This is a genomic window from Pseudomonas sp. 2822-17 (genome assembly GCF_002742485.1).
Classification (GTDB): domain Bacteria; phylum Pseudomonadota; class Gammaproteobacteria; order Pseudomonadales; family Pseudomonadaceae; genus Aquipseudomonas; species Aquipseudomonas cyclaminis.
The window spans coordinates 56146-113816 of record NZ_LJRZ01000537.1; the positions used below are offsets into that span (position 1 = coordinate 56146).

Genomic DNA, 57671 nt, shown 5'->3' on the forward strand with positions numbered 1-57671 from the left:
GTGCCTTTGCCCTGGTGACCAGTGAATTCCTGCCGGTGGGCGTGCTCAACGACGTCGCCGCCGACCTCGGTATCAGCGCCGGCCACGCCGGTTTGATGGTGACGCTGCCCGGCATCATGGCGGCCCTCGCGGCGCCGTTTCTGTCAGTGAGCATTGGCACCATGGATCGGCGGTATCTGCTGATCGGCCTGACGTTGATCATGATCATCGCCAACACGGTCGTGGCCTTCGCCAGCGACTTCAACCTGCTGCTGTTCGGCCGTGTGTTACTGGGTATCAGCATCGGCGGTTTCTGGGCGACGGCGATCGCCCTCAGTGGCCGCCTGGCGCCCAAGGGTGTGGGCGTGGCGAAGGCCACTTCGATCATCATGATGGGTGTGACCCTGGCCACGGTACTCGGCGTGCCCGTCGGCACCTGGCTCAGTGGCTTGATGGGCTGGCGCATGACGTTCCTGGTGACGGCGCTGGTGGGCATTCCGGTGTTGTTGGCGCAGATGTTCCTGCTGCCGAAGCTCACGCCGGAGAAGGCCATTCGCGTCAGTGATCTGCCTGCGTTGTTTATCAACCCACAAGCGCGGGTCGGGTTGATCGCGGTGTTGCTGATCGGTTTGGCGCACTTTGCGGCCTACACCTATGTCGCACCGTTCTTCAAGCACAGCTCCGGTTTTGATGGGCCGACCATTGGTTCGCTGTTGCTGTTGTATGGCGTCGCAGGGGTGATGGGCAATATTTTCGCCGGGTTCGCCGCTAACCGCAGCGTGCGTAACACCTTGCTGCTGGTAGCGCTGATGATCGGTACCAGCACCGCGCTGTTCCCGTATTTCGCCACTGGCATGACCGGCGCCGCGATGCTGATCGCGCTGTGGGGCTTTGCCTTTGGCGCGTTCCCGGCCTGCGCGAGTATCTGGATGTTCGTGGTGGCGCCCAAGGATGTCGAGCGCGGCATGCCACTGTTCGTGGCGTTGTTCCAGGTGATTATTGCCCTGGGCTCGTTCTTTGGCGGGCAGATCGTCGACCAGATGGGCAGCGCGGTGCTGCTGAGCCTGGCCACGGCGCTGGTGGCTTGCGGGTTTGTGACGGTGCTGGTGTTGGGCCGCAGCGTCAGCAACAGCTTGGCGGCGCAGCCTTGCTAGCCATTGGCTGCGGTTTTTAAGCTGGTATCATCCGGGCACGTTTAACCCAGGTAGACACCCATGAATCGCCAGAAAAAACTGCAGCAGTTGTTCAAGGCCAAGGCCAAAAAGGCCAGCGCCAAATTGGCGCCCAAATCCAAGGACAAATACATCAGCAAGGCGGAGCGGGAAAAGCTGGCGGCTGAAGCCGATCAGGCGCCAGGCGTTTCCCCGCAGGACTGACTCAGCAGCCGCTCAGCGCCACCGGCCGGCGCTCGCCCGCAAAGAAAAACGGCCGCAGGCGCACGCCCACGCTGTTGCCGATAAACGCGGCCACCAACCACACCCAGCCATGCAGGCTGCCCGAGGCGATGCCGCTGAAGTACGCGCCGATGTTGCAGCCGTACGCCAGCCGCGAACCATAACCGAGCAGCAGGCCGCCGATCACCGCAGCGATCAGCGAGCGGGCCGGGATCTTCAGGCTGGGGGCGAAACGCCCGGCCAGGCCGGCAGCCAACAGCGCGCCGAGGACGATGCCGATGTCCATGACACTGGTGATGTCTTGCCACACCGGCGCCGCCAGGGCCTTGGCATTGCCCGGCATCTGCCAGAACGCCCAGGCGCTTACGTCCACACCCAGACCACTCGCCACCTTGGCGCCCCACAGGGCGAAGGCCGAGGTGATGCCCCACGGCCGACCGGCCAGTGCCAGGGTGGCGTAGTTGAGCAGCGCCAGACCAATCGCGCCCCACACCAAGGGCCACGGGCCGCGCAGGAAACGGCGCAGGCCTTGGTGTTCACTCTTCACGCCTTCTTCAAGCTGGCCATGACGGCGCTTTTCCAGGCGTACGGTGACGGTCGCGATGAGGGCGAACATCGCCAGGCTGGCGAGCAAGGCCGGCATTACGCCAAAGCTCTTGACGATGGACACCGCCGGGAACGCCGGCAGGGCGAACCACCAATCCACATGGTGCGTGGCGATCAACGAGCCGCAGATAAAGAACAACAGCGTCACCAGCATGCGCGCATTGCCGCCGCCCACGGTGAACAGCGTGCCCGAAGCACAGCCACCGCCCAACTGCATGCCGATGCCGAAAATAAACGCACCGAACACCACCGACACCCCGGCCGGCGCCACCAGCCCAACCACCGGTTGCCCAAACAAAGTGCCCGCTCCCAATGCCGGGAAGAACAGCAGCACCGCCAGCGCGAGCATCACCATCTGCGCGCGCAAGCCGGCGCCACGGCGTTCGTTGATGAACACGCGCCAGGCGGAAGTGAACCCGAAGGCCGCGTGATAAAGCGTCAGGCCCAATGCGGCGCCAACCACCAGCAACAATACCTGGCGCGAGCCGACGCTGTTTTGCAGGAACAAGGCGCCGAGCACCAGGATGATAAAGGCCACCAGCGGCGCGACGGGTTTGCGCGTGGGGGTTATGGAAAGAGAGGTGCTCATCGGGATCTCAGTTCATTTGAAGAGGATGGAATACGAGGCCGCAGAGTATAGACCCAGAATCCAGTGGTGAGCGGGCAAGCCCATTCACTACAAATCAGCCGCGCCCCACCGACCCCGACACCGGAAGATTGCCCAGCAATTTAAGCCCGGTCGCCTTCACAAAGGTGTCGTAATCCATCGGCCGCTGAATCCGCGTTTCAGCATTGGGCAACACATACGCCCAGGCCCGCTGGGACGAGGCGTCGTACACCAACTTGAACAGACGCGTCGGCACCCACACTTGGTTGTCGCCCATGGTGCTGTAGCCCGAATCAAACAACGGCCCGGTAAACACAAACACATCGCCACCGGCGCGCACGGCGAATTTGCGCACGTCGGCCTCAACCTTGCTCCAGATCTTGCGGTTGTTGGTGGGGTCCTGGGGCACCATGTTCGACAGCGCGAACGACTGGGCCATGGCCTTGGCGTCCGGTGCATCGGCGGCCGGAGATTGGTGGCCACGGTCCATGGCCGGTTGCTGGCCACGGTAGTCACTCAACTCGGCGCGCGCGCCCTTGGGGATGCGCGGGTCGGCGTAGAAGTGGTTGGTGCGCTCTTCGCCTTTGGCGTCCTTGAGCTGGCGGGCGTTGAGGCGTTCGACCACCACCAGCGGCGTCTTGCTGGTTTGCGAATAGAGCACCGCAAAATGGTCGGAGCACAGCGCCAGGGGTTTCATGCTGGCGGGAATGGTGGCGGTTTTGATGGGTGTCGCGGCGGGGAAAATATCGGCGCAACTGTCGAACGAAAGGCGCTGTTCCTGGCTGGAATAGAGGTCCATCGCACCACGGGCCTGCGCCCCGGTGGACAGCAGCAAAAGGGTCGAGAGCGCGGCTGCAATATTGCGTAAGTGCATGTTTTTAAATCTTTTCGTGAGGATCAGGCGGGACCTATGGACCCTCACATTGCACTTTAGTGCCGACCCTGAAGAATCGAATTCCACGCGGCTTCGGCCAGCAGCTCTCGATACGCCTGAGGGCTATTTTTAACCTTGCCCGAAAGCCAGGCCCGCGAGTAGTTTTCTGCCGCGCCGATGATCAACGAGGGGATCAACTCGGAAGGCAAGTGGCCGAAATACTCCTGGCGTCCCTCGGCGCTCATCCAGTCCTTCAATTGCTTGTTTCGCTGCTTGTTGCGCGACACCAGTTCGTCCTTGAACGGGCCGTTGGACACCGCAAAGCGGCTCTGAAAGACAAAGCGCGCCCAGTCCGGCTGTGCGTCTACCCACTCCACGTAGCTGTACACCAACGCAAAGATGCCCTCGCGTGCGGTGTTCGCCTCTTGCAGGTAGCGATCACGCAGGGCGGCCAGGTCTTCAAGCGCGGCAAAAAACAGAGCGGCCACCAGCCCTTCCTTATTGTGCCGGTGGACATCTGCGATGAAGGCGACGTCAACGTGTTTACCGCGCGTATCACCATGAACGTGAAGCTGGCTTAGGCCCGGCTCAATGTCCCACTGCTGCGGGCCCATCGGCGGACCGCTTACCCGGTTTGAACCCATGGACCCGCGCCGTCCACGCAATGCACAGCGCCACGGCCACCAACCCCAGCATCGCCCACGGAAACGACCCCACTCCCCACGTCTCCAGCAGCACCCCGCCCACTACGCCGCTGCCGGCAATCGCGCTGTTCCACGCCACCACATTCAACGACAACGCCACATCCGCGCCCTCGCCCGCCGCATCCGCCAGGGCGGTTTGCAGCAAGGTCGCGGCGCCGCCGAAGCTCAGGCCCCACACCGCCACGCCGCAGTAGATCACCTCAGCCATTGAGCTCAGGCAGCCAAACACCACACAGACCAGCGCAAAGGCCGCCAGGCTCACCAGCACGGTCTTGCGCAACAACGGCTCGACCAGCCTGGCCGTGATCCAGATCCCCGCCAACGCGGCACTACCGAACACCAGCAGGACCAGGTCGACGCGCTCCGCCAACCCCGCCGACGCCACGAAGGGGGCGATGTAGGTGTACAGAATGTTGTGCGCCAGCATCCAACTGATCACCACCGCCAGCACCGGGCGCACGCCTGGCGTGGTCAGCACTTGGCCCAGCGACAGTCGCTGGTGTGCGGGTTGCGGCGCATAGTCCGGCACTTTCACCAACACCCAGACGATCAACACTACGGTGAGCCCAGACATCAGGCCGAAGGCGGTACGCCATCCCACCAGCCCGCCAAGCCAGGTACCCAGCGGTACACCCAGCGACAGCGCAATCGGCGTGCCGACCATGGCCAGTGCCAGCGCCCTGCCCTGTTGATGAGGCGCGACCATGCGCCGGGCGTAACCGGCGAGCAGGCTCCAGGCCAACCCCGCCGCGACTCCGGCGAAGAAACGTGCCACCAGTGTCACGCCGTAGTGAGATGACAACGCGGTGATCGAGTTGAACAGCAGGAAACCGACGATGGTCAGCAGCAACACATTGCGCCGCCGCCAGCCACGGGTAGCGATGGTCATGGGAATCACCGCCAGCACCGAACCCAATGCATAGGCCGTGACCATCTGCCCGGCCATGGACGGCGAAATCGCCAGCCCTTCGCTGATCAACGGCAACAGGCCGGCGGGCAGGGTTTCGGTAACGATGCAGATGAAGCCGGTCATGGCCAGGGCGAGCAAGGCGCCAATGGGCAGGCGTTCGGACGAGGCCGGTAGAGTGAGTGAAGGCGTCACGGGAAGCTCCTTGGAAACAGACTTAAATACTGATCGATACAAATGTTGCAGGTGACCGGCGCACGTTGTCAACGACTTATGTATCGACTAGTATTTATCTCGCTTTCCACCGGAGTCTTCATATGGCACAAATGGGCCGCCCGCGTAATTTCGACCGTGCACAGGCTGTGGAACAGGCATTGCATCTGTTTTGGCAGCACGGCTACGACGCCACCTCTCTCGCTCAGCTCAAAGCGGGCCTGGGCGGCGGCATCTCCGCGCCGAGCTTTTACGCCGCGTTCGGCTCCAAGGAAGCCTTGTTCGACGAATGCGTGCAGCGCTACCTGACAACCTACGCCCAAGTCACCGAATGCTTGTGGGATGAAACCCTGCAACCGCGTCGGGCGATCGAGACCGCGTTGCGCCAGTCGGCGCGCATGCAGTGTGAAGACGGTCATCCCAAAGGCTGCATGGTGGCGCTGGGCGTGATGAGCGCGCCAAGCCCGGAGAATGCACGGGTGGCAGATGGCTTGACCCAATCGCGGTTGCGCACACGGGCCGGGATCGTGGCGTGTGTAGAGCGGGCGGTGCGCCTGGGGCAATTGCCGGCGCATACCCAACCGGTGGTGATGGCGACGGTGTTTGACAGTTTCCTGCAGGGGGTGTCGATCCTGGCACGCGATGGGATGGCGCATTCAGCCATCGATGCAGCGATCAGCCAGATCATGCTGACATGGGATGTCGCCGCGTCTGTCACGCCCCCGTTATCCAAACCGAAGGCTTAAATACACAATCACCGCTGGCCACGCTTGCTTTCGCTGATGGCACACCGCTAATCTTGCGAATAATTCTTATCCGCAGACGTAGCCTCCCATGTCGGCCAGCGACCTTCCCTTGAATCAGGCTGTCCATGTGCTCTACACCGAGCACCATGGCTGGTTGTTCGGCTGGCTGCGAAAAAAACTCGGTTGCCCACAGAACGCTGCGGACCTTTCCCACGACACCTTCGTACGCATCCTTACGTCCCGGGACGCCCTCGGCGCCCTGCGTGAACCGCGGGCGTTCCTCACGACCACCGCGCGCCACCTGATCATCGACCGGGCGCGCCGCCGTCAGCTGGAAGACGCCTACCTGCGCGAACTGGCGCTGACCATCGACATGATGGAGCACTGCCAGCAGTCGCCGGAGCAGATCCTGGTCACTCTCGAAGCGCTGGAACAGATCGCCTTTGTGCTCGACGGCCTGGCCCTGAATGCGCGACAGGCGTTCCTGCTCTACTTCCTCGAAGGCCTGCGCCAGAGCGACATCGCCAGCCGCTTGGGGATTTCCGAGCGCATGGTGCGCAAGCACCTGATGAATGCCCTGCTGCACTGCAACCACGTGCTGGACATATGAGCGCCGACCTCGACCAACAGGCCGCCAACTGGGTGATTCGCCTGAATGAAGGCAACCTCAGCGAGCGCGAGCAGCAGCAATTCGAACGCTGGAAGATCGCCGACCCACAGCACGCGGCGGCCTTTGAGCGCTTGCAGGGGTTTGTCGGGCGCTTGCAAGCCTTGCGCCCGCAACAGGCACCGGTGCAAGCCGCACTGGAAGCGGCCCGGGTACGCCGGCGCAACCCGGCCGGCCGCGTCCTGCTGGGCTTGCTGATGGCGTTGCCGGTGGCTCTGGCATTGCGGGCTTATCCGCCCACTTACCTGCTGGCCGACCAACGCACCGCCCCGGCGCACTGGCAGCGAATCAATCTGGAGGACGGTTCGCAACTGACCCTCAGCGGCAACAGCGCCGTGGACCTGACTTTCAACGGCCAGCAACGCCAGGTGCGCTTGCTGCGCGGCGAAATACTGGTGCAGGTGGCCCACGATGCCACGCGGCCGTTCAGCGTGGTGACCGACGATGGCCAGATGCGCGCCCTCGGCACGCGTTTCACGGTCAGGCGCGAAACGCCGGGCACGCTGCTGACCATGCTCGAATCGACCGTCGCCGCCACCGATGCCGGTCAACACACGGCTGTGAACGTCAGTGCCGGCGAACAGGCGCGCATTACGCCGGACGCGGTGACGCTGCTGGGCAAGGTCGATCCCCGCGCCACGAACGACGCCTGGCAACACCACCAGTTGGTGGTACAGGACCGGCCGTTGCCGGAAGTACTGGATGAGTTGGCACGCCAGTACGGCGGCCATGTGCAGTTCAATCGCGAGCAATTGGCCGACCTGCGTGTGTCTGCCGTGTTGCCGCTGGACAACCCGCGTCGCGCCCTGCAATTGATTGCCGATGGTCTGCCGGTGCGCCTGCGCTCGTTCAGTCCGCTGTGGTTGCAGATCGAGCGTCACGAAAAATAGTTTCGCGTGCCGGGTTCCGCTTTTCAGCACTGCCCCGTCAAGGAAGAAAGCACCTCAATAACAGGAATTCTTCCATGCCGCGCCACCTCAAGCGTTCTCCCTTGCCTCTCGCCTTGGCGATCAACCTGGCCAGCCTTAGCGCACTGAGCCTGGGCCTGTGCAGCCCGGTGGCCGCACAAGAGGCGGCGCGGTATGCCATCGCCGCTGGCCCGCTGGGCCCGGCACTGAACCTGTTCGCCCAGCAGGCGCATGTGGCGTTGCTGTTCGACAGCACGACCGTCGCCGGTTTGAGCACCGCGGGTTTGCAAGGCGATTTCCCGATCAACCAGGGCTTTGCCCAGTTGCTGCGTGGCAGTGGCTTGCAAGCGGTGCAAGGCGCCAACGGGTATGTGTTGGTACCGGTCAACACCGGCGGCGCCCTGGAATTGGGGCCGACCTCGATCACCGGTTTGAGCGAAGAAAGCAGCACCGAGCACGTCAAGGGCTACGTGGCCACGCGCAACCTCAGCGCGACCAAGACCGACACACCGATCATCGAAACCCCGCAATCGTTGTCGGTGGTCACCAGCGACGAGATCCGCGACCGGCAATCGGAAACCCTGTCGCAAACCCTCGACCTGACGCCGGGTTTCACCAGCCAACCCACCAGTTTCAACCGCACCTCGGACCGCTTTCGCATTCGCGGTTTCGATGTGGAATCCGCCACCGGTGGTTCCCTGCGCGATGGCCTGCGCCTGCAAAACAACTCCTACGATGGCGTGCAGGAACCCTATGGCCTGGAACGCGCCGAAGTGATTCGCGGCGCGGCGTCGGTGCTGTACGGGCAACTGTCGCCGGGCGGCCTGATCAACACCGTGAGCAAACGCCCGAGCCAGACGCCTTACCATGAGGTCAACCTGCAAGCCGGGCAGAACAACCGCAAGCAACTGTCCGCCGACTTCACCGGCCCCCTGGGCGACAGCGACACCTTGAGCTACCGCCTGACCCTGCTCGACCGCAAGAGCGACACCGCCGCCGACCATATCCAGAACGATAAGGTCTATGTCGCCCCGGCCCTGACCTGGCGACCGAATGACGACACCTCGCTGACCTTGCTGTCGTTCTACCAGAAGACCGAAACCGGCTTCTCCGCGCCCCTGCCCTATCAATTGACCAAAGGTGTGGGCAGCGGCAATTTCCAGATCGGCCGCCACGACTTTATCGGCGAACCGGACTACGACGAGATGAACGGCGAGATGTCGGCGCTGGGCTACGAGTTCGAGCATCGCTTCGATGAACACACGCGCATCAGCCATAAGCTGCGGTACTACCAATCGGATGTGACCTGGCGCTACCTGCAGGTCAACACCTCCGGCACCAACATCGCCACTGCGCAGACCTCCGGCCTGCTGCGTCGCCAGTACAGCGACCGCGAAGAACGCTCACGGGGCCTGGCTAGCGACACCCACATCGAAAGCAAATGGCAGTTCGGCGACTGGCAGCACACCTTCCTGCTGGGCTTTGATGGGTATGACACCAGCTACGACTCCCATAACTTCCGGGGCACTGCGCAGCCGCTGAACCTGGCGACCTACCAGTACGGCCAGCCGGTGGTGGTGAATAAAAACCCTGCGACCGACCGTGGCTCGCAAATCGACACGCTGCAAAAAGGCATCTACTTCCAGGACCAGATCAAGTTCGACGAGCGTTGGATCCTGCTACTCGGTGGCCGTCATGACTGGGCGGACCAGCACACCGAACTGTTCCGCAATGGCGACGACAGTGGCAAAAGCAATGAAGCCACCACCTGGCGCGCGGGCCTGGTGTACAAGGCCGACAATGGCCTGGCGCCCTACATCAGCTACAGCGAATCGTTCTTCCCGGTAGCCGGCACCAACAAGGCGGGTGAAAGCTTTGTGCCCACCCAGGGCAAGCAGTATGAAATCGGTATCCGCTATCAGCCCGAGGGCAGCGCCACGCTGCTGAGTGCGGCGGTGTACCAGTTGGAACAGCGCAACGTGTTGAGCCAGGACCGCACCGATATCAATTTCTCGGTGCAAGTCGGCGAGGTGCGCTCCCGAGGCTTCGAATTGGAAGCCAAGAGCGAAGTCACCCCCAACCTCAGTCTGATCGCGTCCTACGCCTACATCGACGCACGCATCACCAAAAGCGATATCGCCAGCGAAGTCGGCCAACGCAGCGAAGACACGCCCTATCACCAGGCCGCCCTCTGGGCCGATTACCGCCTGGCCGCGTTGGGCGTGCCGCAACTGCGCATCGGCGGCGGCGCGCGTTACAAGGGCACCACGCAGGCATCCGGCGTGCCGTCTTCGATGCCGGCTTACACGCTGTACGACGCCCGCGCCAGTTACGAGATCGACCCCAATTGGGAGGTCGCGCTTAACGCCAATAACGTCACCAATAAGCGCTACACCTACTGCGAGTTTGCGATTTGCCGCTATGGCGATGAGCGGCAGCTGGTCAGTTCGGTGACCTACCGCTGGTAACCGGGCGGGAACAAACACCGTTAATCATCGGTGGCACAAATAATAAAGGCGCTCCGAAGAGCGCCTTTATTCATTCCAGCCTTACTGCTCGCTGATGGATTTCACCTCAGCCTTGGCCACACCGCCAATCGCAATGCGCTTGGGTTTCGCTTCCTCCGGGACCACCCGCAGCAGGTCGATGCTCAGCAACCCGTTGGCGAGCTGCGCGCCCTGCACTTCAATGTGGTCGACCAGGCGGAACGACAACCGGAACGCACGCTGGGCGATGCCCTGGTGCAGGTAAGTAATGCCCTCATCGTGTTCACGCTTGCCACCGGCGACGGTCAACACGCCTTTTTCCACCTGGATCTCCAGGTCATCCTCAACCAGCCCTGCAGCCGCGATGACGATCCGGTAATGATCATCGCCGTGCTTTTCGACGTTGTGAGGTGGATAGGTGGTACCGGCCTCGCTGCGAAGCGCCGATTCAAAAAGGTCGTTGAACCGGTCAAAACCAACGGAATGACGGAACAGTGGGGCCAACGAGAGAGTAGTAGCCATTGCGAAATCTCCTGAGTTTTCTCCAAGTGATTTGATCCGCGACCCGCATTCGGCATCGCGTAAACCCTAAGTAGGATCAGGGGGGAAAATTTCAAGCGGCATCCACAAAAAAATTTTCGCGACGACGGGAGGGGTCGATTCTGAGCTAGGGCAATTCGTGAAAGGCACATAGCGAAACAGCAATTGCGGACTAGACAGATGAGCGCACGGGGCCTTGCCAAATCTCTGAATCGTAGGATTAGAGACGCGTTCATGCTGGGTCACGCTGTGCGCTTTGATCACCCTGGAAAAATCCGAGGCAAAAAAAAGCCTGCATCGCTGCAGGCTTTTCCTATCTGGCTCCACGACCTGGACTCGAATAAATAAATAAGTATTTGTTTTTAAATGGGTTTTTTATTAGTTATAAAGTTTATATCCCTACGATTATCCTAATAAATCCCAGATTTTATGCGAACTCTTTGGATTCCCATGAGCACGGCAGTAGCGTCCGTCCCGCCTACCGATCAGTGCAGTAGTTCGTTTCCTCGTGATCACTGTGTCCGTCCTAAACGGACTTTAGTTGGGTGGTTTGGGTATTGAGAAAGACGTCCTGAATTTCGACAGGTTTTGATTCGTTGGTTTACATTTCTGCCGGCCAATCGATGGCATTGATTCTGACCATCTTTTGCATCCGGCTTGACCGATACTCGTAGAGAAGGTGATCGGCAGTGAGTAACCCGAACTGGTCAGTCGTGACAGGCAACAATCGGCCATATACGGACGTTTGTTGCTGCGCGCATTTCGGCTTTCGTCAAGTATTGTCTTGATAAATGCGAAGGACGCATCGCTATGGCTGCATCTACCCAATGGCAGCTCGGTGGCATAGCATTTTATCACCGGACAGCCGGTCGATTGAGCGAATTTCTACTTCAAAAAAAACTTTCCAGTACTGGAACTCAAGGATTAATCAAAGCCTAGCCAAACCTATTTTTTCTCCCGACGCGTACTCTCTCCATATATTCATGATTTTTTCTGCAAATTGGGTTCTGGCAGATAAAATCGCAAATTCAATAGCTGGAAGATTCTCGGCGCGAAGAAATTTGGCGACCATCTGAAAAAAGTCCCAGAAGAATTGAGTATCTTGTTCTCGCCATATTGGGATGGATGCAACCGTATTCAGTACCATGTCAAGGACATCCTCGCACCAGCAATTTTCGACTGCCTGGCAGACAATATGCAATGCTGCAGGATGGGCATAGGAGGCTTGCAGTTCTCTTTCAAGAAGTTTGATACGGCTGTCGGTTGGTTTGCGATTGCTTACGATCAACAGCACTGAAAGACGCGTCCATCTATCGGTTATGCCAGTCAGCACATCATCGACATAAATGTCCTCTACATCAGATAACATCTCGCGCTGGAGCTCAACTAAACCCTCATATCCGTTTGTTTGAAAGGGGAGTAAGAGAAGCAAGTCATTGTGCGATAGCAGGTGGCGAGCCTTCGCAGCGGCAGGAATTAGCTCTGCAGCAAGACCTCCTAGACGAATAAGCATGTGCTCTGACTTGATGGAGTTAAGTGCTTGGAGGTCAGAGGGTGAAAGGCATGAGTAGTCATTACCATCTACTGCGTGACGAATCCTTGCCAATCGCTCTATCATTATTGAAAGACTGGTAGCTGCCTTAGCAGTAAATCCAAGTATTCCCACTAGCGCAAATACCCTAGATGTAGTCCAGTCGTACGCATTCGCCTCCTCTGATAATCCCTTTTCGCATAAACTCAATAGCTCCTGCTTTGGGGTAAGAACAGAATGCACCATTTCAATAAAGTAGTTGCAGGCATTGCCTCGATCCGAGGTCCATTTATCAATACAAGAAAATGCATACAGAGAAATCGCGGAACTATCACATCGATGAGCTACTTGCCACAACCGAGCCTTTCTTGGACCTGTAGCGCGGGGTAGGTCTCGTTCGACAATAGAGACCATATCGTGCGGCAACTCCGCATTCTTCAGTACATCAGAGATAAGTTGTTGTAGATAATATTCCGAATGATTATCCGGCTCACTAGGCATCGTCTCAGCTATGGCACATTCAAAGGCCATACGTGTGTCGATATCTATGCCAACGCCAGCCGCTGCTCTTATCAGCCTAGCCTTGTCGTGTGGCTCGACGTACTCTAACAGTACTTCATCGAAAAATTTCTTTGCTTGCGAAGGATCAACAGCATGGAGCGCGTATAAGCCAATCTGAAAAGCTGTCAAATCAGAGGCTGCTCGTAGATGCCGCTCGATGGCAGGTACGTCGCTGGGATCTTTCTCATAGGCAAGGAGAAATAGCGACTCACCCACCGGTTCCCCAGCACCGCATCGGGATAGCCTTTCTCTTGCAAGGCTGATTCGCATTGATAAAGGGGCGGCCTCCCAGATGGCGACATCCCCACCCGAAATTTTTATGGGAGTTGATTTGAGTTTATCAATTTCAGGAAGTAAACCTCTGAGATAAATTGCATCTCCTGCAGAGGCGAGCGCTCGAAAGGCTGAATATCTCATCTGGCTGTCAGCCTCACTCGTAGCCTCCCTCAATCGCCTCATAGCTTTGGGAGTACCGAGTCTGGCAAGCGCATACAGTCCCTGAAGTCTAAAGATCATGGATACCTCTGGCGCAATTGATCGACTCAGCATTTCCTCCGCTATATCTTGAAGATCACTTGGAAGCTCTCTGGCAACTCGAGCTCCCAAAATCAGATCAGCGTCAAGTACAACTCTAAGGAAGTTTTCCATGTGCTCACGTGAGACTAACCTTGCAGCAAACACCCAAGCATCATCTGCTACAGATTCACGCAGAGAGTCTAAATGGTTGCGCCATGTTTGTGCCAGCATTGCAGCTGACAGGCTACCGGCTAGCAGTTGATGTCCAAAGCCGATATATCCTCTTTCAGAGATACGCAATAGCTCTTGACTGACGAGAAGATCAACTATTTCTGTGTCCTTAAGATCTCCTATGCCAAGTGCGTCGCTGCAGTGGGTTTTTGATTCACGAATCCATTTTCCGGCTTCGCTTATAGGAAACTCAAGACGTCTACTGATAAATACGCACTGAAATGCTAACGCACTTGCAAGCTGAAGAAGAACCGTTGAATGGACTTTTGATTGTGGGAAACTCGAGTTGCGAATTGATCGTGATTTGAGCAGTGCTTCAATCATCTCACCTAAAGTGCTAGGAATCGCTGACTTTAGTTTCCAGACTCGCAATGCGACTTTAACAGCAAACGGGGTCCACAGAAGTAATGATCCAGAATTTTCGGCAAGTAACACATAGTTCTTCGTGAAGACGTCAGCGGCTTGCTGATCAAGCTCCCCTTCTGCTATCCGTCGCATGGCGACAGGAGTGATGCTCTGCACTTCTACGCACCCCAGCGGGAATTGCGGAAGAATAATATTGTTCAGCCTATTGGGCTCACGAGACGAAAGGACGCAAGCAATACGCCTGCGCCTAAGTAGGGGGCTTAGCTCGCCAAAAAACGCCGTCATGTTGGCATGAGTACATTCGTTTAATCCATCACAAAGTAATAGCACCTTGTCCGGTAGCAAGCGCCAAGTGCCGTAATCAGCACTGAGTTCCTGATTAATTAGCCGATCAAGAGCGCCTGGGACATATGTCGCCAAAGAAATCAAAATCGGCAGTACGCATTCCGGGCTTGTTTGCAATGCTCTGGCACGGATTAGAGCCAGTGAGGTGGATTTTCCGACGCCCCCTTGCCCTACTAGAAGGGCAAGATCACCCACATCAAGTTGTAGGAAATCGTCGATGTTACTGAAATTTTTTAATGCTGTTTTTTGCCCCGCATTGATATTCACATCCGTGCCAATGGAAATGCCAGTAGGCAGGTCAGTGCTGACAAAGCGCGGTTCGATGATGGTGTGGAAATGACGATACTCGGCAATGTAGGCCAAACGATCAAAGGCAGCGCGAGGGTTATCCCGTACAACTGTCGCTATCCGGAAGTAACGCTGTGCCACCTCTAGTATCGCCTCCCAACGGGGAGACAACGCAGCGTCGAACTCTTTAAGATTCCAAGCTGTGAGGCGATCAAGCTTAAGTACATACGATTCCGCGATCTTCCGAGGTGTCTCCCCTCGCTGCTCTAGCTTAACGCGCAGGGAAACGAGCTCCCCATCAGTAGCACTCTGCAAGGCATTTCCGACTTCAGTGGCTATCTCCTGTCGCGAGGTGGCCCGCAATGCGCTGACTACTTTCTTGCGGACACCTCCAGTGCAAATGAATCGGTGCTCTCCAATACTTGAGCCTTCCAGCGCTGACGTTGCCGCAACTTTTGCAAGCTCCTTTATCAGCTGCCCCATGTCCAGAGGTTGACCTTGTCGCTTACATTGAACGCACACGAGGCGGCCAGTAGCCACAACAACCCCTTGAACATCAAATCCCCCATCTCCAGAGCCAGATGGTTTGCCAATAACTCTCAGACCAAGTATGTCCTGAATACTTAGGAGGCAACCAAAAACAAAATTTTCGAAATCGTCCGAACTCAGGCGGTCGATAGGAAAACCTAGACCCTCGTAATATGGTGCTTGGTTAGAGACGGTATTTGGATCATTTGACATTTATTTGGTCTAATTTCAAATCACATGTTCACTTAGCATCATTTTGACTCAGTTGAATACCTGAGTAGCAATCCAAATTTCGCGCCTTACAAGGCGGTCAAGTAGCTGAGTTTGATAGGTGATGGACGACGAAGATGTTGGTGGCTTTTTGTACCCTTACGACAAACTGCCCGATGCTCACTTAGGAGTCAAGAACCTTGAGGCAAAGCAGCTCACGCTTCGCATTTTCTATGTGTGACCTGGAGTCCGTCGAAGGAGGGCTTGGTCTTCGTGCTATGGACAACAGAAATAGAATGCAGGTCAGGCACTCACATACGCCGAACAGCTAACTGGTTCGTGCTGCGGGAGGGAACCGAACCGATTAGGCATGGATACCGATCATACAGGTGGCTAAAGCACACAATCATAGCCTCCGCCCCGCAATTCCACTTTTTAAGAGGGTGCTCACTCTTGGCAGATCACGCAACCGAACGCCCCGACCTCGGTGCAAGCTGCAAAGAAAGACGAGAGTAACCAGTACAGTTGCACGAAGTAGGGATCAACGGCAGCACCGGCGGCAATGTCTTGGAAGACTTGCCCCACAGCCGCTTTGCTCAGCGAGGAGGTGACGATGGCCACCCGCTTTGTTGTATGCGGAGCGTTACGACAAAAATCCACTGCTGCTTGGGTATCAGCCGGCGTACCACGGCACGTGCGGGAAATGCGCGTTCTAGCCCCCTTGTTGTTGTAAAGGCGATTCCACCTCCTGTACTTCACTGGCATGGATGATGCGGGTAACGAGAGATTGCCGAGATTCTTGATCGCCTGGCCTACCGAGACGTGAAATGGGCTGGCCCCCAAGGATAGATCTCCATGCTTGGCGTGGTAGAACGTGATTCTTGGCGCTGATGGATCTGTCCGAAAGCCGATGAAGTCAGCCCACTCATCGCCAAGGTCATCGCACACCATGACATTGTCTTCCGGCGCCACCGTAGACAGCATGACGCCAAAGGTTGAGTCGTTATCAAATGTGTTGTGTGCTGCTGTGAATGTGCCTTTTTCATCAACGACATTTGCTAGCTCGGCATTGCCGAAGAAGTAGCCCAGGAACAACGCCCCGCCGTTAACCAGTGAGTCGTCTTGGTATAAAGTTCCATCAAGGTAGGCGAACTGTGGCTGATCGAATAGGACGATGTAGGCCTCCTGTTTATCGATAAACTGCTTCAACAGCGCACGCCCATTATCTGCTCCGACCCCGAATTGTGTGTCCTCGACGTGGACCTGGGAAAGAGAGGGCAACTTCAGACGCCTCAATGCGATCCGCGTTTTGTTGATCGCCATCTCTCCGACCTCGGCCCCGGTGTCCGACTTGGAAAGGACTAGCTTTCGGGTAGCATCGATCGTGATGTGCAGTACGGCTGTCAACTCTTCCAGAATCGCTTCGACTTCGGCTTGAGGAAGCTCACGAAAACCTGGGCCGTCCGGTTTTACCAGGCGAATGATTTTGTCACCAAGGATGGCCTGCCTGAGGATGGCGGTGTCCACCGCAAATTGACTGGGTGCCGCTGTCAGATCCGACAACTCCATTGGCCGGGCGAAAGCTGCCAGGAAGGGTGAGGAAGACGGCCTTCCTGGCCTAGGGTGCAGACGGTCAATGATGCTGCAGGCGTAATCCACCAAATCGAGGTAGCCCGCGCGGTCTGCTCGCAGGGAAATGCGTCCGGTTCGCGGAGTCGTCGAGTAATGCTCGGCTGCTTCCCGAAAGCTGTACCCCAACGGAGCGAATCGAGCGGATGAAGCCATACCCACGTTATTCTGGAGATTCTCCCCCTCAAGTGTCTTGCTACGTAGAGCAAATCGCGACAGCGACATATGCCTCAGTCGAACGCGGTCGAAGATGGAGTCCTTGCTCGTGAGGCCACGATCAACTTCCTGCGGGCTGATACGTTGCAGATGTCGTTTCGCGAATTCAGGCGTTACGTCGATTTGTGACTTGAATATTGCGATGTGGCTACGGTACTCCACAATCAATAGGTACCCAGTGACCCGGTCGACCACGGTATCAGCGCCAGGTAGAAAGGCCGGCACTCTGTCGAACTGGAAACACAACGCAGACCAAACCGCTGCCCCATGGGACTCTCGATTGAATGAGAAAAAATTGTTCGATGAAGAGGTTTGCGCGCCCCTGATAGCTCGGAACAGCGCAGTGATCGCCACAGCTGTGATAGATGCACGCTGGCGGAAGAAGTAGCAGGATTTGCTGGCGTGGAGCTCATCGATCATTTTCGTGTCCCTACGAGACAGGGTCACTGTGTGGATCCTGTTATGAAGCAAAAGGTAGCCGAGTGCCGCCACCCCTGTCTAGGTGAATCATGGTACCGCAGTGCATAAAGGCAGAGCGCCGCCACCCTCAAAAGCTTGTGATGCATGACCTAACGCTTGGCTCAGTAGCGGAAAGCTCAATAGGGTGATCGAGGATGCTAGTAGTCTGGCGAATGTCCGCTCCACATTCGTTTTCTGACCTTCGCTTAGCGGTTGAACTGCCAGGATTTTCCTAGGCGATAAGTGAGTAATTGCATGGTCAGCAAATAGTAATAGCGCGTCGAGTCAGTGCGCTGGTTTAGGTGGTGATTTAAAAACCACACAAGGTGTTTTCTCTGCCAAGTCCATGGATTGTCGCGTTGCCAGCGCTCAGCGATTGCTGTTTGGATAGCCTCCGCCTGACGAAGGTGGCGTTGGCGTGTGGAGTGCGACCCGGTCAGAACGCCGGCCAGGAACAGCTCCATATCGAATGCCTTGCTCATGTTCGACCGCCAATGTAAGCCGAGACCACGTCGATACGGCCGTGCCCAAGTTCATAGCTGATTTGCACTCGGGCTTCCTGATCTAGCCGTCGGTCGAGCTGATAGCATCGGCCACCGTTGATGGGCGCGAGATGATGGGTGATTTGCTCGTAGCGTTCGCACGCATACGCCGCCCGCAATTCATGGAAGCCTTTGAGGTTGTGCGTATGGAGGATGTCTCGGGCGGGGTGGACGATTTCCCGTTGGAAGTCAAGATAGCTTTCGTCCGGTGCCAGCAGGTTGCGGCTGCCGTCAGGTGAGACTTGAAAGGCGAACTCCAATGCTTCGCGGATGTGACCGTCCACGGTAATCCAGCGAGGTGCCAACGCGCCGGAGCGGCCACCTTTGGTACCCTCCTGGATGTTGATCTTGCCGAGTTTTTCGGCCTCACGCTGCAAGCGCGGAAGGTCGGCCAAAATGGTCTCGCGCAAGCGCATGCCAGTGGCTCGCGCCAGCTGCGCGATGGCCGCGGCGCGCGGCATTTGGTGTTTGCAGAGCACGTCGACGATCCGCTTCACTTGTTCGCGGTCTTGGCCTTGCGGCACCGAGCGACGAACACTGGTGCGCTGCATTCCCAACGCCTTGCTCGGGCTTGACACTTTCACATACTGATCACCGCGAAGCGCGGCCATGGTTCGGTTCACACTGGACAATCGGTTTTGCGCGGTGGCGATGCCGATAGCTCCTTGTTCGACTTGCTGCCGCAGATGTCCGGCGTAGTCCAACAAGGTTTGCCGATCTATTTGCCGAGAATCGTTAAAGCCTGGCCCATCCTCCGACCGACACCAGCGCACAAACGCCTGCCACCGATCACTGTGTGCTTTGACCGTGCCGTAATGCCCGCCGCCAAACATATCGCGCAATGCCTGCGGCCCGGAATAGCTCAGCTGCCGGCCCCATCCAAAATTTCGCCCATCCCGTCTACCGACCAACGCCATGATCAAACTCCTCTCGAGCCAAACCGTTTGAAGTTTTTCCCCACGTCATCCCGCCAAGAATGCTGAGTGTTATCAGGGATCAAGGCCCCTGCGACCTGTGAGGTTTATCCACTAACGCGGGACTGACGGCTCCTTACGACCGGGAGCTTGGCATCTCATGATCTGGCCTCCTGAACACCTCCGAAGAAAGTGGGCGGGTGGAGGCTGCACCGGCTGACGAGACCGGTGCCGTGAGATCCTGAGTCGGGTGAAGGCAGTGATGCGATGACCAGGGCATGCCTGACTGTCAGTCAGGTGCAGTCCATTCCGTGGGCTGCGGCACCGTCATCTGCATCGCTGTTGCTGGTGACTTTTCGGTGTTTGTCACGCCGATTGTCACGAAGGGGAATGCCGCAAAGCCTTGTACGAGTTGGGCTGCAGCAGCGGTAGGAGCGTTCGTCTCTTCCTGGAAGTAAGAGACGAACGCAGGTTGGCGCAGTGAAATGGCCAAGCGGATAGGTTACTGCAGGGCAGCCGGGTAGGGTGGGTTTTGCCGCAGTAGGCAAAGCTGAGAAGTAGGCATCCATCACATCGCTGTGACTGTGCGAGCCGCCGGACGCTAATCGCACTTGGGGGGAACCACCACGGTGTGGCGTAGCCTCAAAGGTTCTGGCTACCTGGGTTGCTGTCAACGACAGCGCTTGCACGGTCTTTCTACGCCCACGGATAGACAGGGTCAAGGCTCGATTTTCCGGGAGTTCTGCGGCTGAAAATGACATTAGCCGTCTATGGAAGTCCGTGATTTCCAAAAGACGATTGCGGGGGGATATTTTTTAAGTGAGGTCCATCCAAACAGGGCGGCTTTGCAGCCCTGTTTGGATGGACCCGCGTGGACAAACGGATCACTGAGATATGAGGACCGAGCGCTTACTCAGTTGCGCCACGTTTTGCTTTTAGGCGAGTGATATTCGCACCCGCCTGATTGGCGAATTCGCGTGGGCTGACATGCTTCTGCTGATTAGCCTCAAGGTAGCGACTCCACCAGTTCATGATCAGCCTGCGTTCCTCGATGAACTCGGCCTTGTGGATGTAAGCGGCGCGGACGTTGTTGCGTTCCTTGTGGCTCATCTGCCGCTCGATGGCTGTGTCCGTCCACAAACCGGACTCGATCAGTGCGCTGCAGGCCATCGAGCGAAACCCATGCCCGCAGATCTCGGTTTTGGTGTCGTACCCCATCTTCCGAAGCGCGCTGTTCACCGTGTTTTCGGACATTGGTTTCCAAGACTTGGTATCGCCTGCGAACACCAAGTCGAATTTGCCTGTGACTGTGTGGATCTGCTCAAGCAGGGCGACCGCTTGCGGCGATAAGGGTACGAGATGGATATCGCCTGCCATCTTCGTACCCCTTGTAGAAAAGGGTACGCCTTCCAATGCCGGTCGCGTGTCGGGTATCTCCCAGGTGCCGCGCTCGAGGTCGAACTCGCTCCAGCGGGCGAAGCGCAGCTCGCTGGAGCGTACAAACACGTGCAGCGACAGCAAGACCGTCAGCCGGGTAAGTGTGCGGCCTTTATAGGTGTCGATCCGTTCCTGCAATTCAGGCAAGCGCGATAAGGATAAGGCGGGGCGGTGGACGACCCGCGAGGCTTTGATCGAGCCTACGAGGTCGTAAGCAGGGTTTACGGTGATAAGCCGGAGGCGCTTTGCCTCGCGCATGATGCTCTGCAGGTAGTTTTGTACCCTTAAAGCAATGTCTATCGTTCCGCGCTTCTTAATCTCGTCCAGGGGCCGCATAAGGTCGTGGGTATCAAGGTCGACAATGGCGCGGGCGCCGATCAGCGGGAAGAGGTGAGTTTTGAGGCGACTCATCACTGTCTTGGAATAGTCCGGTGCCCACTTGGCTGACATTTCCGTGTGCCAGCCGAGGGCAACACTTTCAAAGGTGCGGCCTTTGATCAGAGCGTCCGTCTTGGCTTGGTTCTTGGCGCCTATGGGGTCAATGCCATCCGCCAGCATTCGCTTGACCTCCAAGCGCTTGCGGCGCGCATCGGCGAGGCCAACGATGGGGTAGTTGCCGAATGAGGTCAGTCCTTCCCGGCCATCAGGTTTGACGTATCTGAGACGCCAGCCTTTGCGGCCATTGGGCTGGATTAAAAGGTAAAGGCCGTCGCCGTCGAAAAGCTTGTAGGCGCGGTCTGTGGGCTTGGCCGAACGGCAAGCGGCGTCGGAGAGTGGAGCAGTAGTGCGCGACATAAGGGTACTCCCTTTTATCGAACTGACCTTATCCCAAACTCTACCCTTAAAATGGCTGGTACCTACCGGAATCCGACAGAACGCCAAAACGAAAAAACCCGCCAGAAGGCGGGTTTTTCGGGGGTTTCAGAGATTTTGAAAGCCTTCTCTGGAACCTTGTCTGGCTCCACGACCTGGACTCGAACCAGGGACCCAATGATTAACAGTCATTTGCTCTACCAACTGAGCTATCGCGGAATGCGCCGTATGTTACTGATTGAAAAGGAGAAGTCAAGCTTTCCCTGACAATCCTGGCGATTAATCCGGATGGCCGGTTGAACGCTGCGACTCCTTGGCCAACTCCAACCAGGCCCGGGCAGCGGGTGGGAGGTGGGCGCTGGCACGCCAGGCCAGGGCGATGTGCCAGTCGGTATGGGGTTCGTCCAGGGGGATCAGGGCGATACCGGGGTGTTGGTGCTTATGCGCCAGCATGCGCGGCAGGAAGGCCGCGCCGAGGCCGGCGGATACCAGGTCGACAATGAAGTCGATCTGGCCGCTGCGCGCCGCCACGCGAGGTTGCACGCCTTTACGCTCACAAGCGGCAAGGATCTTGGCGTTAAGGGCGAAGCCGGCTTCGAACAGGATAAATGGCGAATCTGCCAGGTCGCTGAAATCGATCCGTTTGCGCTGGGCCAACGGGTGGCTGATCGGCAGGACAGCCATCAGCGGTTCGTTACGTACGGGTTGGTAGTCGAACCCTTCGTCTATGGGCAACAGGAGGGCCGCCAGGTCGACCTCGCCTGCCTCCAGGCACTCGCGCAGCCGTTTGCTGCCGTATTCGGTGAGTTCGATGTCGATGTCCGGGTAACGGCGGCGATAGGTGGCGAACATTGTCGCAAACAGCACGCCGCAACCCACCGGCGGCAGGCCGATGCGCAATACGCCGCGCTTGAGGCCACGCAGGTCGTTGATCTCGGCCACCAGGTCGCTGTGTTCGGCGAGCAGGATCAGGGCGCGGCTGTAGGCGATTTCGCCAGCGGCGGTGAGTTCATTGCGGTGACCGAGGCGGTTGAGCAGTGGCATGCCCAATTCATCTTCCAGGGTTTTGATCGCCTTGCTCACGCTCGACTGGGTCAACGCCACCACATCGGCGGCTTGGGAGAAACCGCCTTGGCGCACCACTTCGACAAAGGCACGCAGTGTTCTCAGGTTCATCAGTATTCCTTTCTCGACTGACCACTAGCGATAAAAGTTGCTTTTATCATGACAGAAGTTTGCCTATCTTGGAGGCACCTTGCCTTGCCGAGATTCCGTGCATGATCATTTCGTCCGCCTCTGACTACCGCGCAGCCGCCAAACGCAAGCTGCCGCGCTTCCTGTTCGACTATATCGACGGCGGCGCCTACGCCGAGCACACGATGCGGGCGAACAGTTCGGACCTGGCCGAGATCAGCCTGCGCCAGCGCATCCTGCGCAATGTCGACAATTTGAGCCTCAAGACCACGCTGTTCGGCCAGCCGCTGGACATGCCGGTGATCCTCAGCCCCGTAGGCCTGACCGGCATGTATGCGCGGCGCGGCGAAGTGCAGGCGGCGAAGGCGGCGGCCAACAAGGGCATCCCGTTCTGCCTGTCGACGGTGTCGGTGTGCCCGATCGAAGAGGTGGCCTCCCAGAGCCCGCAGTCGATCTGGTTCCAGCTGTATGTGCTCAAGGACCGCGGCTTTATGCGCAATGCGCTGGAGCGCGCCCAGGCGGCCGGGGTGACCACGCTGGTATTCACCGTGGACATGCCGACGCCGGGCGCACGTTACCGCGACGCCCACTCGGGCATGTCCGGGCCGTTCGCGGCGCAGCGGCGCATGCTGCAGGCGGTCACCAAGCCGCAATGGGCCTTCGATGTGGGCTTGATGGGCCGGCCCCACGACCTGGGCAATATCTCCAAGTACCTCGGCAAACCCACTCACCTGGAAGACTACATTGGCTGGCTGGCCAACAATTTCGACCCCTCCATCAGTTGGAAAGACCTGGAGTGGATTCGCGAATTCTGGAAAGGCCCGATGATTATCAAAGGCATTCTCGACCCCCAGGACGCCAGGGACGCCGTGAGTTTCGGCGCCGATGCCATCGTGGTCTCCAACCATGGTGGCCGCCAGCTGGACGGCGTGCTGTCCACTGCCAAAGCGTTGCCACCGATTGCCGAAGCCGTGGGCGATGACTTGACGGTGCTCGTGGACTCCGGCATCCGCTCCGGGCTCGACGTGGTGCGCATGTTGGCCCTGGGCGCCAAGGCCTGCCTGCTGGGCCGCGCCACCGCTTACGCATTGGCTGCCGACGGCCAGCAGGGGGTGGAGAACCTGCTGGACATCTTTGCCAAGGAAATGCGCGTGGCGATGACGCTGACCGGCGTCACGTCGATTGACCAGATTGACCACTCCACGTTGGTCCAATCAGCCAAATAACTGACGTCATGCGCCAACAGCCGTTTTCTGCTTAGAAAACGGCCTTTGATTTATAAGGTTTTTTATTAAAGTAAACGAAGTGGCATGAATCTAGCTCTAACCACCTTCAAGCAGGTCAAGCGATGACAAGACGTGCGGCGGTACCCAGGGGTTATAACCCTCTGTAAAGCGGTCTAGACTGTTACTCATGTTTTACGGAACTGAAGGAACAGTTAGACGCTTGGCACTCGCCACTCTCATCGAGCCTGTAAGACAGCTAAGTGCTTAGAGGCCGATCGCTTATGAAAACACCTACCCAGACCAACGCAATTGACTTTGACAGCGCTAAATTGCAACGCCTGGGCTTTGGTCAGCCATCGATCCTGCCCCATCGCCCGACGACCGTCGCACAACTTCGCCAGCAACTGGGCATGCAGTTGCAGACCAGCCTGGAGCCGGAGCGCATCCTGGCGGTGTTCTTCCGTGAGATCCAGCGCCTGGTGCCCCTCGACGCCCTGCACTACCGGCACCAAGCCAGTGACCTGCGCCTGGAATTCGGTCAGCGCGGCCACCACTCGGTGAGCTACAGCCTCAGCCATGAAGGCGAGCACTTGGGTGAGCTGATTTTCCGTCGCAACCAGCGCCTGGCCGAAGACGAACTCGGCCAACTCGAATCCCTGCTGGCCACCCTGCTCTATCCGATGCGCAACGCCCTGCTCTACCGCGCCGCGACCCGCAGCGCCCTGTGTGACCCATTGACCGATACGGGCAACCGTATTGCCATGGACCAGACCCTGCAGCGGGAAATCGACATGGCGCGCCGGCACCTGAACCCATTGTCCTTGCTGATGCTCGACATCGACCACTTCAAGGTAATCAACGACACCCACGGCCACGCCGCCGGCGATAGCGTCCTGCGCAGTGTCGCGTCGGCCATCAAGGGCCAGTTGCGGAACGTGGACATGGTGTTTCGGTTTGGCGGGGAAGAGTTTCTGATCCTGCTGTCCAACACGGGCCGGGACGCGTCAGCGATGGTCGGCGAACGGCTGCGCCAGGCGGCACAGGCCCAGGATTACTGGGTCGATGGCACACGGATTGAGTTGACGGTGAGCCTCGGCTGTTCGACTTTGCTGGCCGCCGAGTCGGCCGAGAGCCTGTTGCGCCGGGCGGACAATGCCTTGTACGTAGCCAAGCGCGAAGGCCGTAATCGCCTGGCAATGGCGGGGTAAAAAACCCCGCCATCGCCGTTACCTCATGCCTCGCTGGCGACGCGCAGCGGGCGTTCACGCACGACGCTGGCCGGCTTGTCCATTTCCAGGCGCATGCAGCTTTCCAGGAACAGGTACATATAGTCGTAGCTCTTGCACACGGCCTGGCGAAGCTCTGTCTGCAGAGCCTTGGTCGGGTTCATCCCGGCCAGGGTGCAGATGATTTCCAGGGCTTCCCAAGGATGGGCATCGTCGTACTGGGCGTGCATCTTCAGCCATTTCATCGCACGCTTGCGGTCTTCCTCGGGGAAAGCCGCCGCATACACACCCGTGGAACACACCACGGCTGACCATTCCCCTGTCGCACCCTCGATGGCGTAGTTGGTCGCGGCTACGGCTACGATCAACGCATCGGAGGAGCTGGTGTGCCAGCACCAGTGACTCAGGGCATGCAGCTCCGGCGGCACGTTCTGGGCCTGCAACTCCTCAAGGCTGACGCCATGGGCGCGGGCCCAGTGCACCCAATAGTCGGCGTGGTTCAGCTCCACACGGATATTGCGCATCAGCCAGCGTCGCGCCATGTCCTCGCCGGGATGGCGGGCAAATTTGGTTTTGGTGAGGTTCTGTGCCATGTACAAGGCAAACTGTTCCACCACGGGCCAGCCACCGATCAGGTAGTGACGCATGGTCTTGGCGCTGAGCGTGTTGTCACGCATGCGTTGGTACAGTTCGTGCTCGACAACTCGGCGCTTGCTCTCGCTACAGTCCTGGATCAATTGCTGAGCCCAGACGGGGTAGCTTGAGGCTTCCATAAGCGGGCCGGTTCTGTTGAAGGTGTCGATCACTGTTAAGGCTCCTTTTTAAGTGTGATTTACAGACCAGCAAATGTTTCAGCGGAATGTGCCGGGCGCCCTGAACAACAGAGGCTGCGGCCGCACAGGTCGACACTGCAAGCTATCAAAGGTAAACAATTGCGGTCGTTCAATCAGGTAGCCCTGAGCGTAATCCACACCAATATCGAGCAATGCCTGTTCGATTTGCGGTGTTTCAACAAATTCGGCAATTGTGCGCTTACCCATGACGTGGCCGATGTGATTGATCACTTCGACCATTGCGCGGTTAATCGGGTCGTCCAGCATATCCTTTACGAAACTTCCATCGATCTTCAGGAAGTCTACAGGTAAATGTTTCAGATACGCGAACGAGGACATTCCGGCGCAAAAGTCGTCCAGGGAAAAGTGGCAACCTAAGGCTTTGAGTTCATTAATAAAGCGAATAGCACTGCCTAAATTGGCGATAGCACTGGTTTCAGTTATTTCAAAACAAATCATTTCTGGCGGAATGCTGTAAGTGTCGAATTTCTCATGCAAAAACCCGAGAAAGTCATCATCGCCAATGGTTATTCCTGACAGATTGATTGCACACATGGCCATAGGTCGGCCAGGACGCTCGTGCATGCAACGGGCGATGATCCTGAACACGTTCTCCACCACCCAACGATCCAGCGACGTCATCAACCCGTAACGCTCGGCGGCCGGGATAAAGCTGTCGGGCAGGATGATCCGACCCGCCTCGTCATGCAGGCGCAGCAGGATTTCAATATGCCCGTTGCCCGCGTCGGTATTTCCCAGAGGCGAGATTTCCTGGGCGTACAGGCAGAACCGGTTCTCTTCCAGCGCCATGTGCAATCGTTGCACCCAGGCCATTTCGCCAAAACGCAGGGACAACTCCGAATCATCGGCGTGGTACACCTGCACCCGGTTGCGGCCTTTTTCCTTGGCCATGTAGCAGGCCATGTCGGCGGCGCGCAGCGAGGTCTCCAGGGTGGTCGGGGTCTGGGAGATATGCACCAGCCCGATGCTCACGGTGGTCATGAACGGCCGGCCCTTCCATACAAAATGCAGGCTCTGCACCGTATGTCGCAGGCTCTCGGCGATTTTTTCCGCCGCCGCCGCCGGGCAGTGTTCCAACAGGATGCCGAATTCGTCGCCGCCCAGGCGCGCCAAGGTGTCGCCTTCGCGCAAGGCAGATTGCAGCAGCGCGCAGATATGGCGCAGCAACTCGTCACCTGCCGCATGGCCGCAGGTGTCGTTGACCAGTTTGAACTGGTCGAGGTCGAGGAACATCAATGCATGCCGACCGCCTTCAGGCTGCCCGGCCATGTGCAGGACCTGTTCCAGGCGATATTCGAATTCGCGGCGGTTGGCCAGGCCGGTCAAGGCGTCATGCGTGGCCTGCCACGACAGGTTGGCAATATATTGGCGCTCCTGGGTCATGTCATGCAGCACCAGCACTGCGCCGCTGATCTTGCCGGCGCTGCGAATCGGCGCCCCCACCAAGGTGACCGAAACCGTGCTGCCGTCCAGGCGCTGGATGGTTTTTGAATGCTCGCTGCCGCCCCGGAAGTGGCCGTTGACGATGTGTTCGATCAGGGTAAAGCCGTCGGGTTGGGCGTTGTCATCCAGCAGGTTGAACAGTGCTGCCAAGGGCAGGCCCTGGGCCTGGGTTGAATTCCAGTGGGTCATGGCCTCGGCTGCCGGGTTCATATAGGTAATGGCACCGTCGACATCGGTGGTGATCACCCCGTCACCAATCGACTCCAGGGTGATTTGCGCGCGCTCCTTCTCGGCCTGCAGGGCATCGGCGAAGGCATGGCGCTGGGTCAGCAGCTTATGGGTACGTAACAGCGCCAGCACGATCAGGCCCAGCGCCGTCGCCAGGTTGGTGATCAGCAGCAACCGCAGGATCATCCGCGAGCCTTCGCCCAGGGCATCGCTGAAGGCTTTGGCGGCCGGCGTCACGCCTTCGTTGATGGCGGTGATATGGGCCTTCCACTGCCGCACATCGTTAGGGTTGACCTGGTCGACGCTGATCGCGCTGTGCATCTCACGGGCCAGTTCGTCCAGCTGAACCAGATACCGATCACCCACCGTCCACAGTTCGATGGCTTTTTCCAGGTAGCTGAAATGACGAAAGTTGAGGTACAGCCAGATCAGGCTGGTGGCATCATCCGGGTGGTTGCCGCCCTTGAGGATGCCCAGACGCGCGGCATCCAGGTCGGGAGTGGGACGGTCCAGGGCGATACGCAACTCATGGCCGCCCTGGGGCACGGCGATGGCTTGCTGGTATTTGAGATAGGTGGCCTGGTTGCGGTCATCGGCGTACAGCGTCAGGTAATAGATAGCGTCCTTCTGGCCCTTGGACCATAAGCTCTCGCCGCCCACATAGCCTCGTACCGCTGAAAGCATGTAGAGACTTCCGCAGCCCAACAATGCCTGGAACAGCACCACGGCGATAAAGGGCCAGACAATGCCCAACAGCCGAGGCGTTCCGAGAGTCCGCTTTTGCTTCATGAAGTCCCTTGCATATGCACTGCTGGATACGCACGCAAACACCCACTTCCGATAGCACAGCCTAGGCTAAATCAACGTACTTGTTGCAAATGCCCATAGAGTTTCGCGTACAAACCGCCATCGGCAATCAATTGCTGATGGTCGCCATCCTCAGCGATATGACCACCGTCAAACACTAAGACCCGATCGGCTTGTTTTACCGCCGACAGACGGTGCGCAATGATCAGTGTAGTACGCCCGCTGAGGAACCGCGCCAATGCCTGGTGCAGGTTGTACTCGGTGGCGGCGTCCAGGGCGGAGGTCGCTTCGTCGAGTATGACCACCTTGGGTTCGGCCAACACCATCCGAGCGATCGCCAGGCGCTGACGCTGACCACCGGAAAAACGCACGCCGGAGCGCCCCACCACACTGTCCAGGCCGTGGGGCAGCGCTTTAACCGTAGCTTCCAACTGGGCAATTTCAAGGGCCTGCCAGCAAGCCTGGTCACTGCGCTCGCGGCCCATGGTCAGGTTGGCGCGCACGGTATCGTTGAACAGCGCCGGGTGTTGCAGCACCACCGCGACGTGCTCGCGGATCATCTCCAGGCCGATCTCCTGCTGGGTGGCACCGCCAAATCGGATGCTGCCCGCCTGCGGCGTGTACAGCCCGAGCAGCAGTTGCACCAGGGTGCTTTTACCGCCGCCGCTGGCGCCGACAATCGCGACTTTCTCGCCAGGCGCAATCTGCAGGTTCAGTTGATTGAGCACCAGGTCGTCGCCATAACCGAAGTCCAGGCCGCGCACTTCGATACCGACGGTTTCACGCCCGCTGAACGGGTCTTCGCCGCCCGCGTATTGCGGCTCATCGGCACGTGCCAGCAACTCATTGATACGGGTCAGTGCGCCGCCCGCCGCGTAGTAGGCGTATTGCAGGTTCAGCAACTGCTCCACCGGGCCGATCATGAACCACAAGTAGCTGAACACCGCGAGCATCTGGCCGATGGACAGGTCGGAAAACAGTACGGTGAGCATCGCCGCCGCGCGGAAGATGTCGATGCCGAACTGGAACAGCAACCCGCTGGCGCGGCTCGACGCGTCGGTTTTCCATTGGGAATGGATCGCGTAGTCACGCACTTCCTGGGCGCGCTGGCCCAGGCGCCCAAGGAAAAAGCCCTGGCGGTTGCCGGCGCGGACTTCCTGGATGGCATCCAGGGTTTCGGTCAGGGCCTGGGTGAAACGCGAGGTGCTGTCGTTTTCCAGCTTCTTGAGGTGTTTGACGCGCTTGCCCAACTGCACGGTGGCGTAGATCACCAGCGGGTTGAACAGCAATATCAGCAACGCCAGTTGCCAATGCATCCACACCAGGATCGCCGAGGTGCCGACCAGCGTCAGCATCGCCACCAGAAAGCGGCTGAGGGTTTCGCCGACGAATTTATCCAGGGTATCCAGGTCGGTGACCAGATGAGTCGTGACCGTGCCGCTGCCCAGGCTTTCGTATTCGCCCAGGGAGATGCGCTTGAGCCGCTCGATCAGGCGCACGCGGATGCGGTACACGATGTCCTTGGCCAACCGCGCAAACAGCCGCGCCTGCACCACGTTGAACACCAGTGCGCCACAACGCAGGGCCAGGGTGACCAGCAGCATCAGGCCGATATAACCGGCAGCTTTCTGCCAACCCAGTGGCAGCGCGTGATTCATCACCTTGAGCGCGGCATCGCCGTGGCCCAGCAGCACTTCGTCCACCAACAATGGCAACAGCAAGGGGATGGGCACACTGCACAGGGTCGCCAGCACGGCGACGCCATTGGCGATCCACAGGGATTTCTTGTGACGCAGGGCCAGGCGGCGAATTTCCGCCCAGGTCAGGCGGTCGGTGCGTGGGGCTTGCTCATGCACAGGTTGCTCGCTCCAGCCATCGGGCGAGCAACGGCGACAGCTCGGACAGCGGCTGGTAGCCGTTGGTCAGCAGCGCCAGTTGACCATTGCGCTCGGCCAACAGCGTCGGGAAACCGGCGATCCCCAGGTCCTGCACCCAGGTGAAATCAGCGGCCGTGGCGGCGTGCTGCTCGGAGCGGTCAAACTCGCCGGCAAACTCGATACGCGGGATGCCCGCCTGCTCGGCCAGTTCCACCAGCACACTGGCGAGAGTCACGTCGCGGCCCTCGACATAAAACGCACGCTGGATCAGGCCCAACAGTGTCCACGCACAATCCGGCGCCAGGCTGCGGGCAGTGACGATGGCGCGGCAGGCAGGTTCGGTGTCATACACAAAACCGTCGGGCAGTGCGCCTTCGCGCTTGAACGGCTGGCCGGTGGCGTCGGTGACGGCCTGCCAGTGTTCGAGGATGTAGCGCCGCGTGGTCGGCTCCAGCGCCGCGCCGCTGCCGGTGCGCAGGCCGCCCACCACCAGGTGCACGTCCACACCGGCCGCGTGGGCCTGCTCAACCAGCGCCTGCGCCACCGGGGCAAAGCCCCAGCACCAGGAGCACATCGGGTCCATTACATAGAGCAGGCGCGCGGACATGGGTCAGGCCTCGGATGGAGTTTGCTTGTAGTTGAAGCCAATCGGGTGCGGCATATTGCGGGCCTTGGCCAGTTCAATCTGCTTTTGCCGGTCGATTGCGCTGCGACGGGTTTTCTCCGGCAGTTTATCCCAGCAATGCGGGCAACTGATGCCAGCCACGTAGTGCTCGCTGGCGCGGTCTTCAACACTTACCGGTGTACGGCAGGCATGACACTGATCGTAGTCGCCTTCGCTCAAGTCGTGGCGTACGGTCACGCGATTATCGAAAACAAAGCAGTCGCCCTGCCATTTGGTTTCTTCCTGGGGCACCTCTTCAAGGTACTTCAGGATGCCGCCCTTGAGGTGATACACCTCACCGTAGCCTTCGCTGAGCATGTAGCTCGACGCCTTCTCGCAACGAATACCGCCGGTGCAGAACATGGCGACCTTCTTGTGCCTGGCCGGGTCGAAGTTGGCTTTGATGTAGTCGGGAAATTCGCGAAAACTGGTGGTTTTCGGGTCGATTGCGCCTTCAAAGGTGCCGATGGACACTTCGTAGTCATTACGGGTGTCGATCAACAGCACTTCGGGATCGCTGATCAGGGCGTTCCAATCCTTCGGGTCGACGTAGGTGCCGACCTTTTTGTTCGGGTCGACGCCTTCGACGCCCAGGGTCACGATCTCTTTCTTGAGTTTGACCTTGGTGCGGTAGAACGGCTGGTCGTCGCAGTACGACTCTTTGTGGTCGATGTCGATCATGCGCGGGTCGTTCTTGAGCCAGGCCATCAGGCCATCAATGCCTTCGCGGCTACCGGAAACAGTGCCGTTGATGCCTTCTTCGGCGATCAGCAAGGTGCCTTTGATGCCGTTGTCGACCATCGCCTGCAACAAGGGCTCGCGCAGGGCGACGTAATCTTCGAGGGTGACGAACTTATACAGTGCCGCCACGACAATCGGTTGAGTCATGGGTGTTCTCTCCAGGTGGCTACCCTCGCAAAGGGTGAACCGGATGCAAAAAAAATGCGCCGACTGGCGGCGCGTAACGCATTCTAACAAATCCCTGGTCTCGATGGCATCGGCACGCTTGTTGATATTTCCTCACTGTCGTCGCGGCGTCGGCTGACCCCGGCCCTCGCAACCTGCGTGATAGCGTCCCTCGTCACTCACCGGACCCGCCGGTGGGACCGATGGAGACGCATGTACATGGAAGATGAACGCAGCCCGCTGCTCGCCCGGCTGATCGATGAATCGCTGCCGCCGGCGCCGGCGCCCGGCCGCCGCGACATGAAAGACACCTTGCAACTGCTGAGCATCAATTCGGTATTCGACATCGTCCGACTGCCCGAAACCGAGTTTTCCAGACAAGTGGCCCAGCACACCGATGACGATGCCACAAGCCTGCACCTCAAGGCCCGCAGCGCTGCCGCGCAACTGGAAACGCTGTTTCGCGAGCAACAGGTATCGCCACCCTCCCCCGCAAAGGCCACCAGCGGCGTGACCTACAACGCCCTGTTCAAGGAGGACTGGCAACACTTTTGCGCCAGCACCTCCATTGCCGCGATGGACTCACCCGTGGCGTATCTGCGGGCGCTGTATCTGTTCGCCCTGCAACTGGAAAAAAATGCCCACGGCACGGCAGTGACCACACTGGAGCAACGTCGACCCGACCTCAAGGACCTGCAGCTCAACCCCCACAGCGTGTCCGGCCAACGCCCCATGCTGTCGATCATCAACCAGACGCTGCTCGACAATCTCACCGGGGGCGATCAGAAAAAAGCCTGCCAGCTCTTGAGCACCACGTGGTATCCGTTTTCCTTGCCCTATCACGCCCATCACCATCAGTGCGTGCTGGGGCTGTCTGAAAGCGGGCTGTCGCTGGGTGAACTGAACTACCGAATCAGCCGCAAGCTGCCCATCACCACCCGCGCCGTGCACGCCTACGGGCACGTCATCGCCGACCATGATGACGCCCTGACTCTATTATCCGGGCTGAGCCCACAGCAACAGGCCCTGCTCAAGCAGCCGTTGGCAAGTACGTCCGGGGCCCTCGGTTTTTATCACGACTACTACAACTGGGAGCCAGACGCAGACCTCAAGGGCCCGGAACAGGTCGCTGACTTCCTGCGCCTCACCGGCCTCAATGCCGAAACGCTTCAGGTATTGCTCGCGCAGACCACCCACAAGCCGCGTCGCTCTCCTAACTGCTTACTGGTCGCCGATATGGCGTATGGGGCCTGTTACATCAATGGTCCGACCGGCCCAGCGATCAACCAGGTCAGCAGCCGTCCGGCCCGGCTTGTGAATGTCACGGTCGAAGGCTTCGATCGCCTGCAACGCATGATTCGCCTACAGCGCTGGCTGGATATTCCGTTCGCCCAACTCGACACGCTACTGGTCAGCGCCATGCGCTGCGAAGGTGACGCCAACCCCTCGCTGTTGATCACCCACAACACCCTGCGGGCGCTGGGGGTTTATCGTTATTTGCACACGAACTACGGGCTGCAAGCCGAAGAATTCGCCGCGATACTGCACCAATTGCCGGTCGACGCCTCGGGCGAGCGCCTGTCGTTGTTCGATCAGGTATTCAACCCGGCCGACTCGGCGCTGCCGCCTCTACAACTGGATTCACAGCCCTTCGACGCCACGACCCGGCAACAGCTATGCGCCGGCCTGGGCCTGCAGGACTCGCCGAACTCGCTGCAACTGGTGCTCAGCGCCGACCGGCACCCCAGGCGCACCGTTGTCACGGTCAGCATCCTCTATCGGCATGCGCGCATCGCAAGGTTGTTCGGTTTGACGCTCATGGACTGCAAACACCTGCTGCACCTGCTCAAACCGGGGGGCTACCAGCAGCAACTGTCCAAACCGACACTGCGCACAACCTTGAAAGGGTCGCCGGACGTACTCGATGTACTGATGCATCTGGACTGGGTCAGTCGCTGGATCAAAAACAACGGCGGCACCCTCGCACGGGTGCGTCACCAACTACTGCTGGAACCGGTGAGCCCGGACCCGGGCGTCGGCATGCTGCTCAACGTGTTCAACAGCCATCCACAACCATCGCTCTCAACGAAGCTCAAAGAGCACACCTTCGTAGCGCAACCTGCGCAAGAACAACCGCGCTTGCCGGCGGTTGATTGGGAAGCCACCGCCCATCGCGCCTTGAAGCTGATGCGCCAGGGCAAATCCCAGAGTGCCGCACTCGATGACGCCCTGGCCACGCTCAAACTGAGCAATAACAGCAGCCACGCGTCCATGCTGATCAGGCAGGCCAAGGACACACTGCTGTCGACCCTGGACTCACTCAAGCACGACTTACGGCCTTTGTACGCTCACCTCAAACAAACCCTGCAGAGCCTGCCCCACGCGCAGGGCAATCAAATCCGCTATTTGAAATACGATGAAGACGATCAATTACTGCGCCTGCTCGCCCCCGCCGGAGCCGCCGGTTCGCCGCTGCGAACCCTCAGCCACTTGGTGTTGCTGCTGCCTCACGCCGTGGATCTACTGCAATTGCCCGTCAGCCGGCAGGCGCTGGACCACTTGCTGGCCAATCCCCATTGGCTCAATGACATCTATCAACGCCCTTCACTGCTCGAACTGACCCTGCACAACCTGTTTTTGATGGAACAGTTCAAACGCTGCATCGACCACTACGGCGTGTCGGAAGAACAACTGCTGGACTACTTCAAACAGGCCAACGCCGTTTCCGACGCACCGGAGTCAAGCAGCGCCGAAGCCAACAGCCAACTCGCCCGGTTGCTGGGCTGGAGCGCCAGTGAAGTCGAGGTCTTGAGCCGCGCCTTGCAGCCCCCCCATGTCACCTCCGTCGAACGTCTGGAATGGATCCTGCGTTGTCGCCAGGCCAGCGCCGACACCGGCCTGCCCGTTGAACAGCTGCTGGAGGTCTGCGGCCTGCACGGCGGCTCGACGTTCGATGAATGGCAGGCCGTGGGCGAAGCGCTTACCAGTACCCATCAATAACGCTGCCTGGCAGCCCTCTTACACGACCTGTTCAAGGACTGATCATGTCTCACGTGCTCAATCAACGCCTCAATGAAAGCCTGCGCGACGCCATGCTGGCGTACTACCTGGCGCACACAATACCTGCCGCCCAAAAGGGCAAGATCAATAACCCGGACGACCTCTACGAGTACTGGCTGCTCGACGTGCAAGTCAGCCAGGCTGTGCCCACCAGCCCGGTGGCCTGCGCGATTGCCAGCCTTCAGCAATACATCACCCGCATCCAGCTGGGCCTGGAGCCGGGTTACGAAAGACAAGGCATGACCGCGCAGCAGGACCAGGTGTGGCGTGAACAACTGCACGCCTACCCTCTCTGGAGCGCCAGCCAGCAATTGCGCTACCACCCGGCCAATTACCTGGACCCCACGCTGCGCCGTAACAAGACCGACAGTTTCCAGCAACTGGAAAACGACCTGAGCCAATACCGGCTGCAACCAGACACAGTGCTCACCGCCGTGCAGAGCTACCTGGGCCGGTTCGAGGAAATGGCTAACATCCGCACCCTGAATGGGTACATCGATGGCAATGCCTCTGAGCTGCACACCAGCCGCTATTACTTTGTCGGTAAGTCCACCTCCGAAAAAGCCTATTACTGGCGCTCGCTCGACCTGTCCAAACGCTCGCCCAGCAATCCCCTCAAGCCCTCGATACAGGCCTGGTCGGACTGGAAGAAAATCAACCTGACGCTCTCTGATGATACGGTCGAGCAGAGCATCCGCCCGGTCTTCCTCAATAACCGTCTGTATTTAATCTGGGCCGAATGCGTCAAGCCCGAGCCAACCCGCAACTTCAAGACGCCTGGCAACAAGGACGACGACGACAATCACCTGGACGAATGGCTCAACAGCCACTACGTCAGGTTTCGTCTTAATTATTCCTACAAAAAATACGATGACCGTTGGAGCGTGCCCCTGGCATGCATCAATCAGCACTGCGCAACCGAGGAGGTCAATGCCTGCACGGCCGCGTTTCTGAAAGCCGTCACCCAGACCGTCGCCATTGTCGATGCCGACTCACCGGCCACCTTGTTCCTGGGCCTGCATGTGCCGATGCGCAAGGATCCAAAACAGCAGGACTCGTTCACCGGCAAATTTTTCCAGGCGGTCCACCTCGATCCGCATTTCAACATTACCAAAGTCGCCGACGGCGGCAGTCCCGAGCGCTACAAAGTACTGCCGGGGTCAGAACTGTCCGAAGAGATCAGTCGCCTGCTGGAAGCCTTCGATTTTAACCAGCGCGAAACAGTACAGAACGTGCTCCGCGGGGAAGCGAGCGACCACAACGGGTATTACAGCGAACTGCTGCCTGATACGGCGCGGCAGTACTTCACGTACTTTGGCTATATCAACAAAGGTAACTTGCAGTTCAAGATTGCGCCTTACACCCAACGGCATGTCACGATCAAACACCAGCACGCGCCTTTTTCAGAGAAAGACAACTGGAACTTTGAAAACAAGCAACCCCATATTGATGAGGTAGTTGCCGGCTCGCCAACGTTCGACTCAAACACCAACAAACTGATTATTACCTCAACGCTCAAGGACAACTTTCGCCAAAACTACAGCGTCACGCTAACAAAAGAAGGTATCACCCTCACCTTGATGACCCAATCTTCGCTTGACGACCCAAAAGCCATGCAGCTCGAACTGGGCGAAGGCTCGGCCATCACCAGCACCGGGGAAATACATAAAACTGATTTTTATGCGCTGTACTTCAGAAACTCGCTCACCCACGAAGAGTTCCCCAACTTTGTGCACGACAAAGACAAACTCTTGATCACCGCCGATACAACACCCGCGCCGAATGAATCGATTTCGTTGGCGGGCAAGTTCATTGACAAATCGGCCTTTGTGCACCTCTTTACCCACGCGCATACCCCTATGCATGTGTCCCTCAATCGCTACGGCATTTATGCGGAACCACAGACAGGCTTGCATCTGCAAAACGCGCTGAAGCTAACAAATGTAGACGTGACCACCTCCCCGCTGCGGGCCTACAAACACATCATCATGAGCGCCAACTTTGATGACTACCCACTCACCGACACCATTGATGCCAACTCGAACCGCATCCTCAATTTCCAGGACACGGCCCACGACAGCCTGGCTGGATCGAGCCCGGAGTTGCCGGCAGGGCATCGGGTCACCGCACACATTCCAGTGCCAGATTCCACTGAATCGCTGATCACGCTGATCCACGGCGTATTGACCCTCAGGCCCAGCGAAGACGGGCCGCAGATCCTGGGCTATGCACTCAAGGCCGTCACAATCAACGTCGCGGCCGCCATTCCCGGCGCCGCACCGGTGCGGCAACGCGCACCCACCATCACCCGGCTGTCTTCAGACGCGCTGGGCACTGCCGAATTCATTGACTTCTCCGCCAGCACGCTGATCAAGGACCCGCTGGCCGCCATCCGCTTGAATACCTGCTTTGCCGGCAAACTGGCAGAAGCCGCCAACATCAGCCTGGAGCGTCTGTTCTCGTTGACGCCAAAGCAGTGGCAAGAACCGCCGCTGACAGCCAATGGCCCGTCCCAGGACGTTGACTTCCAGGGCGCCAACGGCAAGTACTTCTGGGAATTGTTCCTTTACCTGCCCTGGCTGGTGGCCCACCGACTGAATCATGAACAGCAATACGTCGAGGCCCTGGCGTGGCTCAACTACATTTTCGACCCGGGACGAAGCGCCGACGCCGCCAGTGATCGCCCGGCGTACTGGGGCTTTCGCGAACTGACGCGCCACGATCAGGCTACGGGTGAAGCGAGCGCTGATCCCCATCAATTGGCGTTGGCAGCGCCGGTGCATTTGCGTAAAGCGGTCTACCAGTTTTACCTCGATATCCTGCTCAATCGCGGCGATGCGGCATACCGGCAACTGACCGCCGACAGCCTGACGCAGGCCAAGCTCTGGTACACCCGCGTCAATCAGTTGCTGGAGGCTCGGCCGCGGATTACACAGGTCGAGCCCTGGGCCAGCATCACCCTGGATGCATTGGCAAAGAGCCAATCCACAGCGTTGAGACGCCTTGAGTGGCAAAGCCCGCACATCGACGAAAACCTCGCGATTGACGGGTGTTCGTTGCCATTACTCACCGACACCGACAACCTGTGCCTGCCCTTCAACCCTGAGCTGGTTGCGCGGTGGGACAAGCTGGAAAGCCGCCTGCACAACCTGCGGCACAATCTGGACATCAGTGGCAAGCCGCTGCGCCTGGCGCTGTATGCCACCCCACTGTCACCCCAGCGGCTGTTGGTCAGCCAGGCCAAAGGCGCGCCGGACCAGGACAGCCTCGCGTCATTGACGCCTGCGCCGTCCACTCACTATCGCTTCCAGGTGATGCTGAGCCACGCCAGAGAAGCCACCGAGACGCTTATCCAGTTCGGCAACACGATGCTCAGCCTCAACGAACGCAAGGAGCAGGCTGAATTGCTTGAGCTGCAACAACAGCAGGCCTGGGACTTGGCCAATATCATCGTGAGCCAACAGCAGCAGGCCGTATTGCTGGACGAAAAAAACCGCCAGGCGCTCGCTGCCGGCCGGCGGGTCATTGAGCAAAGGGCGCATTACTACGAGCGCCAACTCGCCGAAGGGGTCAGCGGCGCGGAGGCTCAGGCCGGCCTGCTGCACCTGCGCAGCGCCGGCTTCGAGGCCGCCGCCGCAATCGCCGGCGCAGCCGCGGGCGTCGCGATGCTGGCGCCGAATATCGTCGGCACGTCGGTGGGTGGTTCGCGCTGGGAAGGCCCCTTCCATGCGGCGCAAGCCGTGGCCCAGGGCGCCGCCGGCGCCATGCGCAGCAGCGCCGCCGACCTCGACCGTACCGAGCAGTTCAACCGGCGTGCGCAGGAGTGGACCCTCGCGCGGGATCAAGCGCACCTCGAACTTGCCCAGATCGACGTGCAGCAACAAGCCTATGCCGAACAGGAAAAAGCCACGCGCCTGCAATTGCGCCTGGCCGAGACTTCGCTGGCGCAAGCGTGGTCCAGCTATCAATTGCTGACCAAGCGTTTTGCCAAGGCGCGACTCTACGATTGGCTCAATGTCCAACTCGGCCAGTTTTTCTACCAGGCCTATGACCTGTGCCTGTCCCTGTGCCAGGCGGCCGAAGCCTGTTGGCAATATGAAATGGCGGACTTCGAGCGCACGTTCATCAGGCCCGGCGCCTGGAATAACAGTTATCGCGGGTATCTGGCAGGCGAGGCGCTTAAGTTGTCCCTGCTCAACATGAACCGGGACTACCTGAGCCATCACGTTCGCGACCTGGAGATCGTCAAAACCCTGTCCCTGCGTGATCGCTTGAGCGAATGCGAAGTCAACAGTTTTGGTGCCATCCAGCCAGTGGACACACGGGACCCGTGGAGCCTGCATAAAGGCAACCTGGTTGAAAAAGGCACGCTTGGCTTCAAGCTGACCAAGGCGCTGTTTGACCAGGACTACCCCGGCCACGTGCTGCGGCGAATCAAGAGCATCAGCGTGTCATTGCCGGCGATACTCGGCCCCTATCAGGACATCAGGGCCCTCCTGACCCAGACCGGTAACGAAATCGAACTGCCCAACGGGGTCTCGCGCAAGGATGTCCGCGCGCACCAGCAAATCGCCCTGTCTACCGGCCTGGATGACAACGGGCTGTTCACGCTGATGTTCGAAGGCAATGATCGTTACCTGCCGTTCGAATACACCGGCGCCATTTCCAATTGGACCCTGATGTTTCCCGAACCGGCCCGGCAGAAAGCCATGCTGGAGTCGCTCAACGACATCGTGATTCACGTGCGCTACACCGCCAGGGCAATAAGCAAAGGTGAGCGCTTATGAACAGCACGCCCATCAACGCCCCGGCGCTGCCCAAGGACGGCGCCTCGATTCAGGCCACGAGCAAGGGCTGGGGCGATATTGGCTTGAGCGGTGGCGCAACGCTTGAGATCCCCCTGCCCGTTTCTGCGGCGCGCGGCTTCGCTCCCGCCATGACCTTGGCGTACCACAGCGCAGCGGGTAACAGCCCATTCGGAATGGGCTGGACGGTCCCCGTGAACACGGTGAGCCGGCAAACCTCCCTGGGCGTGCCGGCCTACACCGACCACGACCGGTTTATAGGCCCCAATGGCCAGCCACTGCTGCCCGAACAGGACGCCAAGGGCAACCCGATCAGCCGCCACGAGACTGGGCAAGCCGCTACCCGTTACGCCGTGACCCGCTATTGGCCCAGGGCCGAGCGTGAGTTTGATCGCATTGAGCGCTGGCAATCGGCGGGCGACCCGACGGGGTTCTGGTTGATTCACAGTGCCGACGGCAGCCAGCACCTCTATGGCAAAACCGCCGCCGCGCGGATTGCCGACCCGGACCAGCCTGAACACGTCGCACAGTGGCTCTTGCAGGAAAGCCTGAGTGCCCACGGTGAGCACATTTACTACCACTACATACAAGAAACCGAGACGTCGCGCGCGCCACGCGACTGCCGCGCCCAGCGCTACCTGGACAAGGTCTGCTACGGGAATTTCACCGCTCGGGACAAGGAGCGTCTGTACCTGCTTGAAACCGACGAGGCTGCATCCAGGGGCTGGCACTTCCAGTTGCTGTTCGACTACGGGCAACGCACCGCCGAACTGGACAAGGTGCCGTCCTACGCACCGGACACGCCCTGGACGCTGCGCAAAGACCCCTTCTCCAGCTTCGCCGACGGTTTTGAATGCCGAACCTTGCGCCTGTGCCGGCAGGTGCTGCTGTTTCATCATTTTCCCGACGAAGCCCAACTGGGCGGCTCACCGGTGCTGGTCAAGCGCTTGGTGCTTGAATACCAGACGCTGCGCAATGGTGTGAACCTCCTGCTCGCCACCCACGAACATGCCATCGACCGGCACGGCAGGATCAGCAGCCTGCCCCCCCTCGAATGCCTGTACCAGAAAGTCGACCTCAAGCTTGATACCACGCGGTTCCAACGCCTTGACGACTTCCCCGGACTGAACGACGGCCAGCGCTATCACCTGGTCGATCTGTACGGTGAAGGGTTGCCGGGCATCCTGTACCGCTCCGACAAGGCCTGGTACTACCGCGAACCGCAACGGGCCGAATCCGCCGCGGCGGATGAGGTGAGCTACGGCACCGCCCGGAAAATCCCCGCAATCCCGACAGCGGACAGCGCCTATCCCATGCGCCAGCAACTGACCGATGTCACAGGTGACGGGCGCCTTGACTGGGTGAGCGGCCGCCCCGGCCTCAGAGGTTTTTTCAACCTGAGCGCCCAGCTCAATTGGTCAGGGTTCATCGGCTTCGACGCACTCCCCCAGGAGTATTTTCACCGCGACGCGGTCTTTGGCGACCTGATGGGCCGCGGCAATAACGACCTGGCCCTGGTCGGTCCGCGCAGCGTGCGCCTGTATGCCAACCGCCAACACGCCGGGTTCGCCCCGGGTATCGACGTGCCCCACGCGCCAGCCGATGACGCGCTACCCACCGTCTCCCGCTCAAACCGGGAATGGGTCGGTTTCAGCGATGTCCTCGGCAGTGGTCAGCAGCATCTGGTGCGCATCCGCCACGACCGGATAGAATGCTGGCCCAACCTGGGGCGTGGTCGATTCGGCAAGGGTTTTGTGCTGGCAAACCTGCCCTTCGACCACGAGACGTTCGACGCCGCCCACGTAGTGCTGGCGGACCTGGATGGCTATGGCGGCGCCGACCTGCTGTACCTGACGCCCGATGAGCTGCGCATTTTCAGCAACCAGGGCGGCAACCGCTTCGACATCACGCCCCGCGTGTTGTCATGGCCTGAAGGCGTGCGGTATGACGCACTCAGCCAGGTCAGCCTGGCCGACTTGAACGGCCTGGGCTGCCCCAGCCTGATCATCAGCGTCATGCACCCACAGCCTCGCCATTGGCGCTATGACTTCTACATCGACCGGCCCTACCTGCTCGCGTACACCACCCACCACCTCGGCAACCGGTCAAGGGTGTTCTACCGCAGCAGCGCCCAGGAATGGCTGGACGAAAAAAAACAGTGCAGAGACCAGGGCAACCCGGCCATCAGCCAATCGCCGGTGGCCATGCCTGTGGTCAGCCGTCAAACCCAGCACGACGAAATCAACGGCAGCACCCTGAAGCGGCGTTTCAGTTACCGACAGGCGTATTACAACGCCGTTGAGCGGGCCTTCCAGGGCTTCGGCCTGATCCTCCAGACCGACACCGAGACCGCCGCTGACGGCGCGACGCAAACGCGACGTCTGACCAAGCGCTGGTTCCATACCGGCCAAGCGCTGGATATGCCGGTTGCGGGCTACAGCCAGCATGATTTACAAGCGATCAGCCTGGGTAAAACCCTGTTGTGCAGTTATCAGGCGCCGGGGCAAGCGCACCCCACCGACCACAACGACGTGCAATTGCCCGCCCCCACGCCAGAGACCTTGGACGACGCGGCCTACGCGCTCAAAGGCGTGCTGCTGCGCGAGGAAATTTTCGCCGATGACGCCGCGCAGAATGTGCCCTACTCGGTGCAACAGCATCGCTATCTGGTACGCCAGCTTGCCAGCACGCAACCGTGGGCGCGCATGCTGGTATTGCCCGTGGAATCCATCGACTGCCAATACGACCAAGTGCCCGATGACCCCGTGTGCAAACAGCAGATCAACCTGCGCTGGGATGCGTTTGGCAGCCTGGTCCACAGCGTCACCGTGCACCTGGCACGCAACAAGACCGCCGACGACGCTCCGCCCGCCACCCTGGATGACGGCCATCGGCAACAGTGGTGGCGCGACAGCCATGACCCGGCGCAACAAGCCTATTACCTGAACGAAACCCTGGCACAGTGGATTCATCTGACACAGGACTCGCAATGGCGCCTGGGCCTGCCCTATCGCCAGCGTGACAACGCCTGGGTGTTGCCCAAAGGCCAGCCAGGTGGGCTGAGCGGTTCGGCGCTGTCCTATGAACACTTTATCGACCGGCGCTCCGGGCCGTTAGGGCCGCAGGCGCCACGGGTGCTGAGCGGGCTGTCGGTCCAGTATTACCGCGAAGCCGGGCCCGGCGGTCATGCGCTGGAGGCCGGCACTGCCACGCTGCAGGCCCTGAGCGACGGCCTGGAAACCGCTGAACTGGGACCCGAGGCGCTGCAGGCTTACCAGGCGATACCGCAAATGCCCGGCCAGGCGCCCTGGAAACTCACGGCCCAGTTGCAACAGAGCGGCTATCGCCCGATGAGCGTATTTTTCTCTATCGGCGACGCCGAACAACAGGCGCCACCGCAGCTCTGGTCGATGTGCCAACACAGGTCTCGGTATCTGGACGCAACGGGGTTTTACCAGTTGCACAGCTGGCGCCTGACGCAAGCCCTGGGTGAAACCACGCTGACCTACGACCCATACGGGTGCCAGGTCACCCAGGTACAGCAGGCCGACGGTTGCGTCAGCCGAGCCGAGCATGATTACCGGCTGCTGCTGCCGGTCAGCCTCACCGACCCCAATGGCACCGTGCAGCAGGCGCTGTATGACGGCTTCGGCCGACTGATCGCTACACGTTATGAGGGACGCGAATCAGGCAAGACCCAAGGCTTCGGACCCTTGCCGCAGAGCACGCGGTTGCTGGACACCACTGTCGAACAGGCCATTGAGACCCCTCAAAGCTGCCTGGGGCAGGCGGCCAGTGCGCATTTTTACGCGGCACTCAGTTGGATGGGCACGATCGCCGAGGCCGATAGGCGAGACGAATGGGTGACTAAGGGTTATCTGCTGCCCGGTGGACAGATCCGCGCCAAAGCCAGATTGCGCGCAAGCAACCCGGCGCAAATAACCCACGCTGACACCCAACGGCTCGCCACCTTGATTGCCCAGGCACGCCGAGAGCCGGCCCATCGCCTGACGCTTTTGGCCGATCGCTATCCCGACGACCCCGAACGCACTGTGCGCCTCAGCCTCACCTATTGGGATGGCAGGGGTCGCCCCTTGCAGCGCGTGCACCAAACCGAGCCGGGCGACGCTTGCCTGATCCTGCCCACCGGAGAGATGAGCGCTGAACACGGGGTCATCAACCAGGTGCACGCCAACCCACGCTGGTGCGTCGACGAACGCGTCGAATACAACCACCAGGACGCGATGACGCGCATCTACCGCCCTTACTTCGCCAGCCGGCCCTCTTACAGCCACGATCGCGCCTTACGTGACATCGCCCACAGCGACCGGCAATTCCATGATGCCCTGGGGCGTGCCATACGCACCGACACCGCCAACGGCGCGATAAAGCGCATGCGCTATTGCGGATGGTATGTGGTCAGCGAGGATGAAAACGACACCTGGGAGGAAACGGCCGGCGGCACTTGACCCGAATGGCACAGGTATCCGCACTTCTTCCTACAAGCAGCTGTCGAGCGCAAGCGAGGCTGCGTTGGCGCCCCGCAGATCGCGGGGTGTCAATACGTACGCCACGCTGCCTCGCCAAGGCTCGGCAGCTGCTACATAAGGGGTTCACTCGAAATGTGTAGTCAGCGCCGGGCGGCCGTTCGCACAGCGGCGCTGCGTGGACGGTAGGCTTTCCAGGCTGACGCACGTGTGTCCCAGGGCGCATCGACACGCTGCTGGCCTCGATAGAAAATCACCCTGCCTGCCAGTTGCTGGCGATGCCGGTAGAGCCAGCGCAGTTCGGAACCGGTCACCGAGCGCCGGGTCTTGCGAATCACTGCCTCCATATCCACTCCCTCCAGCGCAAAATGCACCACCGCCCTGCTTTGCGGGCTCGTCAGGGTTGCCAGTGCCGACTTGCTGCTGCGGCTGATCACCTTTTCTTGAATCGCCCTCAGCCCATGGCCCATGTGCTGACGTACAGTCGTGGTAAACGAATAAGCGCTTTCAGCCAGTTCTTCGACAAAACGCCTGACGAACTGCCGATTGGCGGTGGTTGACGAACAACCTGAATAACGCGCCAGAATATTTTGATAGAACTGTCGCGCAACCGCTGAAACTTGAATGGCAAGAGTGCGCTCACGTCCGGTGTCGCGCTCTTGGGTTTCAGGTGTGCCCATTTCTCGAAAACGCCCGAACTCACTCAACGCGTTCGCTAATCCACCTGTCCACCGCTCCACATCGGGACCAGAAAAATACGCCGCCAGAATATCCCCTCGCGCAGTCAGCTTCGACCAGAAGCTCCTGTAGTGGGTCACCGCAGCACTCAGTCCAAAAATCATGTCGCCACGGCTGGGCTGGAACTGCTCACCAAACGTCGCCTGCCCACCCCATGCATCGGTGAAACGCAAGGGGTTGCCCCTCACCATGGCGTACAGATTCAAGCCATCCCCATCCCCCGCCGGGTCCGGGCTGATCCAGCGCTGCAGCCAGGGCGCGTAATACCGCGCGCCGTAGTAATACAGCCCGGTGGCGTCGCGCTCCTTGCCCGCATACCGGTAAAGCCTGTCGTCGCCCTGGATCGCCGTCCTGCTGGCGCTCCATGACGTCGCGCCATAAGGGTAGTAGCCTTCCTGGCTCAGCAACCGCCCCTGCTCGTCAACCACCAACAGGCTGCTGTTGAGATGGTCGAGCACGTGAAACTGAACCTGCTCGGCGTCCAAGCCATCGGGGCGGCCATGCTCCCATTGCAGCACCGTCACTCGACTGCCCTCCACGTCGAGGTCCAGCAGGTTGAGACGCTGGCCCCTGCGCCAGTGCATCTGCAGGCCCGGCAAATAATAGGTGCGTTGGGTATGCGAGGTGTCGCCGACCTGATTGCGCCTGACCTTGAGTACGCGCTGGCCCTGGGCATCGTAGAGGTAGGCCTCGACGTCCGGCTCGCCCTCCGCGCGCACGACCTGGGTCACGTAGGCCAACTGGTTGCGCACATTCCAGACGATCTGCTGGCCGCTGCCCAGCATGCGCTGGTTGCCATTGCCATCAAACGCCGCAGCGGTAGGCGGCGAGTCGCCGGGCACGGCGCGATTGCTGTCGGGGGCGAGGGTCATGCGTCGGGTATAACCGGACCCAGTGCCCGAGGCATGGCGCACCAGCGTCAGGTTGCCACCTTCATCGTAGGTGTAACGCTGGGTGTAAGGGCGCCACAACCCATCATCCGTCGCCCCGAACAACACCTGCGGCGGCGGCACCTGACCCGCCGTGCTGCGGGCGTTTTCCCACCCCGTGGCGAGGGTGAGTTGGTACAGCGTGTCGTATTCGTAACGGTTGCGCGCCTCGATGCGCGTGTTGCTGTGCCATTGCGTGGGCTGTGCCCGGTCGCTGAGGCTGAGGATATTGCCCACCGGGTCGTAGGCGTACGCCAGGTCCTGCAAGGGCTTGTCGGCTTCGCCCTGACGATAGGTCTTCATCTGCAAGAGCCGCGCACTTTGCGGGGCATAACGCAGGGTCTTGATCAACGTGGTGCCGGCCCGTTCGAAGGTCAGTTGCCCGTTGGCGTTGTACGCGCGCTCGTGCAGCAGCAGGTTGCGCACGCCACCCTCAGGGGTGATGGCGAGAGCCTTGAGACGCCCATGCAGCCCATAGGTCCGATGCTGGCGATTGCCCTTTGCATCGATCTGCTCCAGCAATCCACCCACAGCGTCATAACGACGAGTGGTGGTGTATGCCGCCCTTTCCAACAGCAGATCCTGCGCCTCGACCGTTGCAGGCCAGTCGACCGGTGCGGCATCAAGCCGAAAGCGCCGGGTTTGCTGCAGCTCGCTCTGGTCAATCGCATAGGCATTGATCAGCAGGGTACCGGCAGGGTCGGCATGCCGGACCAGGCGACCGCAGCTGTTCAGCGCTGCGGCTTCGGGGGTGGCCCCCGCGTATGTGAGGCGCTCGACACACCGCTCGCGAGGCTCGTCGGCCGCCTGTTCGAATACGGCGACCGGGCGTTGCAACGTGTCGTAGGCGTAGCGTTGACAGGCGCCCCTGTTGTCCCAGGTACGCAGCAATTGCCCCGCCTCGCTCAGCAGCATCAGGCGGCGGCCGGCGTCCGCACTGTCGCGCAAAAGCGTCGTCCCGGAGAGGCTGTGGACCAGGGTTTCGCAAGCCCGTGCCCGGGGCGCCTGGGCACTCGCGGCATACTGACGCGGATCCCACTGTTGCTGCACAAAACCGCTGGCGCCATACACCTGGCGACTGATACGCGGCTGCGGTTCAGTCTGGGCGTTGACGCGATGATAGGCCAGGGTGCGGACCGTTAACCCGCGGGGGTCGAACGCCACAATCGTGGGGGTGTTTCGATGGAGTGAAGCAGACATGATCACATGACCCAAGTTGCACTATGGTCAGCAGAGCCTAGGGATCAAGGAAAGGAAAAAGAGGTAGCGGGTTATGGCAGCCCGCTTCAACCGGCGGCTGCCGGTTGAAGCCAGGGCGGGGGTTTAATGCCCGCCAGCACAGGTCGGCGAAGCAGGCGCCGCGCCGATTTGCACCCACTCTTCAGGGGTGTAGGTATGCAGCGCCAGCGCATGAAATTCGCTCATCAGGTCACCCAGGGTGGCGTAGACCTTCTGGTGGCGCTTGACGCGGTTGAGCCCCTCGAACTGCTGGCTGACCAGCACGGCCTTGAAGTGGGTCTGCAACCCACGGCTGTGCATGTGGCTTTCATCCAGCACGCTCAAGTGTTGCGGGTCCAGGGCGGCGAGCGCCGTTTCGATACGCTGTTGCATGGTCATTCCTGCTTACTTCTTCTTGGCCGGGGCAGCTTTGGGCGACAGCTCGTTGGTCATGTCTTCCAACAGCTTGTTGACCACCGGTACGGCGCTTTCCAGTTTGGCCTGGGTCATCTGGGCCGATTGCTGGGTCAGTTGCGGCATTTTTTCCAAGACTTTCTTGCCCAGTGGCGACTGGTAGAACGCAACCAGGTCCTTGAGCTCGGATTCGCTGAAGTTGGTGGTGTAGAGCTTGACCATGTCCGGCTTGAGCTTCGGCCAGCCGATGGCTTGGTCCAGGGCGGCGTTGGCCTTGGCCTGGTAGCTGTCCAGAACGGACTGCTTGGCGGCTGGCGCCTTGGTCTGTTCGAAACGCTGGGCGAACATCTGCTGCACTTGCATGTACACCGGGGTACCCAGCTTGTCGGCATGGGCCAGGGTCAGGAAGGCTTCGGCACTGGCGTTGTGGCTGGCGGTATCGGCAAAAACCTGGCCGCTGGCGCAAACCAGAGCAACCGCGGTACAGATGGCACGAAGACGAGTCATCGAGTTTCCTTTCTAGCTGGCGAGGTAAGACCCCAAGGGCGCCCATTCTGCGCCTAAAAAACCTCGCGGCTCAACCCCGAGCCTTGTCGGGCGCGGATTGCCCGATGAAAAGTCTTTTAGGGAACCCACCTGGCCGATCACGGCCTAAACTGCGCTAACTGACTTCAAGGAGAGTGCCCGATGAGCCGTATCGAAACCGACAGCCTGGGAGACGTGAGCGTCCCGGATGATGCTTACTGGGGCGCCCAGACCCAACGCTCGCTGGTGAACTTTGCCATCGGTGAGCAGCGCATGCCCTTGGCGGTATTGCACGCCCTGGCCCTGATCAAGAAGGCCGCCGCACGGGTCAACGACCGCAATGGCGACCTGCCCGCCGACATCGCCCGCCTGATCGAACAGGCCGCCGATGAAGTGCTCGCCGGCACCCATGACGACCAGTTCCCGCTGGTGGTGTGGCAGACCGGCAGCGGCACTCAAAGCAACATGAACGCCAATGAAGTGATCGCCGGTCGTGCCAACGAACTGGCAGGCAACCAACGCGGCGGCAAGAGCCCGGTCCACCCGAACGATCATGTGAACCGCTCCCAGAGTTCCAACGATTGCTTCCCGACGGCCATGAGCATTGCGGCGGTGCAGGCTGTCCACCAACGCTTGTTACCGGCGATCGCCACGCTTTCCGGCGGTCTGGCCGAGCAGGCCGCACGGCATATGAAGCTGGTGAAGACCGGCCGCACCCATATGATGGACGCCACGCCGATCACGTTCGGCCAGGAACTCTCGGCGTTTATCGCCCAGCTCGACTACGCCGAACGCGCCATCCGCAGTGCCTTGCCCCAGGTGTGTGAGCTGGCCCAGGGCGGCACGGCCGTCGGCACCGGGCTCAATTCGCCCCATGGTTTCGGCGAGGCGATTGCCGCCGAGTTGGCGGCACTGTCCGGGCTGCCGTTCGTCACCGCGCCGAACAAATTCGCCGCGCTCTCCGGCCATGAGCCGCTGGTAACCCTTCACGGCGCGCTGAAAACCCTGGCGGTGGCGCTGATGAAAATCGCCAACGACCTGCGCCTGCTGGGTTCCGGACCGCGCGCCGGGCTGGCGGAAGTGAAGCTGCCGGCCAATGAGCCGGGCAGTTCGATCATGCCCGGCAAGGTCAACCCGACCCAGTGCGAAGCGCTGTCGATGCTGGCCTGCCAGGTGCTGGGCAACGACGTGACCATCGGCATCGCCGCGAGCCAGGGGCATTTGCAGTTGAACGTGTACAAGCCGGTGATCATTCACAACCTGTTGGAGTCGATCCGCCTGCTGGCCGATGGCTGCAACAACTTTCATGAACACTGCATCGCGGGCCTTGAGCCCGATGCCGCGCAAATGGCCGAACACCTGGAGCGTGGGCTGATGCTGGTGACCGCGCTCAACCCGCATATTGGCTACGACAAATCGGCAGAGATCGCCAAGAAAGCCTACGCCGAAGGGCTGACGCTACGGGAAGCGGCGCTGGAACTGGGCTACCTCACTGACGAAGAGTTCGACCAGTGGGTACGCCCGGAAAACATGCTGGAAGCCGGGCATTAAGACGCCAAACGCAGCCGCCGGGCCTTGAGCCCGGCGAGCAGCGACGGCGCCAGCGCAACAGCCGCCGAACCCAGCACCACCACCAGCGCCCCGACATAGCCCAGGGCGTTGATCTCTTCGGCCTGCACGTAATCCGGCCACAGCCAGGCCGCCAGGGCCACCGCCACAAAGGTCACCAGCGGCGTGAGCGCCAGCGTCGCACTGACCCGCGAGGCCTCCCAGTGGGCCAGGGCTTCGGCGAACGCGCCGTAGGCCACCAGCGTATTCATGCAGCACGCCAGCAGCAGCCAGCCTTGCAGAGGACTCAGTTGCAGCGCCTCCAGCGGATGGGCCCAAGGCGTGAGCAACAAGGCGCAGGTGAGGTAGATCACCATCATCACTTGCAGCGAATTCCACACCGTCAACAATTGCTTCTGGCCCAGGGCATAGAACACCCAGACCGAGGTGGCGAGCAGAACCGTCAGCACGCCGGCGGTGTAGGCGCCGAGGGACGTCAGCAATTCTTCCAGGCGCTGGTTGAAGAACAAGCCGAACCCCGCGATCAAGACGAACAACCCCAGCACTTGCCCGGGGCTGAAACGCTCCTTGAACACAAACACGCTGGCGATCATCAAGAAGATCGGGCCCATCTGCACCACCAACTGGGCGGTGCCGGGGCTGAGCAGCTTCAGGCCCACCAGATACAACACGTAGTTACCCACCAGCCCGCACACGGCCATCGCTACCAGCCAGCCGCCCTTGGGGCCGAGCACCTTGCGACTGGGTAAACGCTTGGTCGCGGCGAGGTAAACGAACAGGCACGCACCGGCCACGGTGAGGCGAAACCAGGTGACGGTGACCGGGTCCATCACTTGCAGCACTTGCTTGAGTTTGATCGGCAGAATGCCCCAGAGGAATGCGGTCAGCAGGGTCAGGAGAAAACCGTAGACCCAGCGGCCGGAGGAGATGTGCATGAGTGCCCCAAAAGCCAGAGGTGTAGGAGCACGCATTCTAGGGGTATGCAGTGCCCTTTGGGTACTGCCGCAAAACCTGCCCTCGCGCAGGCGTCATGGCACCCCCATCACCAGCACACCGCTGCCGCTGATCGCCCCTGGGGTCGGCAGGGAGCCGTTTCGCCGGACCAGGGAAAACGTGACGTCGTCGCCGCCCACGCTGTTGGTGATGCGGGTCAGGAACGAACCGTTCACTTGAACCGCAGAGCCTGCACGGACAAGGGCAGTGCCCACGTCGGGGTTGGTCATCCTCAGCAGGCGCGAGTCAAACCCCGTTGAAATGCCTTTGTAGGTAATGGTGATCGGTGTGTTAATCCCACCGTCCGGGCATGAGTAGGTGAGTCTGCGGTTGCTGACAATGGTCGATGTCAACGGGTCGGTGCCGATTGCTCGCTGGTGTACGTTGCCGAAGTTGATTTCGATAGGGTTGTTATTATTGATCGTGCAGGTTGACGGAGAAATACTGAAGTTGTTGGCAGCGGTGTACGTGAGTACAAGCACCGTACTCGTGGAGGCGTAATTATTAGTCTGGCGCAGTCGTAACACACCAAGAACGTCCCCTATGCGCACATCAATCGGGTTAGTCGGGTTGTTGCGTATCAAAATATAAGGTGTTGCATTGATCGGGACGCCCACCCCGTTGTTGGGCATGGAGGCCAGGTGTATTTCATACGGGACAGGGGTGTTCAAGTACGCTCCGTTTATTCGTAAGCCAGTGCCTTGGCTAGCGAATTTTGGGCCGGGCGTCCAAGGAGCACCGGCTAGCGCTGAGGTTCTCCAGAAATCCACAAACGAAGGGAACGGTTGACCGGGAGTGAATCGGCACTCCAACCTGGCCCCGTCCAGCACGACACGGGTACTATCCGAGTCCAATCGGACAGTTACAGGGACCTGCAGGTTCAGAGTACCACCAGCCCCTACGTGTACCCACTGTCCACCATTTACCCGGCAATCGGCTGCTCTCACGGTCGTAGTAACACCAATCAAGACGAGAAGCACAACGGCTCCATATAGTCGTTTCATTTTGATCTCTCGTTGCCCCTCCCCCCAGGCACAGCCCAACGCAAACTTACGTCCGGGTTTTAAGCCGCCTGGCAGAGAGTTGAGGTTTATCTGAGGCTGTTTTCAACCTATAAATGGCGGTTCGCAGCTACGGGTAATCCAACGTAAACGTGGAGGTCACCGTGTACGCGCCATGCCCTATGGTTTGGTCGCGGATGGCGTCCGGCTCCCCCTGCACATAGGCTTTGAGCTCGATCACGTTATTGCCATTGCTCAGCACCTGTTTGTCGCTGACGGCATTCAAGGGCAGCGGCTTGTCGCTCAGCGTCTCGATACCCACCCCGATACCCGAGGCACCACTGCCACCGTCCAGCGCGAGCAAGCCGGGAAGTGCCGTGTTTTCCCTGCCGCCGAACATGATGGTGACCGTGTTGCCGACCGTGGTATTGCAGTCGTCCAGGTGCAGCCTGAACCCCTTTCCCTGTGAACGGGTGTTGAGGTACAGATGCTTGCTGGTCAAATCCCAGAGCTCCAGCGTAATGGCCTCGTCGCCGGGCCGAATGGTGCAGGCCTGCTCAACCAGGTTGCCCTTGAAACTCAGGTTGTCCGCCGCCCGCCCCTGAGGCATCAGGCCGAAGGTGAGCAGAAATATCAGCCCGACACAGGACCAGCACTTCAGCGTCATTTCATGTCCCATGGACTCAACTCCTACTGGTATTCGGCCAACAACGTGGCCACCGCCGAAAACCTGGCGGGCGTCAAAATGGCACCTGGCCGTTTCACCGGGACCACATCCAATGTCGGCGGTGATGACAGGGTGATGTTCAGCGGCTGATTGAGCGCAAACGGCAGGTTGTTCTGGAAAATCCGAATGCCCAACTCAGGCACGCTGGTTTGCACTGCGGCGCCATCAAACGTCGTTGAGGTGCCGTTGACGCTCAATTTCAAGACCCACGGCAGTGTGTCGGTACCACAACTGATGGTGTAACCAACGCCCTTACGGTATTTCTCGCCGTCGACGCGCTGTACCCCGACATCCCCAAAGTCGACTTCAATCGTGTTCCCCGCATCAATCGTGCAGGGCGGAGGCTCGTTGAGCGTTCCACTGAACGTCAAATTGGCTGACGCACCACCGCAAAGGCCAAGGGAACACAAGGCGAGCAACGCTCGCCGCTGCCAATCGCTCATTGATCGTTCCTCTTCATTGGTATTCGACCACAAGGGTGGCGGCGGCATCGAACGCCCCGCCCGTCAGTGTGCTGCCCGCGCGTTTGACAGGCACCGCCTGCACCACCGGAAAGTTGGGGTGCGTAAAATTCACTGCGGTGTTGAGCGGCCAGTCGGCACCATTCACAAACAGCTTTACCCCCAGGTCCGGCTTGCGGGTCAGGAGCACACGGCTGTCGAACGCAGCTCCCGCCCCCTTGAGTTCCAGCGTCATCGCGTTGCTGAACGGTGCGCCGCAGGTAACGGTGTAAGGCACGTCCCGCCGATAGTTGACCCCGTCAACCCGTGACGTCAGCAGGTCATTGCCAAACGGCACATCCAACGTACTGCCACCGTTGATGACACACGGCGGTGGCGCAACGATGACCGCACGGACGGTCAGGCTGGTCTCGGCCTGCACACCCAGGCTGACAGCCCACAGCATGCTGCTGCCGACAAAAATGGCCAGCGGGCCAATTGATTTCGCCATTGCTCTGCCCTTACTCATAATTGAGCCTGAATTCCACCACGGCCCGAAATACCCCACTGGTCAATGGCGCAGCGGTGCGCGTGGGCCGAACATTCCAGGTCTGGGTGTTTCGGCCAACAGGCAAGAACAGCGGCTCGCCCCTTGAACCCAACTGCACATCACGGCTCAGGGCATCGGTCAAAAGCAGGCCCATCCCGGTGACGCCCTGGACTTTGACCAGCCGTGAATCCTGCGCATCGGCAGGCGCGCTGAACGCCACCGACAGCACGGGTTGGTAGGCACTCCATGTCAGGTTCCCCGTACGTTCGCTGCGCACCCGGCCTGCGGTGCGCTGGCAATCGGTAAAACGCAGCTGGAATGCCTTGGCCGGCGCCTGGTCACCCGGCCGCTGCAACTGGCTGGTCGACACAGCGTCCAGGTCAACCGTCTGATGCAGTGATGCCATCTCCACACTGCACGGCGATTCATGCATGGCGCCGAGTACATTGAGCAACCCACTCATGCCTTCGATATCCTCTTCATCCTCGGCATGCGCCCCCACCGCCAGGACCCACAGCAGGCCGCCCAGGACTTTCACACGTTGCGAGGTCATAACGTTCTCCAGCAGCAGGCAAGACTTATTCAGGCGATATAGCCTGCACGTTCACGTTGCAGGTGCCGCCACTGCAGGTGAAGACCAGCAGGGGACGACCGCCGTAATCATTCACGTAGGTCAGGTGAGGCGTGGCGCCCAATGCAGTGGCCGTCGGCCCCAGCGTCATCGCACCTTTGGGCGGGACCATAAGGGGCGCGAAGCCCGGCACGGTCTTGCCATCCTTGCTGCTGCGCGCATCCACCAGGGTCACGTAGTAAGGCGTAGGGTTATTGACCCGGTATTGATCGCCCTCTCGGGTGAGGGTCAATCGTTGCTGCCAAGGGTTGGAAAAGTCCTGCTGGCTTGGCGTGATCGCCTGCGGTCGGTAGAACAGCTTGACGCGGGTCTGCAACGCGATCTGCAGCGTGTTGGACTTATCGCTGCGTGGCGGGATTTCCCTCAAGTTGAAGTAATAGACCGTCTCTCGATCCTGCGGTAACGACTTGGCCGCCGGCAACGCCTGGACTTTCACCTGGCTTTGTTTGCCGGGCTCCAATCGTTGAACCGGTGGGAGCACGATCAAGGGCGAGGTGATTTTGTTACCCGACTCGTCCTCGATCCAGCCCTGGGCCAAATACGGCAACTGCTTATTGTTGTTGGTGATGTTCACGCTGGTAGCGTCTTTGCCACCATCGAAAATCACTCGGGTACGATCCAGGCCGATTGCGGCGCTGGCGCTTTGGCTCAAGCCCAGTGCCAGCAGCACCAGGGCGCTGGAGGTAAAGCGTGTGTCAAGCATCATGAGGCTGTGTTCTCCGTATCGTTGGGCTGGCCGGTCATCGCGGCCGGCTCGGGCGAGGATGGGGCAGCGGCTACGCGCTGGCAGTGCAGTTGCAGGGCATCGGTCAAGCCATCAGCGGGCAAAATGACCGGGAGCGTGAGGACGCACCGCTCATCACCGCCCCAACTGACGACCATTTGCTCGCCGGCCCGAATACCGCTCAGGTAGACATGGCCGCCGTCATTCACAATCCCGGTGTCCTGTTGTTTCAGGTTCTTCACTGTCGCGCCGAAGGGCGGTGAGCTGCCATTTGGAAGACGCAGAACGGCCATGGCCTTTTCCCCGGCAATCACATCCAGCGTGCGATAACCAATCGCCCCCTCTGTGAGCGTGAGTTGCGTGACGGATTGAGTCGCTTCGACATTGCTCGGCAAGCGCTCCAGATCAACACTGGCCGCCGTACGCTGATAGCTGCTGATATCGGCGATGACCGCTTTGCCGAACGCGTTACTGCGCGTCGGTGAGCCGTAACCGCGCACTGGAACATCGGGCACACCGCCGGTATCGATCATCAGGCGAGTGCCGCCCGTACTCGTGGTCCGGTGCAACGCAGCGCCGTAGGCCGTGAGCGTGCCGCCACCCCGCGCAGACACACCGAGGGTTCTGGAGTCGCCCTCTTGGGTACTGGCGCTTAGATCGATGTCGGCCCGGTCGCCCATGTGGTTCAGGTAACCACTGACGGACGTGTCGCTGGCACTGAGCTGATAACTGTTGCGCTCATCGAGGCGATCGCTGTAGCGCGCTGCACCGCCGTTTTTGCCGGCGGTCCTGTTGGCATCCAGCGACAATGTGCCGGAACGCCCCAATGGCAGGCTGACCGTGATTGCCATCCCGTTGTCGCGGTAGTTGTATTCCTGGGTGCGAAACATATTCATGGATAGGCTCATGTTTTTAACCGAGCCCACGTTGAAGTACCGTGACAGCGAGAGGTTCCAACGCTGAGTGTCCGGCCGGTCCCAGTAGGTTTGTTTGTGGTAGCTGGCGTAGACCGTCGCACTCAGCTCACGCAGCTGCTTGTTGACCGTCACCGTATACAGCGCCTTGCTGCCGCCAATAGGCCTCCACCCCTCATCGGGATCCCGGTAATCCCCGCGCCCGCCAAGTTCGCCGTTCAATCCGTAATACCGGGCATCCAGGTATTCACTCATGGTCAAGAAATTCTTCTCGGAAAACCGGTAACCGGCGAAGGTCACCTGGCTGTCGTACTCTTCAAAGTTCTTGGAATATTGAAGGCGATAGGATTTGCCCGAGAGCGTCTCGCCCCACACGCTCGCATGGGACTGCGTCACGTCCAGCGAGACGGCCCCGAACGCCAGCAAGTCGCGCCCCGCCCCAACGGATAACGCCCGATAGTTGTTATCGCTCACTGCGCCGCCAAACAACGACCAGCCGTTGCTGATCCCCCAGGAAAACTCTCCGGTACCGAAAAAGTCCCCATCAGAGCCGTTCTGAAGATTGGACGGTCGCCCGGCCGCCAATTTGTAGCGAACTTGCCCGGGCCGCGTCAGGTAGGGGACACCTGCCGTATCGATCTGGAAGCTGTGTACCGTGCCGTCCTGTTCCTCCACACGCACGTCCAGCTTGCCCGTTACCGCGTCCTGCAAGTCTTGAATACGAAACGGACCTGCCGCGACCAGGGTTTCGTAAAGCACACGCCCCTGCTGGCTGATGATGACTTTCGCATTGGTTTTGGCTACCCCAACCACTTCCGGCGCATAACCACGCAGGTTGGGCGGCAACTGGCTCTCATCCGAGTTGAGCGCGGCACCGGTAAAACGAAAGCTGTCAAACAGATCCGAATACAGGTAGTTCTCGCCCACCAGCAGACGCGCCTTCAGCGAAGGAATTGCGCGATACGCGTAGTAGCGGCTCCACTCCAGCTTTTGAGGCCCTGCCGCCTCTTGCCGACCACTTTCGACACGCCCCTGCCAATCCGCCCTCAAGCGCCAGGCGCCAGCATTGGCCCCGACGGTGCCGTTGCCACTGAGGTTCCTGCGACTGCCATCGCCCCTCTGGTAGTTGGACTGCGCCGTCAGGCTGTAGTCAATCAACACCCCCGCGACCCCCTCATCCCAACGGGAGGGCGGATCCCAATTAGTGGCGTTGTACTCAAGATACGCCTGTGGCAGGTTGATGCTCAGCGTGGAACTGGCCAGATCACCAGTGACCTCCATGCCGGGCATACTTTGAATTTCCAGGCACTCCCCGTCCTTCCACCATATAAGTTTGCTGGCATCGGAAACTTTCAGGCCCAACTGTTCCACAAGTGTGCGGGATAAACAGGCCTGACTGCCCTTGGGATCTTCATCGGGGGGATAGAACGCCACCGGTTGTTCCGCAATAGGCTGGCCGTTGATGTGCACTACCATCGAATACGTGCCGGGCAAAATAAACCCGCTGCGCGCAAATTGAGACAAGTCAATATTGGTGCGATCAATCAGGTCGAGAACGTCGGTATTGAACTCGATATCCGCGCCACCCAATGCAGTTCCCGCCAGTGACATCAGCCCGCCAAACAGTCCAGGGCGCAGCGTATTTTTAATCTTCGCTGTATTCAACATGAAAGCCTGCCCGTCAATATTCAAAAATATTCCAACTTGAACCGCACTGCGGCACTGTGGGCCCCCACCACCAGCGGCAATCCATTACCGACCAGGAAGAATCTGTAGTTGAGTGTCATATCGCCCTCTCTCAACGGAGTCGGCGTCATGCGCTGCCCGGGAATACTTTCTTCGCCAGCAGCGTCCACAATGTGCAAGGCAACGCCCTGCGAGGCACCAAAGACAGCAAAGGAGAGCCCGGACCTGTCCGTAGGGCCGTCAAATGTCACTCGCATATGCTCCCAATCCGGCAGGGTTTGCCCTGGGCGCAACGGGTCCGGACGAGTCAATGAGCAATTGACCAGACGCAACTGGAAGGGATGGTCTTCCCCACGCGCGTTGCGTAATAGCCGGCCAACCGGCTCCGGCGGCATCTCGATGGTTTGATCGGCATTGCCCAGTTCCAGCCCGCAGGCTGAGTCAACAACCTCTCCCCCTAACAGCACGACCCCTTCGCCCTGCGAAGACACCTGGGCGAAAACGCAGGGGTTGATAAGGGTCGTCAAGGAAGAAGCGAGAGCGAAACGTATGAATGTTTTCACCTGGAACTCCCGTCAGCGTCCCCCGCCACACTGGGTGACGGGGGGGGAAACTTAC

General features: G+C 59.7%; 40 protein-coding genes, 1 tRNA gene and 1 pseudogene (2 of these 42 only partly in view). 12 read left to right on the forward strand and 30 right to left on the reverse strand.

Annotated elements, in window-relative coordinates:
- Positions 1-1133, forward strand: partial view of an MFS transporter gene (locus AOA60_RS22580; RefSeq protein ID WP_099586303.1) — the 3' portion only. 94 nt of this gene lie to the left of the window's left edge; only the last 1133 of its 1227 coding nucleotides appear in the window; its start codon lies off the left edge, out of view; its stop codon occupies positions 1131-1133.
- 60 nt (positions 1134-1193) lie between these two features.
- Positions 1194-1355 (forward strand): DUF2986 domain-containing protein, encoded by a 162-nt coding sequence (locus AOA60_RS22585; protein ID WP_099586304.1) that lies wholly within the window; start codon positions 1194-1196, stop codon positions 1353-1355.
- Position 1356: 1 nt separating this feature from the next.
- Here AOA60_RS22585 and AOA60_RS22590 read toward each other — a convergent pair whose 3' ends face one another.
- From AOA60_RS22590 to AOA60_RS22610, 4 genes and pseudogenes are all read right to left on the reverse strand, one after another.
- On the reverse strand, positions 1357-2568 hold the full coding sequence (locus tag AOA60_RS22590; protein WP_099586305.1) for a YeeE/YedE family protein: 1212 nt from the start codon (positions 2566-2568) through the stop codon (positions 1357-1359).
- A gap of 94 nt (positions 2569-2662) precedes the next feature.
- Positions 2663-3460, reverse strand: a complete 798-nt coding sequence (locus AOA60_RS22595; protein WP_099586306.1) for a DNA/RNA non-specific endonuclease — start codon at positions 3458-3460, stop codon at positions 2663-2665.
- Positions 3461-3516: 56 nt separating this feature from the next.
- Positions 3517-3975: pseudogene (locus AOA60_RS22600) on the reverse strand (TetR/AcrR family transcriptional regulator); the annotation flags it as partial.
- A gap of 73 nt (positions 3976-4048) precedes the next feature.
- A complete protein-coding gene (locus tag AOA60_RS22610; protein ID WP_099586307.1) occupies positions 4049-5266 on the reverse strand; it encodes an MFS transporter in 1218 nt (405 codons plus the stop codon).
- Positions 5267-5388: 122 nt separating this feature from the next.
- Here AOA60_RS22610 and AOA60_RS22615 point away from each other — a divergent pair, with 122 nt between their 5' ends.
- The 4 genes from AOA60_RS22615 to AOA60_RS22630 all read left to right on the forward strand — a co-directional run bounded on the left by AOA60_RS22615 (position 5389) and on the right by AOA60_RS22630 (position 10073).
- Positions 5389-6030 (forward strand): TetR/AcrR family transcriptional regulator, encoded by a 642-nt coding sequence (locus tag AOA60_RS22615; RefSeq protein WP_099586308.1) that lies wholly within the window; start codon positions 5389-5391, stop codon positions 6028-6030.
- Between the two features lie 88 nt (positions 6031-6118).
- The gene (locus AOA60_RS22620; RefSeq protein ID WP_099586309.1) at positions 6119-6640 is read left to right on the forward strand and encodes a sigma-70 family RNA polymerase sigma factor; all 522 of its coding nucleotides are present in this window, start codon (positions 6119-6121) and stop codon (positions 6638-6640) included.
- Positions 6637-7587: a FecR family protein gene (locus AOA60_RS22625; RefSeq protein WP_099586310.1), complete on the forward strand. Its 951-nt coding sequence runs from the start codon at positions 6637-6639 to the stop codon at positions 7585-7587. Before AOA60_RS22620 ends, AOA60_RS22625 begins: the two co-directional genes overlap by 4 nt.
- Positions 7588-7661: 74 nt before the next feature.
- Entirely contained in the window at positions 7662-10073 is a 2412-nt protein-coding gene (locus AOA60_RS22630) for a TonB-dependent siderophore receptor (protein ID WP_099586311.1), read from the forward strand.
- A gap of 81 nt (positions 10074-10154) precedes the next feature.
- Here the strand turns inward: AOA60_RS22630 and AOA60_RS22635 are convergent, their stop codons facing one another.
- The 8 genes from AOA60_RS22635 to AOA60_RS22675 form a co-directional block, all read right to left on the reverse strand.
- Positions 10155-10613 carry an Hsp20 family protein gene (locus AOA60_RS22635; protein ID WP_099586312.1) on the reverse strand — a complete coding sequence of 153 codons (459 nt, stop codon included), beginning with the start codon at positions 10611-10613 and terminating at the stop codon, positions 10155-10157.
- A 946-nt stretch (positions 10614-11559) separates the two neighbouring features.
- Entirely contained in the window at positions 11560-15210 is a 3651-nt protein-coding gene (locus AOA60_RS22640) for a restriction endonuclease (protein WP_143522480.1), read from the reverse strand.
- 444 nt (positions 15211-15654) lie between these two features.
- Positions 15655-17472 carry a hypothetical protein gene (locus AOA60_RS33405; protein WP_218240737.1) on the reverse strand — a complete coding sequence of 606 codons (1818 nt, stop codon included), beginning with the start codon at positions 17470-17472 and terminating at the stop codon, positions 15655-15657.
- Positions 17473-17717: 245 nt separating this feature from the next.
- Positions 17718-17993, reverse strand: a complete 276-nt coding sequence (locus AOA60_RS22650) for a hypothetical protein (protein ID WP_099586314.1) — start codon at positions 17991-17993, stop codon at positions 17718-17720.
- Positions 17990-18970 (reverse strand): integrase domain-containing protein, encoded by a 981-nt coding sequence (locus AOA60_RS22655; RefSeq protein WP_099586315.1) that lies wholly within the window; start codon positions 18968-18970, stop codon positions 17990-17992. Before AOA60_RS22655 ends, AOA60_RS22650 begins: the two co-directional genes overlap by 4 nt.
- A 906-nt stretch (positions 18971-19876) precedes the next feature.
- Complete coding sequence (locus AOA60_RS22665) at positions 19877-21199, reverse strand: integrase arm-type DNA-binding domain-containing protein (RefSeq protein WP_099586316.1); 1323 nt, start codon at positions 21197-21199, stop codon at positions 19877-19879.
- 161 nt (positions 21200-21360) lie between these two features.
- Positions 21361-21436, reverse strand: a tRNA-Asn gene (locus tag AOA60_RS22670).
- Positions 21437-21496: 60 nt separating this feature from the next.
- Positions 21497-22393 carry a LysR family transcriptional regulator gene (locus AOA60_RS22675; protein ID WP_099586317.1) on the reverse strand — a complete coding sequence of 299 codons (897 nt, stop codon included), beginning with the start codon at positions 22391-22393 and terminating at the stop codon, positions 21497-21499.
- 101 nt (positions 22394-22494) lie between these two features.
- On the opposite strand from AOA60_RS22675, the gene lldD reads away from it, so the two are divergent.
- Positions 22495-23637: an FMN-dependent L-lactate dehydrogenase LldD gene (lldD, locus tag AOA60_RS22680; protein ID WP_099586318.1), complete on the forward strand. Its 1143-nt coding sequence runs from the start codon at positions 22495-22497 to the stop codon at positions 23635-23637.
- A gap of 281 nt (positions 23638-23918) precedes the next feature.
- The gene (locus AOA60_RS22685) at positions 23919-24845 is read left to right on the forward strand and encodes a GGDEF domain-containing protein (protein WP_099586319.1); all 927 of its coding nucleotides are present in this window, start codon (positions 23919-23921) and stop codon (positions 24843-24845) included.
- Positions 24846-24868: 23 nt separating this feature from the next.
- Here the strand turns inward: AOA60_RS22685 and AOA60_RS22690 are convergent, their stop codons facing one another.
- The 5 genes from AOA60_RS22690 to AOA60_RS22710 all read right to left on the reverse strand — a co-directional run bounded on the left by AOA60_RS22690 (position 24869) and on the right by AOA60_RS22710 (position 31624).
- Entirely contained in the window at positions 24869-25669 is an 801-nt protein-coding gene (locus AOA60_RS22690; RefSeq protein ID WP_099586320.1) for a TenA family transcriptional regulator, read from the reverse strand.
- 45 nt (positions 25670-25714) lie between these two features.
- A complete protein-coding gene (locus tag AOA60_RS22695) occupies positions 25715-28177 on the reverse strand; it encodes an EAL domain-containing protein (RefSeq protein WP_099586321.1) in 2463 nt (820 codons plus the stop codon).
- Between the two features lie 71 nt (positions 28178-28248).
- Positions 28249-30051, reverse strand: a complete 1803-nt coding sequence (locus tag AOA60_RS22700; protein WP_099586322.1) for an ABC transporter ATP-binding protein — start codon at positions 30049-30051, stop codon at positions 28249-28251.
- Positions 30044-30679 (reverse strand): DsbA family protein, encoded by a 636-nt coding sequence (locus AOA60_RS22705; RefSeq protein ID WP_099586323.1) that lies wholly within the window; start codon positions 30677-30679, stop codon positions 30044-30046. Before AOA60_RS22705 ends, AOA60_RS22700 begins: the two co-directional genes overlap by 8 nt.
- Positions 30680-30682: 3 nt before the next feature.
- A complete protein-coding gene (locus AOA60_RS22710; RefSeq protein WP_099586324.1) occupies positions 30683-31624 on the reverse strand; it encodes a rhodanese-related sulfurtransferase in 942 nt (313 codons plus the stop codon).
- A gap of 237 nt (positions 31625-31861) precedes the next feature.
- On the opposite strand from AOA60_RS22710, the gene AOA60_RS22715 reads away from it, so the two are divergent.
- Genes AOA60_RS22715 through AOA60_RS22725 form a run of 3 tightly spaced genes read left to right on the forward strand, consistent with a single transcriptional unit; the run spans position 31862 to position 43976 of the window.
- Complete coding sequence (locus AOA60_RS22715) at positions 31862-34642, forward strand: Tc toxin subunit A (protein WP_256592866.1); 2781 nt, start codon at positions 31862-31864, stop codon at positions 34640-34642.
- A 44-nt stretch (positions 34643-34686) separates the two neighbouring features.
- Positions 34687-39489 (forward strand): neuraminidase-like domain-containing protein, encoded by a 4803-nt coding sequence (locus tag AOA60_RS22720; protein ID WP_099586326.1) that lies wholly within the window; start codon positions 34687-34689, stop codon positions 39487-39489.
- Complete coding sequence (locus AOA60_RS22725) at positions 39486-43976, forward strand: SpvB/TcaC N-terminal domain-containing protein (protein WP_099586327.1); 4491 nt, start codon at positions 39486-39488, stop codon at positions 43974-43976. The genes AOA60_RS22720 and AOA60_RS22725 overlap by 4 nt, the downstream gene beginning before the upstream one ends.
- 161 nt (positions 43977-44137) lie before the next feature.
- On the opposite strand, the gene AOA60_RS22730 is transcribed toward AOA60_RS22725, so the two are convergent.
- From AOA60_RS22730 to AOA60_RS22740, 3 genes are all read right to left on the reverse strand, one after another.
- Positions 44138-46861, reverse strand: coding sequence for an RHS repeat-associated core domain-containing protein (locus tag AOA60_RS22730; protein WP_099586328.1), 2724 nt, complete (start codon positions 46859-46861; stop codon positions 44138-44140).
- A 123-nt stretch (positions 46862-46984) separates the two neighbouring features.
- On the reverse strand, positions 46985-47278 hold the full coding sequence (locus AOA60_RS22735; protein WP_099586329.1) for a BolA family transcriptional regulator: 294 nt from the start codon (positions 47276-47278) through the stop codon (positions 46985-46987).
- A 6-nt stretch (positions 47279-47284) separates the two neighbouring features.
- The gene (locus AOA60_RS22740) at positions 47285-47800 is read right to left on the reverse strand and encodes a DUF2059 domain-containing protein (RefSeq protein ID WP_099586330.1); all 516 of its coding nucleotides are present in this window, start codon (positions 47798-47800) and stop codon (positions 47285-47287) included.
- A gap of 180 nt (positions 47801-47980) precedes the next feature.
- Here AOA60_RS22740 and AOA60_RS22745 point away from each other — a divergent pair, with 180 nt between their 5' ends.
- Positions 47981-49369 carry a class II fumarate hydratase gene (locus AOA60_RS22745; protein WP_099586331.1) on the forward strand — a complete coding sequence of 463 codons (1389 nt, stop codon included), beginning with the start codon at positions 47981-47983 and terminating at the stop codon, positions 49367-49369.
- Here the strand turns inward: AOA60_RS22745 and AOA60_RS22750 are convergent.
- The 10 genes from AOA60_RS22750 to AOA60_RS22795 all read right to left on the reverse strand — a co-directional run.
- Positions 49366-50322: a DMT family transporter gene (locus AOA60_RS22750; RefSeq protein ID WP_099586332.1), complete on the reverse strand. Its 957-nt coding sequence runs from the start codon at positions 50320-50322 to the stop codon at positions 49366-49368. The two genes, AOA60_RS22745 and AOA60_RS22750, sit on opposite strands and share 4 nt — an antisense overlap.
- A gap of 93 nt (positions 50323-50415) precedes the next feature.
- Positions 50416-51384, reverse strand: a complete 969-nt coding sequence (locus tag AOA60_RS22755; RefSeq protein WP_099586333.1) for a fimbrial protein — start codon at positions 51382-51384, stop codon at positions 50416-50418.
- Between the two features lie 127 nt (positions 51385-51511).
- Positions 51512-52060, reverse strand: coding sequence for a fimbrial protein (locus tag AOA60_RS22760; protein WP_099586334.1), 549 nt, complete (start codon positions 52058-52060; stop codon positions 51512-51514).
- Positions 52061-52071: 11 nt separating this feature from the next.
- Entirely contained in the window at positions 52072-52551 is a 480-nt protein-coding gene (locus AOA60_RS22765; protein WP_099586335.1) for a fimbrial protein, read from the reverse strand.
- 13 nt (positions 52552-52564) lie between these two features.
- Positions 52565-53059 carry a fimbrial protein gene (locus AOA60_RS22770; protein ID WP_099586336.1) on the reverse strand — a complete coding sequence of 165 codons (495 nt, stop codon included), beginning with the start codon at positions 53057-53059 and terminating at the stop codon, positions 52565-52567.
- Between the two features lie 10 nt (positions 53060-53069).
- Positions 53070-53651 (reverse strand): fimbrial protein, encoded by a 582-nt coding sequence (locus tag AOA60_RS22775; protein ID WP_099586337.1) that lies wholly within the window; start codon positions 53649-53651, stop codon positions 53070-53072.
- 25 nt (positions 53652-53676) lie between these two features.
- Positions 53677-54435 carry a fimbria/pilus periplasmic chaperone gene (locus AOA60_RS22780; protein WP_099586338.1) on the reverse strand — a complete coding sequence of 253 codons (759 nt, stop codon included), beginning with the start codon at positions 54433-54435 and terminating at the stop codon, positions 53677-53679.
- Complete coding sequence (locus tag AOA60_RS22785; protein ID WP_099586397.1) at positions 54432-57035, reverse strand: outer membrane usher protein; 2604 nt, start codon at positions 57033-57035, stop codon at positions 54432-54434. Before AOA60_RS22785 ends, AOA60_RS22780 begins: the two co-directional genes overlap by 4 nt.
- 20 nt (positions 57036-57055) lie before the next feature.
- Positions 57056-57616 carry a fimbrial protein gene (locus AOA60_RS22790; protein WP_099586339.1) on the reverse strand — a complete coding sequence of 187 codons (561 nt, stop codon included), beginning with the start codon at positions 57614-57616 and terminating at the stop codon, positions 57056-57058.
- 51 nt (positions 57617-57667) lie between these two features.
- Positions 57668-57671 carry the final stretch of a fimbrial protein gene (locus tag AOA60_RS22795; RefSeq protein WP_099586340.1) on the reverse strand. The gene runs 518 nt beyond the window's last position, so the window shows 4 of its 522 coding nt (coding positions 519-522); its start codon lies off the right edge, out of view; it ends in the stop codon at positions 57668-57670.

What these genes read in the sequence shown, in the direction of transcription:
- AOA60_RS22585 (WP_099586304.1), top strand. Translation starts at nt 1,194, where the DNA reads ATGAATCGCCAGAAAAAACTGCAGCAGTTGTTCAAGGCCAAGGCCAAA.
- AOA60_RS22590 (WP_099586305.1), bottom strand. Translation starts at nt 2,568, where the DNA reads ATGAGCACCTCTCTTTCCATAACCCCCACGCGCAAACCCGTCGCGCCG.
- AOA60_RS22595 (WP_099586306.1), bottom strand. Translation starts at nt 3,460, where the DNA reads ATGCACTTACGCAATATTGCAGCCGCGCTCTCGACCCTTTTGCTGCTG.
- AOA60_RS22615 (WP_099586308.1), top strand. Translation starts at nt 5,389, where the DNA reads ATGGCACAAATGGGCCGCCCGCGTAATTTCGACCGTGCACAGGCTGTG.
- AOA60_RS22620 (WP_099586309.1), top strand. Translation starts at nt 6,119, where the DNA reads ATGTCGGCCAGCGACCTTCCCTTGAATCAGGCTGTCCATGTGCTCTAC.
- AOA60_RS22625 (WP_099586310.1), top strand. Translation starts at nt 6,637, where the DNA reads ATGAGCGCCGACCTCGACCAACAGGCCGCCAACTGGGTGATTCGCCTG.
- AOA60_RS22630 (WP_099586311.1), top strand. Translation starts at nt 7,662, where the DNA reads ATGCCGCGCCACCTCAAGCGTTCTCCCTTGCCTCTCGCCTTGGCGATC.
- AOA60_RS22635 (WP_099586312.1), bottom strand. Translation starts at nt 10,613, where the DNA reads ATGGCTACTACTCTCTCGTTGGCCCCACTGTTCCGTCATTCCGTTGGT.
- AOA60_RS22640 (WP_143522480.1), bottom strand. Translation starts at nt 15,210, where the DNA reads ATGTCAAATGATCCAAATACCGTCTCTAACCAAGCACCATATTACGAG.
- AOA60_RS33405 (WP_218240737.1), bottom strand. Translation starts at nt 17,472, where the DNA reads ATGATCGATGAGCTCCACGCCAGCAAATCCTGCTACTTCTTCCGCCAG.
- AOA60_RS22650 (WP_099586314.1), bottom strand. Translation starts at nt 17,993, where the DNA reads ATGAGCAAGGCATTCGATATGGAGCTGTTCCTGGCCGGCGTTCTGACC.
- AOA60_RS22655 (WP_099586315.1), bottom strand. Translation starts at nt 18,970, where the DNA reads ATGGCGTTGGTCGGTAGACGGGATGGGCGAAATTTTGGATGGGGCCGG.
- AOA60_RS22665 (WP_099586316.1), bottom strand. Translation starts at nt 21,199, where the DNA reads ATGTCGCGCACTACTGCTCCACTCTCCGACGCCGCTTGCCGTTCGGCC.
- AOA60_RS22675 (WP_099586317.1), bottom strand. Translation starts at nt 22,393, where the DNA reads ATGAACCTGAGAACACTGCGTGCCTTTGTCGAAGTGGTGCGCCAAGGC.
- lldD (WP_099586318.1), top strand. Translation starts at nt 22,495, where the DNA reads ATGATCATTTCGTCCGCCTCTGACTACCGCGCAGCCGCCAAACGCAAG.
- AOA60_RS22685 (WP_099586319.1), top strand. Translation starts at nt 23,919, where the DNA reads ATGAAAACACCTACCCAGACCAACGCAATTGACTTTGACAGCGCTAAA.
- AOA60_RS22695 (WP_099586321.1), bottom strand. Translation starts at nt 28,177, where the DNA reads ATGAAGCAAAAGCGGACTCTCGGAACGCCTCGGCTGTTGGGCATTGTC.
- AOA60_RS22705 (WP_099586323.1), bottom strand. Translation starts at nt 30,679, where the DNA reads ATGTCCGCGCGCCTGCTCTATGTAATGGACCCGATGTGCTCCTGGTGC.
- AOA60_RS22710 (WP_099586324.1), bottom strand. Translation starts at nt 31,624, where the DNA reads ATGACTCAACCGATTGTCGTGGCGGCACTGTATAAGTTCGTCACCCTC.
- AOA60_RS22715 (WP_256592866.1), top strand. Translation starts at nt 31,862, where the DNA reads ATGGAAGATGAACGCAGCCCGCTGCTCGCCCGGCTGATCGATGAATCG.
- AOA60_RS22720 (WP_099586326.1), top strand. Translation starts at nt 34,687, where the DNA reads ATGTCTCACGTGCTCAATCAACGCCTCAATGAAAGCCTGCGCGACGCC.
- AOA60_RS22725 (WP_099586327.1), top strand. Translation starts at nt 39,486, where the DNA reads ATGAACAGCACGCCCATCAACGCCCCGGCGCTGCCCAAGGACGGCGCC.
- AOA60_RS22730 (WP_099586328.1), bottom strand. Translation starts at nt 46,861, where the DNA reads ATGTCTGCTTCACTCCATCGAAACACCCCCACGATTGTGGCGTTCGAC.
- AOA60_RS22735 (WP_099586329.1), bottom strand. Translation starts at nt 47,278, where the DNA reads ATGACCATGCAACAGCGTATCGAAACGGCGCTCGCCGCCCTGGACCCG.
- AOA60_RS22740 (WP_099586330.1), bottom strand. Translation starts at nt 47,800, where the DNA reads ATGACTCGTCTTCGTGCCATCTGTACCGCGGTTGCTCTGGTTTGCGCC.
- AOA60_RS22745 (WP_099586331.1), top strand. Translation starts at nt 47,981, where the DNA reads ATGAGCCGTATCGAAACCGACAGCCTGGGAGACGTGAGCGTCCCGGAT.
- AOA60_RS22750 (WP_099586332.1), bottom strand. Translation starts at nt 50,322, where the DNA reads ATGCACATCTCCTCCGGCCGCTGGGTCTACGGTTTTCTCCTGACCCTG.
- AOA60_RS22755 (WP_099586333.1), bottom strand. Translation starts at nt 51,384, where the DNA reads ATGAAACGACTATATGGAGCCGTTGTGCTTCTCGTCTTGATTGGTGTT.
- AOA60_RS22760 (WP_099586334.1), bottom strand. Translation starts at nt 52,060, where the DNA reads ATGGGACATGAAATGACGCTGAAGTGCTGGTCCTGTGTCGGGCTGATA.
- AOA60_RS22765 (WP_099586335.1), bottom strand. Translation starts at nt 52,551, where the DNA reads ATGAGCGATTGGCAGCGGCGAGCGTTGCTCGCCTTGTGTTCCCTTGGC.
- AOA60_RS22770 (WP_099586336.1), bottom strand. Translation starts at nt 53,059, where the DNA reads ATGGCGAAATCAATTGGCCCGCTGGCCATTTTTGTCGGCAGCAGCATG.
- AOA60_RS22775 (WP_099586337.1), bottom strand. Translation starts at nt 53,651, where the DNA reads ATGACCTCGCAACGTGTGAAAGTCCTGGGCGGCCTGCTGTGGGTCCTG.
- AOA60_RS22780 (WP_099586338.1), bottom strand. Translation starts at nt 54,435, where the DNA reads ATGATGCTTGACACACGCTTTACCTCCAGCGCCCTGGTGCTGCTGGCA.
- AOA60_RS22785 (WP_099586397.1), bottom strand. Translation starts at nt 57,035, where the DNA reads ATGTTGAATACAGCGAAGATTAAAAATACGCTGCGCCCTGGACTGTTT.